A 56,590-nucleotide genomic window follows, 5' to 3' on the forward strand; every position below is an offset into this window, starting at 1 on the left:
CGATCCGCAACCCCTGGACCATGGCGACCAGCGAGGACCGCCGCTACCCGACGACCGTCGGCGGCGGCCGCCCCAACGCCCTGGAGCGGATGCTCGACTGGTACGTCAAGCGCGTCAGCGCGGAGGCGCTGGTGAACCCGGTGGCGGGCAAGGCGTTCTTCAGCGTGGTGATGCTGCTCGAACCGCCGACCCATCTGTTCCGCCCGGGGGTCGTGCTGGCCGCCCTCCGGCGCCGCGGCGCCTCGATCACGGTGCCCGAACCCGTACTCGCCGGAGCGCAGACCGGCGACGACGCCCCGGGCATCGCCAGCGGCAACCGCTGAGTCCGGCGGGCACGGCGCCGGGCCGCCGGCGCCGTGCACCCGCCGCGCGCGGGGGTCCTGCGACCCGTAGCCAAACGGCAGATCCTTGCCATACCTGGATCGCTGCTGCCCGGGAAAACCGAACTCTAGACTCGGCCCATGACTGAGCAACAGGTTGCGGTGGCGGAGCCGTCCCCCGGTGCGCGGCAGGACTTCTTGCGGGCAGTGGTGACACTGTGCCGGGAGCGGGTGTACGAGGACATACAACTGGCCGACGTCGCCAAGCTGGCCGGCCATGACGAGCAGCAACTGCGGGCGATCTGGCCCGCGAAGAGCCTGATGGTCGTCGAGGCGCTGTTCGGCGTGGTGGCCCCCCGGCTGGTGTTCCCGGACACCGGCGACTTCGAGGCCGATCTGCGGTCCCAGTTGACGTCCATCGCGGAGGCGTTCGGCGACCCCGGGGTGGGTCCCCACATCGCGGCGCTCGCCGCCGAGGCCAACACCGACCGGATGCTGGCGAAGGTCTTCCTCGACCGCGTCTTCACCCCCAACCGCGCGGCCGCGTCGAAGCGCTTCCGTACGGCTCAGGAGGCGGGTCAGGTCCGGCGGGACCTCGATCTGGACGCCGCGATCGACATGGTGTTCGGCCCGATCTGGTTCCGTCTGCTCCTCGGCACCGGAACGCTCACCGCCGAACTCGGCGCCTCCCTCGCCGACCACGCCGTGGGCGGCCTGGCGTCGCGCCCGGACCGTACCGAGTAAGGGGCAAGGAGATCAGTGGAGTTCAGAATACTGGGCCCGCTGGAAGTACACGCGCGGCGGGCCGGCGGGGGCGACCTGACCCCCCGGGCCGCCAAGCTCCGTGTCGTCCTCGCGACGCTGCTCGTCCGGGCGAACAAGGTCGTCTCGATCGACAGGCTGATCGACGAGCTGTGGGGTGACGAGCCGCCGCGTACCGCGATGACCACCCTGCAGGTGTACGTCTCCCAGCTCCGCAAGGTGCTCCAGGAGGCCGACGCCGAGGGCGGCCGCAAGGCCCTGGTGACCCGCGCGCCCGGCTACATGCTGCTGCTGAACGACGCGCAACTGGACCTGGTGCGGTTCGAGGAGCTGTACGCGCAGGGCCGCAAGGCCATGGACCGCGGGGACTACGACCTGGCCGCGGAGCTGCAGCGCACCGCGCTGGAGCTGTGGCGGGGCCCGCTGCTCTCCGACATCCCCCACGGCACCCTGCTCAACAGCACGGCCGTCCGCCTGGGCGAGGCCCGTATCTCCGCCCTGGAACAGCGCATCAGTGCCGCGCTGCACCTGAACAGGCACCACGAGGTGGTCGGCGACCTGCAGACCCTGGTCACCGAACTGCCCATGCACGAGCAGTTCCACGCCCATCTGATGGTCGCCCTCTACCGCATGGGCCGCCAGGCCGACGCGCTGAGCACCTTCGCCAAGCTGCGCGCGACGCTGGTGAAGGAGCTGGCCATCGAACCCGGCATCCAGATGCAGCAGTTGCACCGCCGGGTCCTGAACGGCGACCTGCTGCTCCTGCACCCGTCGGCATGGCGAGCGGAACACCCCGAGAGCGCCGGCTCACTCCCGCACGGAGCCGCCCGGGCGGGCTAGCCCGCCCGCACCGTCCACCCGCGGACCGACTCACCCACCCGGGCCGGCCGCCCACCACCGGCGGCCGCCCCGGTGGACCTGCGGTGAGCGGGTCGGCGCGGACAGGTTCGGTGCCGCCGGCGGGCACGTATCGCGGCCGCGGAGTCCTTCGCCGCCAGCCGTGGGTGTCTCCGGATGGAAGTCACCAGCGCGGACCGGCGGACGGACGCGCACAGGTTCTACCAGCGCCGCGGGTACACCGGCCAGGCAGGAAAATCGTCCCGCTTCCTACGGGACCTGCCGGAAAGGTGACCACCGCGAAAAAGCCCCGCACCTGTCTCGGTGCGGGGCTTCGTCGCTGGTCAGCCGGGTGGGCGCGGACGGGTTCGAACCGCCGACATCTGCCTTGTAAGGGCAGCGCTCTACCGCTGAGCTACGCGCCCGGATGCGGGGACAGCGTATCGTGCCCCGCCGGCGGCGATCGACCAGCCAGGGGGGGCGGCGGGGATCGTCGTGGGCCGTGTGTTCGTTCAGCCCTGGTGGGAGAATGAGTCTCCAGGGGAGCGCACGGCACGGAAAGGGGTCTCGTGGCATTCGGCGGAGGCGGAGGCGGCACCCGGCGGTGGGGCTGGGGAGACCGGGGCGACGGGGCTCGGGCCGAGGCACAGGCGGCCAAGGACGCCGCCGCGACCGCGTTCTACGAGCTGGATACCGCGCAGCGCGACCTGCGCATCTCCGTGGAGACGATCGCCGCCGTCGACGACTCGCCGGCCGCCCGCAAGGCGACCTCCGACTTCGCCGACCTGGGCCGGCGCATCGACGAGGTCAGCCACACGTACATCAGCGCCGTCGACTCCTACGACCTCGACCGCGACGACCTCGACCACGGCACCGCCTCCCGCGCCCGGCAGGAGCTGCAGCAGGCCACCAACGGGCTGGAGAAGGTCCGCTCCGACCTCAACCACTTCGCGCACGGCCTCGGCCCCCTCCTCGACCAGGCCGAGAGCCAGCTCGCCCGGCTCGCGCCCGCCGTGGAGCGGGCCCGGCAGGCGCTGCTCGCCGCGACGACAGCACTGGACGAGGTGCGCGGCAAGGGCTTCCAGGCCGACGATCTGGCCGCCCGCCTGGCCGGGCTCGGCCCGGAGCTGACGAAGCTCAACGAGGGCGCCGGGCGGCACGGCGTGCAGGAGACCATCCACCGCGCCGTGGGCGTGCAGCGTGACGCCGAGGCGCTGCGCAGCGAGGCCGTGCAGTTGCCGCAGCGCGCCGAGGAGATCGACCGCCGCCTGGTCAGCCTGCGCACCCGCGCGCAGGCCCTGGCCACCCGCGCGGAGAAGGTCAAGCCGGTGCTCAGCGAGCTGCGCCGGCGCTTCGCGCTGGCCTGCTGGCGCGATCTGCAGGAGGTCCCCGACCGCGCCGCGCAGGCCGTGACCGAGGCGGAGGAGAAGATCGCCGGCGCCTCCCGGGCCCGCCGCGAGCAGCGCTGGCCGGACGCGACCGCGCTGCTGGCGAGCGTACGGGCGCTGCTGAACCAGACCGACGAGGCCGTGGACGCCACCCGCGACCGGCTCCACCGCCTCTACGCGGTGGAGAAGGACCGCACCTCGGAGGTGAACCGCACCCGCTTCGCCATCCGCGACGCGCAGCGCCTCGCGATGGCGGGCCGCGACCGCCCCGACCCCCGGCACGCGGGGCCGCTGGACGCGGCGGTCGAGCGCGTGGACCGGGCGGAGGCGGCCCTCACGGGGCGGCATCCCGACTACTGGAGCTTCCTGGAGGAGCTGGAGGCGGTGCGCGAGACGGTCGCCGAGGTGGTCCAGGCGATACGGACCGAGCGGGGCGCCGGCACCGCCCGCTGACCCCGGCCGCGACCCTCGCCGCCCCGCGCGCCCTACGCCACGTTCCGTACCAGCGATAGGCTGTCCGCCATGCCGCGATACGAGTACCGCTGCCGGTCCTGCGGGACGACCTTCGAGGTCAGCCGTCCCATGGCCGAGTCCTCCGCGCCCGCGGACTGCCCGCAGGGCCACGACGACACCGTCAAGCTCCTCTCCACCGTCGCCGTCGGCGGCGCCGCCGGAGCCGCGCCGCAGGCCGGTGGCGGCGGGGGCGGGTGCTGCGGCGGCGGTTGCTGCGCGTAGCCGCGTGGCGCCGTACCGTACGGCGTCCCACCTGGGCGATTTGCCCCTGAATGCGGACCGGGCTGATCCTGGATAACGGCACCTGCAGTACGACCGCCGTAAGGAGGTCCGCCATGGCCGAGCAGGAGCACGTCATGGAGTCCCTGCCGCACCCGCTGGCCGAACCGCCCAAGGAGCACGTGCCCGGCAGCCGCGAAGCCCTCCAGGACCGCGTCAACATCGGGCATCCCGCGCACCAGCACACCAAGCTCGACGAGCATCTGCCCGTCGACCACCACCTCAGCAACATCTACCGCGCCGGTGCCGGCATCGCCGGCCTCTTCCTGCTGGTGTTCGGCATCCTCGGCCTCGTCGACGAGATCGGGTTCTTCGACACCGGCGGCCACCAGACCCTCGGCCTGAACAGCAACGGCGCGCTGAGCGTCCTGTCCATCGCCGCCGGTGTGGTGCTGCTCTACGGCATGGTCCGCGGCGGCAACTTCGCCTCGACGCTCAACATGGTCCTCGGCGGGCTGTTCATCCTCAGCGGATTCGTCAACCTCGCCGTCCTGGACACGAGTTGGAACTTCTTCGCCTTCAGGATGCAGAACGTGCTGTTCAGCTTCATCCTCGGCGTGGTGCTGGCGATGTTCGGGATGTACGGGCGCGTCAGCGGCCGCCTCCCCCACGACAACCCGTACTGGCGCACCCGCAACGAGGAAGAGGCGGCAGCGCAGGATGAGGAGGAGGCAGCGGAGGACGAGGAGGAGGCGCGGGCCGCTACCGGCGCCGCGCGACGGTGAGACCGTCCGCGACCGTCAGCAGCACCGAGTCCATCCGGGCGTCCGCCACCACGTGGTCGTTGAACGCCCGGATCGCCGCCGCCCCGCCGGTGGCGTCCGGGTCGGCGACCCGGCCGTGGAAGAGCACGTTGTCCGCGACGATCAGCCCGCCGGGCCGCATCCGCGGCACCAGTTCCTCCCAGTACCCGACGTAGCCGCCCTTGTCGGCGTCCAGGTACGCCAGGTCGATGTGCGGCTCCGCGGGCATCGCCCGCAGCGACTCCGCCGCGGGCCCGAGCCGCAACTCGACGCGGTCCGCGACGCCGCCCTTCTCCCATGCCTCGCGCGCGTACGCCGTCCACTCCTCGGAGACGTCGAGCGCCACCAGCTTCCCGTCGGCCGGCAGCGCCTGCGCCATGGACAGCGACGAGAACCCGGTGAACGTGCCCACCTCCACGACGTGCCGGGCACCGACGAGACGTACCAGGAACGCCAGCAGCGGACCCTGCTCCTGCGCGGACTGCATGCTCGCCGAGTCCGGGAAGCGGCTGTGCGTCAGCTCCACCAGATCGCGCTGCACCGCGTCCAGCGGCGGGTTGTGGTCCAGCACGTACCGGTACAGCTCGGGCGTCTGGTCAGGTCGCTTGTCCCGGCCCGCGGGAGAGGGAGAGGTCATGGGAGGCATCCTGCCATCTGCCGCAGAATCTCCTCGCCCGCTGCCGCGCCGCGCTCGTCGAGCGCCGTGACGTGCGGCGCGGTCCAGCCGCGGGCGGCCAGTTCGCCGTGGCCGGGCCGCCAGGCGCGGTCGGCGGCGAGGAGGAGGTCGGTGTCGAGCAGGGAGTCCCCGGCGGCGAGCACGGGCGCGGGCGCGAGGTCCGGGGACCCGGCCGCCGCGCGGTCCGCCGCGCCGTCCGCCGGCTCGCCCACCCGCCGTACGACCTCCGCGACCGCCGCGCTCTTCGTCAGCGGCCGCGGCACCGCGTAGACCTTCCGCCCCTGCGCCGAGACGGACCACCCCCGGCCCTCGGCCCACTCTCCCAGTTCCTTCAGCCACTCCTCCGGCACGGCCGCCCGCTCCACCACCAGGTACGCGAACAGGTCCTCCGCCGTCCGCAGCTTCCGCAGCCACGCCGGGTCCGCCGCCCGTTCCAGGTGCGCGCGGACCTCCGCCAGCGGCGCGCTCCCGGCCGCCAGCTCCCGGCCCACGCGCGCCCGCCAGCCGGCGTCGGCCTCGCCGTCGACCAGCAGGTGGCCGCCGTTGGCGCAGATCGCGTACCGCGGCGGCGGCCCGGGCAGCCGGACGCGGCCGTACTGCTCGCGGGTGCGCGTCGTCACCGGCACGAAGTGGGCCCGGCGCGCGAGTTCCGCGAGCAGCGCGGCGGCGGTCTCGGTCAGGAACGACAGCGGCCTGCCCTCGTAGACCTCGACGCACAGCAGGCGCGGCGCGGCGGCGTCGGGCATGCCGAGGGCGAGGGCCGCCGGGGAGTAGATGAGGGTGCGGTCGAGGTCGCTGGCGATGATCGTCACAGGGCAGGCGCTCCAGGGGCGTCGGGGAGGTTGGTGCCCGGGGGCGTCGCGGCCGCGGTGCCGTCCGCGCCGGTCGCCCCGCGGGTGTACCGGGGGTGGATCAACCCCACGCAGGTGTACGGCAGATCGTCCGTCTCCTCCACCGGCACCCCCCGCTGCTCCGCGAGCAGCCGTACGTGGTCAAGGTCGGCCCCCGCGCCGCGCCGCGCCAGCACGCGCCACGGCACCCGGCGCAGCATCACGCGCGTCGTCTCGCCGACACCGGGCTTGACGAGGTTCACGTCCCCGATGCCGTACGCCTCGCTGATCCGCTCGACCGCGGCCCAGCCCGCCCAGGTCGGCTCGCGCTCGGCGGCCGCCGGCATGGGGCGGACGGCGGCGGGGGCGGGGAAGCGGGCGGTGACGGCGTCGAGGAAGTGTCCCGAGAGGTCGTCGCCTGCCAGCTCGCGGTAGAACTTCGCGCCGTGGTAGTCGGCGGGGCCGATGAGGTCGGCGCGCAGCACGGTGCGGGATATGAGGCCGGAGACCGTGGAGTTGAGGCAGGCGGAGGGGATGAGGAAGTCCTCGCGGGTGCCGTACGTGTCCACGCAGCGGCCCGGGTCGGCGAGGACGGCGAGCCGTGGGTCGAAGCCGGGGAAGTCGCGGAGCGCGGCGGCGAGTTCGCGGGCGATGGCGCCCTTGCCGGTCCAGCCGTCGACGAACACGACGTCGGCGGGGTCGTGGTCGGCGGCGAGCCGGCGCAGGGCGGCCGTGTCGATGCCGCGGCCGCGGACGATGGAGACGGCGTAGTGCGGCAGGTCGAGCCCGTGGGCGTGCCGGGCCCAGCGGCGCATCAGGATCCCCACGGGGGTGCCGGCGCGGGCGAGGGAGACGAGCACGGGTGCGGGCGACCGCTCGGCGAGCACGGTCTCGGTGACGGTGGCGACGGCCTCGGCGATGCGGCCCGCGGTGGCGTCGAGGGCGCTGTGGAAGAGGCGTACGTAGTCGGGGCTGGGCTGGTACTCGACGGGCAGCGACTCGGCGTAGTGCGCGCCGCCGCGCTGGATGGCCTCCTCGCGCTCCTCCGTGGGGGCTTCGAGGGCGACGTCGGAGAGGTCCTTGAGGAGCCAGCCGACGTCGTCGGGGGCGTAGGAGGAGAACGCGGGCCCGCGCAGGGGCTCGGCCAGGGCCGCGGGCCCGGGCCCGGCGGCGGGGGGCACGTAGGAGGGGATCACGGCGAGGAGTACCCGGCCGGTGTGCGGGGCGAGCACGTCGAGGAGCCCCCCGGGGGCGTGCAGGGCGGGGGTGTCGGCGGCGGAGTCGGTGACGACGAGGACGGCGTCGTAGGCGTCGGCGCCCGTGACGTTGTACGCGTAGCGGGTGCCGTCGGAGGCGTCGTGGGCGGGGAAGGTGAGCCGGCTGCGGATGGCGTAGCCGGGGTGGTCGACGGGCAGGACGGGCGAGCGGGTGGTGGAGGAGAACCGCACGTCGGCGCCGGGGAGAAGGTCTTCCAGCGCGGTGGCGAGCCGGAGGGGCGCATACATCAGCTCCTCGGTCCCGAGCACGAGCAGGCGGGGCGGCTTTGCCGGGGACGCGGGGAGGCCGAGGGCCCCGGCGATACGGCCGGCCATCCCGGGCAGGGCGTCATCGAGCCGCGCACGGTGCCCGCCGCCGAACCCGTGCCTTCCTCCGTCGGGCAACCCGGCGGGCCACCCCAGCGCAACACGGCGCACGACGGCGGCAGTCGTCCCCCGGCCCCGCCCCTTCCCGGCCCCCAGGGGCCCCGCCCCCGAGCCCCCCGAACGCTCCGGCAGCCCGCCGCCGGCGACGGCAGCGATACCGGAGACGGCCGGGGCACCAGAAACGGCCGGGGCACCGCCCGGCGCGGGCGCGGAGCGCCCTGGCGCCCGGCCGCCGACCGTGCCGGGCTCCGCCACGGTGGCCGCCGGCCCCGTGGCGTCGGGGGCGACCGGCGGCGACACCTTCGCGGGCCCGGTCGCCGCTGCCGCCGCGTCCCGCGCAGCGGGTGCCGCCTCCGCGGCGAGCGCCTCGTGCTCCCCGCCACCGGCGTCAGCCGGCCCGGTCACCGGACCGCGGCCGGCCCCCGGCTCCGCCAAGGTCGCACCGCCCGGCGAACCCCCCGCCGCATCCAGCCCCTCGTGACCTCCGGGCGAAGCCACCCCCTTCAGTCCGCGGCCGATCCCCGCCGCATCCGACCCGTCCGACGCCGGCCCCGCCGGCCCCGCCGTGCCCGCGGCAGGCGCCTCGTGCTGGGCCACCAGTTCCGCGCCGCGGCTCAGCACGTCCGGCGGCAGCCGTACCGTTCCCGACGTGAGCGACACCACGTCCACCCGCGTGCCAAGGTCGGCAGCCGACTTCTCCAGAGCCCTGCGGTCCTCCTCCGAGCGCATGTCCGTCAGGGCCGCCACCACGTACCGGGCCCGGGGGCGGGCCGCGTGCAGGGCTGCGATCGTGTTGCGCAGGGTGCGGCCCGTCGACAGTTCGTCGTCGACCAGCACCAGCGGGCCCTCCCCCGTCAGCAGGCCGGGGTCCGCCGGGAGCAGCAGGTGCTCCGTCGCGTGGCTGTGCTCCTCCTCGAAGCCCGCGGCCCGCCGTACCCCGGGGACCGCCCGGCGGGTGGAGTGCAGGTACGCGCTCGCCCCCAGGCCGTCCGCCACGCAGTGGCCCAGGCCCGTCGCCGTCTCGGCGTAGCCGAGGACCACCGCCCGGGCCGCGGCCCCGGGGCCCAGCAGGTCCCGGGCGAGGCCGCCGAGGCGCAGGCCGGCGCCGTGGATGCGGCCCGGGCGCTGCGGGACGTGCTTGCCCAGCACCGTGGAGACCAGCAGGTGCGCCCGGCGCGGGTTGCGGCGCAGCGCCAGGCCCACCAGGTCCCGTAGCTCCGCCGGGCCCGACAGTTCCACCCCGAGCCGGCTCTCCACCCATTCCCCCGGCCACACCGCGGAACCGCCGCCCGGCCCACGGCCGGAACCCGAACCGGCGCCCGCGCCCGCGTTCCCGGCCATCAGCTCTCCCCCCGTCCCGCCGCCGCCAGCAGCTCCACGAACGTCGTGTCCTCCCGCGCCACCCCGAACACCCGCGCCCGCCGCAGCGTCCGCTCGGCCCACGCCCGGTGCGGCTTCGCCTCGTTCATCTTGTTCGTGTACGCGGACCGCATCACCCCGCCGCCCGCACCGGACTTGCGCACGATGTCCGTCGCGTCCACGTACTCCTCGTGGCTCACCACCGACAGCGCGTGCACCGGCGCCACATGGCTCGGGTGGATGCACGTCTTGCCCTGCAGCCCGTTCGCGCGGTCCAGCGAGATCTCCCGCAGCAGGCCGTCCATGTCGTGCTCGATGAGCGCCGCCCGCAGCTCCTCCGCCCGCCCGGCCGCGAACGGGCTGCTCCGCAACTGCGGCTTGAACAATCGTTCCTGCTGGCGGAAGTACTCCCACACGGGGCCCGTGACCGTGAAGCCGCTGCCGTCCGCCCGCCCGAAGACGTTCACCACGTCCCCGATCGCCGCCGCCACCAACTGCACGTCGTACGCCGTCATGTCCGGCGACCGCCGCAGCCCGTACGCGGCGCAGAAGTCCGTGACCCCGAGCCGTACCGCGAGCACCCGCTCCCGGTACTGCCCCAGCACCCGCGCGATCCCCCGCAGCGCCGCCGCCCGCGACTCCAGGTGCAGCACCTCCGGCGACTCCACCACCGGCATCGCGTACAGCCGCCGCCCGCCCGGCGCCAGCACCTGCTCCGCCTTGATGACCGACTCCAGGAACGCCACCCCCTGCACCGCCGTGAACTTCGGCAGCACGAACCCAGAAAGCAGCCGCGCCGCGGGACCCAGCCGGGCCACCAGATCGGGGATCTGGCCCGCCTCCCGGGTACGGACGAACAGCAGCGGCAGGGCACCGGCCGCGCCCTGCCGCTCCAGCTCCCCGAGCTGCCGTACGACGTTGGCCTCCGCCTCCGGCACCTCGTCGTCCGCTATGGAGTCCTCCAGGCACAGCACCATCGACACCACCCCCCGCGCCGCCTGGACGCGGATGTCGCGCGCGAGCTGCGGGCGGGTGGCGGGGCTGTAGAGGGTCGCGCCGAGGGCCATGGCCAGCTCGTCCGGCGGGGCGTCGGCGGTGAACTCGGCCGGCTCGCGGTGGAACAGCCCGGCACGCACGTCCGGGGAGACGTGCCCGAAGTGGCGCATGCGGTGCTCCCAAGGGTCGACGCGGCCGGGGCGGGGCCGGCGTGGGTGAGGGAAGTGGGGTGAGGAGGCGGGCGGGGGAAGGCGGGTAAAAGAAGGTCGAGGAAAGGCGATGATTCGGTAAAAGGGACGTCCGGGAGCCCTCCACCGTTCCCCGATCGCCCCGCATTGTGGCCGCCGCGGGCGACAGGGCAGGATAGCCCGCATGACGCACGCCATGGCGCAGGGATCCGACATGTCCGTATCCGTCCCTGCGGTACGGGCCGTGCTGCGCTGGACCCCGGGGGCCGGCGTCCCGGACGTCGACGCCTGCGTCATCCTCCTCGACGAGAACGGCCGGGTGCGCTCCGACGCCGACTTCGTCTTCTACAACCAGCCCCGCCACCCCTCAGGGCTCGCCCGCAAGCTGCCGAAGAAGCGGCAGGGCGAGGGGCTGACCGACTCCGTCGAGGCGCAGCTCGCCCGGCAGGACCCGTCGGTCGACCGGATGGTGCTGATCGCCTCGGCCGACGGCGGCACCCTCGCGCGGGTGCGGAACCTGCGGGTCGAGCTGCACGACGCCGGGAGCGGCGACGCGGCGGGCGGCGAGCCCGTCGCGTACGTGGACATCCAGCCCGACGGCGGCGCGTCGTCGGCGCTCATCTGCGGCGAGCTGCGGCGGGCCGGCGGCGGCTGGCAGTTCCGGGCGGTGACGAAGGGGTACACCACGGGCCTGGTCGGCGTCGCCGGCGAGTTCGGCATCTCGGTGGACGAGACGGACACCGGGCACCACCCGACGCCCGACTCCGGGAACGACCCGGCCTCCGGCGGCCGGCCCGCACCGGGCGCAGCACAAGCGGCACAGGCGGCACAAGCGGCACAGGCCCAGCAGGCCCCGCAGAGCCCCCAGCCCGCCGCCGCCCAGCCGCAGCCGCAGCCCGCGCCCCCCATCGCGTACGGCTACCCCCCGGCGTTCACCCTCCCGCCCCAGGGCCCGCAGTTCATCGGCCGCTGACCGCCGCCCGGGCGCTCACGTCTTCGTCTTGTACCCGCGCCCCCACACCAGCCCCCAGCCGTACAGCCGGTCCAGCTCCGACTGGAACCCGTACACGTAGCGCACCTCGCGCCGCACCGTGAGCTCGCCCTTCTTGTTCTCGATCAGCAGCACCGCGCACGACCGCGCCTCCGGCGCCCGCTCGTCCAGCTCGATCTCCACCCGCGGCCCGCTGGTCGGATAGAGCGTGACGACGGCCTGCGTACGGTCGAACGCGGGGGTGCCGTCGTAGATGTAGACGAACACCAGCAGCCGCCGGAACGCCTCCTTGTGGTCGAGGTTGACGTACACCGTCTCGCCCGAGCCGGAGCCGAACCTGTCGTCGCCGCTGAGCTTGATGTACGGCGGGTCGTTGATGTCGCCGAGGAGGTTGCCCAGCGGCTGCACCACGCCCTTGGTGCCGTCCTCCAGCTCGTACATGCACGCCAGGTCGAGGTCGACGTTGACGACGGCAGGGCCCTGCGCCTGCACGATCTCCGGCCGGAACAGCTTCGCCGGGTGCAGCAGCGTCCCGCCGCCCATGCGGGTGCGGCCGCCGAGGTCGGCGGTGCGCATCCGCCAGGACAGGTTGATGCGCAGGTTCCCGGTGTCGGATCCCTGCCGGGTCAGTGAGAGCAGCGGCTTGCGCTTGGTGAGCTGCACCGCGTACGACGAGCCCGCGCTGTCGAACTGCGGCACCCCCTCCCGCCGCCAGTTGCCCCAGAACGACACCTCGCACCCCCAGACGTGGGAAACCCCTCGGGCCCGGTCGGTCGACCGGCCCCGAGGGGAATCCTTCCGCATCTCGGACCGCGCGGAACCTACACGCGGGAGGGAAGCTCCTTTTCGGCCGGTTCGTCGTCTCCGCCGCCGTCTCCGCCCTCTCGCTCGATGCGCCGGTTGCGGCGGACGGAGGAGTAGAAGGAGAGGGCGATGAGGGCGACGCCGATGCTTCCGGTGATGACCTCGTGGATGTGCCACTTGATGGTGATCAGCAGGATGGTCGCCAGGGCACCGATCGCGTAGTGCGCACCATGCTCCAGGTACACGTACTCATCGAGGGTGCCCTGGCGGACGAGGTAGACCGTCAGCGACCGGACGTACATCGCGCCGATGCCCAGGCCCAGCGCCATCCAGAAGATGTGGTTGGTGATGGCGAAGGCGCCGATGACGCCGTCGAAGGAGAACGAGGCGTCCAGCACCTCGAGGTAGAGGAACATGAAGAACGCGGCCTTGCCCGCGAGCCCCACGGCGGACGGCTGCTGGCCGGAGCGCTTGGCCGCCTCCTCCGCCTCGTGTTCCCGTTCCTCCTCCTCTTCGAGCTTGTTCTCGAAGTGACCGGACAGGCCCCCGACGATGAGGTATGTGATGAGGCCGGCGATGCCGGCGGACATGACCGTCCCCGATTTGTCCGCATGGCCTCCGCCATGCTGGATCGCGCTGGTGGCGATCGTCATCGCGGTGGTCAGCAGCACGATCAGGGCGATGCACACGGAGATCGCGTCGATGCGGCCGACCTTGGAGAGCGGCTTCTCAAGGAACGGGATCCACTTGTGCTCCCGCTCGGCGAAGAGGAACTCCAGGAAGATCATCAGCAGGAACATCCCGCCGAACGCGGCGATCGAGGGGTGCGCGTCGGTGACGAGTTCCTCGTAGTGGTCGGGGTCGTCCAGGGCCAGTTCGATCGCCTCGATCGGTCCGACCTTGGCGGTGATCGCGACGATCGCCACGGGGAAGACCAGGCGCATACCGAAGACGGCGATGAGGATGCCGATGGTGAGGAAGATCTTCTGCCAGAAGGCGTTCATCTTCTTCAGCACGCCGGCGTTGACGACCGCGTTGTCGAAGGAGAGCGAGATCTCCAGGATGGAGAGCATCGCCACCAGGACGAACGCCTCCCACCCCCAGAAGATCGCGGCACAGGCGAGGCCGGCGGCGGTCACCGCGAAAGACCAGCCGAAGGTTTTCAGCACCACTGGCAGTCGTCCATTCTCATCGTGTGTCCGTCCTTCTCCGCGGCGCTGCGCGGCACGGGGGCTGTCGTCACCGTACCCGCACGGTTCACCAGCACCCGGCACGTACGTCGTGACCCCATCTTCCCCGGCGGTGTCAAGCCCCCACATTTCCCGGGTCCGGAAGCGTCAAGAGCCGCGCCACTGCCGGATAGTGCAGGATTCCGGCCACACACGTCCACCCTGCCGAACATCCGAACGAACGCCGGCGGGCCCCGAGCGGGGCGTCAGGCGGGGGCGAGGGCCTTCAGCGCGGCCACGTACTCGTCGAGGTCCCGGGCGTCCGGCAGGTCGTTGACGACCGTCCAGCGCACCGTCCCCGCGGTGTCGATGATGAAGGTGCCGCGGACCGCGCAGCCCTTCTCCTCGTCGAAGACGCCGTACGCCCGCGCCGTGGCGCCGTGCGGCCAGAAGTCGCTGAGCAGCGGGTAGCCGAAGCCCTCCCGGTCGGCGAAGACGCGCAGGGCGAACGGCGTGTCACAGGAGACGGCGAGAAGCTGGACCTCGTCGTTGACGAAGGCGGGCAGCCGGTCGCGCAGCGCGCACAGCTCGCCCGTGCAGACGCCGGTGAAGGCGTACGGGAAGAAGAGCAGGACGACCGCCTTCTCGCCGCGGTGGTCCGAGAGCCGCACGGTCTCGCCGTGCTCGTTGCGCAGCGCGAAGTCCGGCGCCTCGGCGCCGGGCGCCAGCGCCTCGATCCCGTCCAGTGCCATCTCCGCGACCTCCGGTCTGCCGGTCCAGCGAACCTCTGCCGGGTCACGAGCGTACGGGCGGGGCGGGCGCCGCCCCGCACCGGGATCCCGTCGCGCGGCCGGGATCCCGGCCGCGCGGCATCGCGGGGGGCTGCCCGCGCGGAACTGCGGGACCGCACGGGCAGCCCCGGCGAAAGACGTGTCAGCGCTTGGTCGAGCGGGCCCCCTTCGGGGTCACCAACCGGCTGCCGCTCCAGTCCGTACCCGCGTTGATGCTCTTGGTCTGGGCCAGACCGGCGGTCTGCGCCGCCTCGCCGATGTCGCTGGGCTCGACGTAGCCGTCACGGCCGGTCTTGGGCGTCATGAGCCAGACCGGGGCGCCTTCGTCGATCATGGTGGTGGCGTCCACCAGCGCATCCGTCAGATCGCCGTCGTCCTCGCGGAACCAGAGCACGACGGCGTCCGCGACGTCGTCGTAGTCCTCGTCGACGAGGTTCTGCCCGGTGATCGATTCGATGGCCTCGCGAAGCTCCTGATCGGTGTCGTCGTCGTAACCGATCTCCTGGACCACCTCTCCGGCCTGGAAACCCAGCCTGGTGGCGGGGTTGGTCCGCTCCTCCGCGTGGTCCGCGGTCGCGCTCACGGATTGCCTCCTGCTCGTATGCCTGTGTCTTCCGATGTCATCCGAAATCAGCATCACACCCGCGCGCACGCGAGGCGATGGGCGTAGTCCACACGTGCCGGGCGAATCGCGCAAGTACCCGGCGGCCGATCCCGCCCTATGGAGGGCACCCCTGGACCAGGGGGCGCAGTCGCCCGGGTTGCCTGCGGGTACGCTGGCGATCAGCCCGTACGGCCCCTCCACGGCCGTGTCGGTGGAGCCCCGGTCGAACGAATACAGGGTTACCAAACAGTAGAGATGACGTGGCCGCAACCGCGGTAGACGATGGGAATCAGCGCCAGACCTCTCATCTGCGAGCAGTCCGAATACCGATACGTACAGCGAAGGAACAGCGTGGCTTCCGGATCCGATCGCAACCCGATCATCATTGGCGGCCTTCCCAGCCAGGTCCCGGATTTCGATCCCGAGGAGACCCAGGAGTGGCTCGACTCGCTCGACGCGGCCGTCGACGAGCGGGGCCGGGAACGAGCCCGCTATCTCATGCTCCGCCTCATCGAACGCGCCCGCGAGAAGCGTGTGGCAGTGCCCGAGATGCGCAGCACGGACTACGTCAACACCATCGCGACCAAGGACGAGCCGTTCTTCCCCGGCAACGAGGAGATCGAGCGCAAGGTCCTGAACGCGACCCGCTGGAACGCGGCCGTGATGGTCTCCCGGGCCCAGCGCCCCGGCATCGGCGTCGGCGGGCACATCGCCACCTTCGCCTCGTCCGCGTCGCTCTACGACGTGGGCTTCAACCACTTCTTCCGCGGCAAGGACCGCGGCGACGGCGGTGACCAGGTCTTCTTCCAGGGCCACGCCTCGCCCGGCATCTACGCCCGCGCCTTCCTGCTCGACCGCCTCAGCGAAGCCCAGCTCGACGGCTTCCGGCAGGAGCACTCCAAGGCCCCCAACGGCCTCTCCAGCTACCCGCACCCGCGGAACATGCCGGACTTCTGGGAGTTCCCCACGGTCTCCATGGGCCTCGGCCCGCTGGGCGCCATCCACCAGGCCCGGATGAACCGCTACATGCAGGCCCGCGGCATCGCCGACACCTCGAACTCGCACGTGTGGGCGTTCCTCGGCGACGGCGAGATGGACGAGCCGGAGTCGCTCGGCCAGTTGTCCCTGCCGGCCCGCGAAGGGCTGGACAACCTCACCTTCGTGGTGAACTGCAACCTCCAGCGGCTCGACGGCCCCGTCCGCGGCAACGGGAAGATCATCCAGGAGCTGGAGTCGTACTTCCGCGGCGCCGGCTGGAACGTGATCAAGCTGGTCTGGGACCGCTCCTGGGACCCGCTGCTCGCCCAGGACCGCGACGGCGCCCTGGTCAACAAGCTGAACACGACTCCCGACGGCCAGTTCCAGACGTACGCCACCGAATCCGGCGCGTACATCCGCGAGCACTTCTTCGGCGACGACCTGCGGCTGCGCCGCATGGTCGAGGACATGACCGACGACCAGCTCCTCCACCTCGGCCGCGGCGGACACGACCACCGCAAGGTGTACGCCGCCTTCGAGGCCGCCGTCGCGCACAAGGGCCAGCCGACCGTCATCCTCGCCCAGACCATCAAGGGCTGGACCCTCGGCCCGAACTTCGAGGGCCGCAACGCCACGCACCAGATGAAGAAGCTCACGGTCGAGGACCTCAAGCGGTTCCGCGACCGGCTGCACCTCCCCATCCCGGACAAGGACCTGGAGGACGGCCTCCCGCCGTACTACCACCCGGGCCGGGACTCCGAGGAGATCCAGTACATGCACGACCGCCGGCAGGCCCTCGGCGGCTACGTACCGACGCGCGTGGTGCGCTCCCAGCCGCTGAAGCTGCCGGACGACAAGACCTACGCGGCCGTCAAGAAGGGCTCCGGCACCCAGGCGATCGCCACCACGATGGCGTTCGTGCGGCTGCTGAAGGACCTGATGCGGGACAAGGAGATCGGCAAGCGGTTCGTGCCGATCGCGCCGGACGAGTACCGCACGTTCGGCATGGACTCCTTCTTCCCGAGCGCCAAGATCTACAACCCGCTCGGCCAGACCTACGAGTCCGTGGACCGCGAGCTGCTCCTCGCCTACAAGGAGTCGCCCACCGGGCAGCTCCTGCACGACGGCATCTCCGAGGCCGGCTGTACGGCCGCGCTGACCGCCGCCGGCACCGCGTACGCCACCCACGGCGAGCCGCTGATCCCGGTCTACGTCTTCTACTCGATGTTCGGCTTCCAGCGCACCGGCGACCAGTTCTGGGCGATGGCCGACCAGCTCGGCCGCGGCTTCGTCATCGGCGCCACCGCGGGACGCACCACGCTCACCGGCGAGGGCCTGCAGCACGCCGACGGCCACTCCCAGCTCCTGGCGTCGACGAACCCGGCGGCCGTGGCGTACGACCCGGCGTTCGGCTTCGAGATCGCGCACATCGTGCAGGACGGCCTGCGGCGGATGTACGGCTCGTCGCCCGAGCACCCGCACGGCGAGGACGTCTTCTACTACCTGACCGTGTACAACGAGCCGATCGTGCACCCGGCCGAGCCGGAGAACGTCGACGTCGAGGGCATCGTCAAGGGCATCCACAGGCTGTCGCCCGCGGCGGCGGGCCGGATCCCGGCGCAGGTCATGGCGTCCGGCGTGGCCGTGCCGTGGGCGCTGGAGGCGCAGCGGATCCTGGCCGAGGAGTGGGACGTACGCGCCGACGTGTGGTCCGCCACCTCCTGGAACGAGCTGCGCCGGGAGGCCGTCGAGACCGAGCGGCACAACCTGCTGCACCCGGAGGAGGAGCAGCGGGTGCCGTGGGTGACGCGGAAGCTCGCCGGGGCCGAGGGGCCGTTCGTGGCGGTGTCGGACTGGATGCGGTCCGTACCCGACCAGATCGCGCGGTGGGTGCCGGGCACGTACCAGTCGCTGGGCGCGGACGGCTTCGGCTTCGCCGACACCCGCGGCGGGGCGCGGCGCTTCTTCCACATCGACGCGCAGTCGATCGTGGTGGGGGTGCTGACGGAGCTGGCGAAGGAGGGGAAGGTGGACCGGTCCGTGCTGAAGCAGGCGATCGACCGGTACCAGCTTCTCGACGTGGCGGCCGCCGACCCGGGGGCGGCGGGCGGCGACGCCTGACGCCTCCCGCCCGGGGGCGCGGGGGCCGGCGGGGACGGGCGGCGACGCCGGTCCTGCCGGGGCCGCGCCCGGGACCGTGACACGCACGACGGCCGGTCCCGTACGTCTCGTACGGGACCGGCCGTCGTGTGTGCCGGGCGGCCCGCCCGCGGACGGACCGGCGCGGTCGGCCGGTGCCGCTCCGGGCGGCCCGGCACCGTACCGCCCGCGCTACTCCCGGCCCGCCGACGTGAAGTTGACGTCCGCGGACCGCGGCCCCGCGACCTGACCGGCCAGCGGCTCCAACAGCGCCCGCTCCGCCTCCGTCAGCTCGATCACCGTCGCCGCGGCGTTCTCCGCCACCCGCGACGGCTTCCGCGTCCCCGGGATCGGCACCACCGTCATCCCGCGCAGCGCCGCCTGCCCGTGCACCCACGCGAGCGCGATCTGCGCCGGCGTCGCCCCGTGCGCCTCGGCGACCTGCCGCAGCGGCGCGAGCAGTTCGGCGTTCTTCGCGCCGTTGCCGCCGGTGAAGCGCGGCATCGTCCGGCGGAAGTCGTCGGCGGTCAGGTCCTCCTCGGCGTTGACGAAGGCCCCGGTGAGGAAGCCCCGGCCGAGCGGCGAGTACGGCACGAAGGCGACGCCCAGCTCCTGCGCCGCGGGCACCGCCGTCCGCTCCACGTCCCGGCTGAAGACCGACCACTCCGACTGCACGGCCGCGATCGGGTGCACCGCGTGCGCCGCGCGCAGCTCCGCGCCGGTGACCTCGCTCAGCCCGAGGTGGCGCACCTTGCCCTCCTGGACCAGCTCGGCCATGAAGCCGACCGCGTCCTCGATCGGGACGCGCAGGTCGCGGCGGTGCATGTAGTACAGGTCGATGGTCTCCACGCCGAGCCGGCGCAGGCTGCCCTCGATGCAGGAGCGCAGATAGGGCCGGTCGTTGCGGATCACGCGCTTCTGCGGATCCTCCGGATCGGTGGAGAGCGAGAACTTGGAGGCCAGGGTGACGGCGTCCCGGTGGGCGCGGATGAAGGGGGCGATGAACTTCTCGTTCTCGCCGTCGCCGTACATGTCGGCGGTGTCGTACAGGGTGATGCCGAGTTCGAGGGCGCGGTCCAGGGTGGCCAGGGCGGCGTCCGCGTCGGTGGGCCCGTACGCGAAGCTCATGCCCATGCAGCCGAGGCCCTGGACCCCGACCCGGGGCCCGTCGGTGCCGAGGGGGACGGTGGCGACGGGGGTGTTCATGGAGTGCATCCGGAGGCTACTCCCTCGTAGAATTCGATCTTGAAGTCAAGGACGGCGAGCGTCGTCTGCAGATCCGCGATCTGCTGCCTGACCACCTCGCGGTGCTCGCGGAAGAGCTGGGTGCGCTCGGTCATCGTCTGGTCGCCGGCCCGGACGAGCTCGGCGTAGCGCACCATGTCGGCGACCGGCATCCCGGTGAGCCGCAGCTTGCGGACGAAGTCGAGCCAGTCGAGGTCGTCGTTGGTGTAGAGGCGCTGCCCGGTGTGCGAGCGGTGGACGTCGTTGAGCAGCCCGATGCGCTCGTACCAGCGCAGGGTGTGCGCGCTCAGCCCCGTGAAGGAGACGACCTCGCTGATGGAGAAGTGCTCTTGGCCCTCGGGGCGTACCCGGGCCGCTGTGGTCAGGCTCATTGCAGGCTCCCCACTCTCGACGCGTCGACGCTACTGACTTGGAGTGCACTCCAAGCAACAAGATATGTGCGGGTTAGGCTCGGCGCATGGACAGCCTGCTTGTGATCGAGTCGTGGCCCGCCCCTACGGCGGCGGCCGCGGCGGTGCGCGCCGACGGCTCGCTCGCCGGAGCCCACGGCCCGGCGGACCACCGCTTCCCCCTGGCGTCGGTGACGAAACCGCTGGTGGCGTACGCGGTGCTGGTGGCCGTCGAGGAGGGCGCGCTGGAGCTGGACGAGCCGGCGGGTCCCGAGGGCTCGACCGTACGCCACCTGCTGGCGCACACCTCCGGGCTCGCTTTCGACGAGCACCGGGTGATGGCGGCGCCGGGCACCCGCAGGCTGTACTCGAACGCCGGCTTCGAGGTCCTGGGCGACCACCTCGCGAAGGCGACGGACATACCGCTGGCGGAGTACGTGCGGGAGGCGGTGTTCGTGCCGCTGGGCATGACGGCGACGACGCTGGACGGCTCCCCGGCGAAGGACGCCACGTCGACGGTCGCGGACCTGGCCGCGTTCGCGGGCGAGCTGCTGGTGCCGCGGCTGGTCTCGGACGAGACGCACGCGGAGGCGACGTCGGTCTGCTTCCCCGGCCTGAAGGGCGTGCTGCCGGGCTACGGCCACATGAACCCGAACGACTGGGGCCTGGGCTTCGAGATCCGCGACGGGAAGTCGCCGCACTGGACGGGGGCGTCGTCGTCCCCGGCCACGTACGGGCACTTCGGCCAGTCGGGCACGTTCCTGTGGGTGGACCCGGAGGCGCCGACGGCGGCGGGGCACGGGGCGGCGTGCGTGGCGCTGGCGGACAAGGGGTTCGGGGACTGGGCGACCGAGGCGTGGCCCCCGTTCACGGACGGGGTGCTGGCGGAGCTGGCGGCGGGCAAGTGACCTCTGTCACTGGTCGCCGCTAGGCTGGTGGCCGACGAGGGGGAGGTTCGCATGCTTTTCGGATTCGGCAGCGCGTTAGAGAAGTTGGTCACGGTCGCGGGGGTGGTGGTCGCGGCGGTGGCGGTGGTGAAGCTGGCCGAGGAGACGGAGCCGGCGGACGCACCGGGGGACGCCGCCGCGGACGGGCCACCCGAGGACGCCCGGCCCGCCGAGGCGTGAGGGGCGTACGGGCACGTCCCGCGCGGCAGTCCCGGGCACCCGCCGCGTGTGGCTGGGCGTGAGCACGTGGCGCTCGGCGCGGCGGGGCTTCGACGCGCCGGTGCTCGGGCTGCGTACGGCCACCGCGCGCTGAGGCGGTGGCCGTACGGGCGGGGCGGTCAGGGTGTGCAGGTGCGGTCGGCCGGGAGGAGGGGGCCGCCTGCGAGGTAGGCGTTGACGGCGTTGTCGGCGCAGGGAATGGGCTCGTTGCCGCTGACGGAGTTGGCGTAGACGCCGTGGCTGCGGATGTCGGCGGTCAGCAGGCGGGAGCCGCCGAGTGCGCGGTGGAGGGCGATGCCGCCCGCGTACGGGGTGTTGTTGTCACCGGTGGCGTGGAGGATGAGGACGGGCACGTCGTTGTCGATGGCGGTGCCGGTGTCGCCGGGTTCGGCCGGCCAGAAGGTGCAGGCGGAGACGGCGTTGGCCTGGGGGCCGAAGACCGGCTCGGTCGCGCGGCTCTTCTGGGTGGCGCGCCAGTAGGCGTTCGTGCCGGTGGGCCAGCCGCCCGCGGGCCAGCCGCCGTCCGCGCACATGGTGAACGAGGGGATGGCGAACAGCGCGTCCGCGTCGGGTGAGGCGAGAAGCGTCAGCCACTGCGCGAGTACCGGGTCGGGCTCGACCGGGTGCCCGTCGACGGCGTCGCGGAGGTTGCGTACGATGCGCGCGAGCTGCGGGTCGCTCTCCTCGTACTGCACCAACTGGTGCATGATCAGCCGCAGTCGGCCGGAGTCCGCCGTGTGGCCGCCGATCGTGATCGGCTGCCGCTCCGCCCGCGTGACCAGCCCTTCCACGGTGGCGCGGACGCGCGGGGCGGTGCGGCCCAGTCCGTACGTGTCGTGGCGGGCGGCGGTCCACGCCGCCCAGTCGTCGAGGCCCGCTTCGGCGGCGGGGCCGGTGACCTGGAAGAGCTCGTACTGCGTGAGCGAGGGGTCGGTGCCGCTGTCCAGGACGATGCGGTCGGCGCGGCGGGGGAAGAGCTGGGTGTAGACGGCGCCGAGGTCGGCGCCGTAGGAGACGCCGAAGTACGACAGCGCGGGCTCGCGGAGGGCGGCGCGGATGGCGTCCATGTCGCGGGCGACGTTGCGGCTGGTGGCGTGGGGCAGCAGCGCGGCGTTGCCCCGGGGCCGGCCGCAGCGCTGTGCCATGTCGCGGGCGGACGCGACGGTGGCGTCGAAGAGCTGCCGGTGGTTGCCGGCGGCGGGGGCGGGCGGCCCGGCGGGGGGCGTACAGCCGAGGGGTGTGCTGTCGCCGAGGAAGCGGGGGTCGAAGCCGATGAGGTCGTAGCGGCCGGCGACGTCGCCCAGCACGGGGCTGAGGGCGAGGGGGTAGTCGAGTCCTGGCCCGCCGGGTCCGCCGGGGTTGGCGAGGAGGATCCCGCGGCGCTGGGAGGGCTCGGCGGTGGCGCGGATGCGCGAGACGGCGATGTCGATGGTGCGGCCGTGGGGGGCGGCGTAGTCGAGGGGCACGGTGAGCTGCCCGCACTCGGCTCCGGCTTTCACCAGGCCGGGGTGCTGCTGCGCGGAGCAGGGGCCCCAGTCGATGCTCTGGCTGCCGCCGCGGGAGTCGGTGGTGGTGAGGGCGGTGGCGGGCGCGGCGGCTGACGGGGTCGCGGTGAGGGTGGTGGCGGCGAGCAGGGCGAGGGAGGTGAGGGAGGGTCTGCGCATCGTGCTCCTCGGGAGGTGCCTCGGGTGCCGGGTGGCGGGCCGGGGACCCGAAGCTACGGCGGGGGCGTGACCTGCGGCCATCGGGCCAACTCCCGTACGCCGCGGGGGGATAACCCCCGGCGGGCCCTCCCCTGACGCGCGATGATGGGGTGGGTGGAGACGACGCCCGACCTCTGGCACCACTACGGCCGCGGCCGCGCGCAGCGGGACGGCACGATTCCGGACGCCTTCCGCTGGACGTGGTCCGGCGACGGCGGTCCGGGCGCGGAGATCCTGGGGGACGTCACCGGCCTGCGGGTGGGCGATCTGGGGGCCGGCCCGGCGCGGCACGCCGCGTACCTGGCGTCGCGCCGTGACCCCGCCCGGGTGGACGCGATCGACGCCTCCCCCGCCCAACACACCCTGGCCGCCGGCCTGTACGCGCACCTCGCCCCCCGGCTCCGGCTCGTCCACGCCGATGCGGCCACCCACCTGCGCAGGACACCGGACACGTACGACGTGCTCTACAGCGTCTTCGGCGCCGTCGACTTCACCGACCCCCGCGCGCTGCTCCCGGCAGCGGCCACCGCCCTGCGCCCCGGCGGCCGGCTGGCGTTCGCCACCCTCGCCCACTACGCGAACGGCGCCCCCGCGCAGCCGGGCGTCGTACGCGCCGACATCCCGGCGAGAACACCGGCGGGCGACGCAACGACGATGCACCGCTGGGTGCTTCAGCCCCGCGTCTGGACGGAACAGCTCGCCAGAGCGGGCTTCACCCGCATCACGACCCGTCAGGAAGCCCGGACTCTGCTGATGACCGGCATGCTGTCGTCCCTCGCGTCGTGAACGAAGGCGGCAGTGGTGATGCCGGCGAGGGCTTGCCATTTCCGGCCCGTCCCCGCCTGGGACGTGGTCAGGTCACTGGTCGTCTGGGGTGACGATCTCCACGAGCGGGTCGACGCCGTCCCAGCGCTTGTCACCGGTCAGGACCGCGAACGCGCCCGTCGCCGTCGCCGTGGCGATCACCAGCGCGTCCGGCAGCCGGAGTGCCTTCTGCTGGGCCCTGAGTCCCGCGGCCACGCGCGCGATGCGGCGGTCGAGGGGGAGCACGTCGACCGCGATGCGGTCGATGGCCTTCTCCACTTCGGCAGCCGTATCGCTCCCTCCCTGCCTGTGGGCGCGTACCAGGCACTCGCTCAGCACCGAAGCGGGAACGGCGAGTTCGTGTCCGTCGTGCCGCATGGACGACACGGCCTGCCGCGCGGACGCGTGCAGCGCGTCGCCGGGGTCGAGCAGCCCGAGGAGGACGCTGGAGTCGAGGATCACGCGTCCCATGCGTCGCGCTCCGCCTCCAGGTCTGCGCTGTCGGAGAGCCCGGGGAAGACCGCGACCGCATCCAGTGGGTCCTGCTCGGGCACGAGGGTCAGCCTGCCCTGGTCGTCGACCTCGACGCGCAGTATGTCGCCGGGGTGGATATGGGCGGCGCGCAGCGCGGCGACAGGGAGAGTGATCTGGTTCTTGCTGGACACCTTGGCGGTGCAGCGTCGCACTTTCCTTACTTTCTCTGTCACAAAGTAAAGGATACCAACTGACCGCGGACTGCGCCGCCGGACAGGGACGCGCACCGGCACCCGATTCCGGAACTTCGTCAGTTCTGCGGGCTCAGGCCCGTGACCGCCAGGTGGAAGAGGCGGTTCGCCTCGGTGGCGGGCTCCGGGCGGTGTTCCGTGGCCAGGGTGATGCCGACGATCAGGGTGATCAGGTCGGCGACCGTCGCGTCCGGGGTCACCTTGCCGTCCTGTACCGCCCGCCGCAGCAGCGGGGCTGCCGCTTCTTCCAGTGCCGCCGCGCAGGTGTTGCCGCGTACGGGGTCCTCGCCGGCGGTGTCGTAGGAGAGGGCGGCGGCCAGGCCGCGGGCGGTGACGCAGTAGGCGACCACCTCGTCCAGCCATTCCAGGAGCGCGCCGCGGCTGTCCGCCCCTGCGGCCAGGGTGTGCGCGCGGAGGCCCAGGGCCTCGATCCGCTCCCTGGAGACCGCCTCCAGCAGGGCGCGGCGGGTGGGGAAGTGCCGCCGTACGGTCGCCGAGCCCACTCCCGCCGTGCGGGCGATCTGTTCCAGGGAGGCGCCCGCACCGTGCTCGGCGACCTCCCCCGAGGCCACGGCGAGGATGCGCGCGTAGTTGCGCCGGGCGTCTGCGCGTCGGCCGGTGCCGGTGCCTGGCATGGTGTCGCCTCCGGATTGCTAAGTGGCGGGGCCCGCCGTATCGTACCCGGAACCTAAACGGCGGACCCCGCCATTTAGGTTCCGGCGAGTACCCGAGGAGCGCCATGTCCGCAGATTCCGCGCCCGTCCTGGTCACCGGCGCCACCGGCAGGCAGGGCGGCGCCACCGCGCGCGCCCTGCGGGCGGCGGGCGTTCCCGTCCGCGCGCTGGTACGGGACCCGGGCGGTGACCGGGCCCGGGCCGTCGCGGCTCTCGGCGCCGACGTGGTGGCCGGGGATCTCCACGACCGCGACTCCGTGATCCGGGCCGCGACCGGCACCCGGGCGGTGTTCTCCGTACAGATGCCCGCCATGACCGCGGACGGCTTCGACTTCGACGGGGAAGTGGCCCAGGGCGTCAACCTCATCGAGGGCGCGAAGGCCGCCGGGGTCCGGCAGTTCGTGCACACCTCCGTCACCGGCGCCGGGCAGCACACCGAGACCCCCGGCTGGGCGGAGGGGCGCTGGGCGGTGGAGGCCAGCCTGACGGCCAAGGCCGCGATCCAGGACCACCTCCGCGCGGCCGGCTTCCCGCGCTGGACGCTCCTCAAGCCGGGCACGTTCATGGAGAACTTCCTCCCCTCCATGGGGTTTCTCATCCCGCGCGGCATCGAGAACGGCCTGGTGAGCGTCCTGCACCCCGGCACCCGGCTGTCCCTGGTCGCGGTGGCCGACATCGGGCGCGCGGCGGCCGCGGCGATCGCCGAGCCGGATCGGTTCGACCGCGTCGAGCTGGAGCTGGCGAGCGACTACCTGTCGATGACGGAGATCGCCGACGTCCTCTCCCGCGTCCTCGGTACGCACCTGCCGGCCCCGGACATGACCGCCGAGGAGGCCCTCGCCGCCGGCATGCCGCCGATGGGCGTCGCGCACGAGTGGCTGAACACCGCCGGCCAGCCGGGCCGCCCCCGCTACGCCAGGGCCCTCGGCATCCCGCTCACCACCTTCGACCAGTGGACCCGCGACCACCTGCGCACCGGGCTTTGACGCCATCGCGCGCCGCCCTGCGGGGCGCGTGTCCCGCGTTGCGGGTTCGTGGCCGGAACAACACCGTTGCCCGCCGGGCCCGTTCGGGCTCCCAATGGGGGCGTGAGTGACTCCGCTTCGTTACCGCCCGTCGCCGCCGCCGGGCAGGCGCCGCTCATGCGGCTCGCCTCCGACCGGCACTTCGACGCCAACGTCAACCTGTCCACCTGGGCCATCGCCCGCCGGCTCCCCCGTACCCTCGCCGAGGCCGGGCGGCTCGGGTGGCGGACGGACCGGCGGGCCGTGGTGGCGCTGCTCGGGTGCCAGGTCGCGGCCGCCGTACTGACCGCCGTGGCGCTCGCGGCGACCGCCCGCGTGCTCGCCGGGGTCTTCGGCGGGGACGACGTCGCCGACGGGTTGCGGGGCAGCGCGGGGGCAGTGGTGGCGCTCGTGCTCGCCGCGTGCGGGCGGTACGTGCTGGACGCCGGGGCGCGGGCCGCCGCCGCGCGGCTGGCGCCGAAGGTGGCGCGGGAGGCGGACCTCGCGGTGATCACCGCGGCGACCGACGCCGAACTGGTGGCGTACGAGGACCCGGGGTTCGAGGACGCGCACGAGGCGGCCTCGGACGGGGCGGAGAAGACCGGGGAGCTGATCCTCGACGCGCAGGTGCTGACGTCCGCCGCCGCGCAGTTGGCCGCCGCGGCGACCGTCGTCACCGTGCTGCATCCCGTAATGCTGCCGCTGCTCGTCGCCTCCGTCGTGCCCTGTGCCTGGGGTGCCGTACGGGGTGCGCGCATCGAGCACGCCGCGCACCACCGCAATCTCGGCGACACCCGGCTGCGGAGCGTCTTCCGCTCGTACACGACCGACCGCAGGCACGCCGACGAGGTGCGGGCGGGCACCATGGCCGCCTTCCTCGTCCGGCAGTACCGCGTGATCTCAGGGCGGCTGGAGGCCGAGCAGCTCGCCGCCACCCGGCAGGCGCTCCTCGTGCAGGGCGTCGGCGACGCGCTCACCGCCCTCGGCACCGCCGCGACGTGGGGCGTGCTCGTGTTCCTCGTGGCCGCCGGGCACATGGAGCCGGCCGCGGCGGGAACCGCCGCGCTCGCCGTGCGGGCCTCGGGGGCGGCGCTCGACACCACGGTACGGGCCGGGGCGCGGCTGTTCCGTGCGTCGCTGTCGCTGGACGACTGGGCGCGCTTCCTCGCCCTCGCCGAGCCGTGGGCCGACCGCCGCGGCACGGCGGAAGTGGCCGCGGACGGGCCGCAGTTGATCACCGCGCGGGACGTCTCGTTCACCTACCCCGGCGCCGACAGGCCCGCGCTGCACGGCGTGAGCCTCGATCTGAGGCGCGGCGAGGTCCTCGCCCTCGTCGGCGAGAACGGCGCCGGCAAGAGCACCCTGGCCCGCCTGCTCACCGGGCTGTACGTGGCCACCGAGGGCTCCGTGCGCTGGGACGGGACGGACCTGGCGGACGCCGATCCGGCCGCCGTGCTGTCCCGTGTCGCGCACGTGCCCCAGGACTACACCCGCTGGCCGCTGGCCGCCCGCGAGAACATCACCCTCGGCCAGCCCCGCCCCGAGGGCGACGCCGCCGTGCACGCCGCCGCCGCGGCGGCCGGCGCCGACGGCGTGCTCGCCGCGCTGCCCCGCGGGCTCGACACCTCGCTGGCCCGCTCCTGGTGGGGCGGCCACGACCTGTCCGGCGGCCAGTGGCAGCGCATCGCCGTCGCCCGCGCCTTCCACCGCGACGCCCCCGTGCTCGTACTGGACGAGCCGACCGCCGCGCTCGACGCCCGCGGCGAACACCGCATCTACACCCGGCTGAAGGCCCTCGCCGCCGGCCGGGCCACCGTGTTCATCACCCACCGCCTGGTCAACACCCGCATCGCCGACCGCATCGTCGTCCTCGACCGCGGCCGGGTCGCGGAGACCGGCACCTTCGACGAACTCGCCGCCCGGGGCAGCGACTCGGTCTTCGCCGAGCTGCTCAGGCTCCAGGAGGACCGGTGATTCCGGCCGGGTCTGGCACGCGCGGGTCCGTGGTGCGGCGGAACAGCGGGAATCCGCACCGAGGACCCGCGGGGGGGACGGCCGACACCGTGCGACGCGCACGACGGCGGTTCACACGCGCGAGTGACCCGGAAGGCGTCGGAGCGGTCCGCACCGGAGGTTTCCAGACGGTGATCGCCGTGGTGACCGCGCCCGCCGGCGTACGGCTGATCAGCGTAGTAAAGAGCGGCACCTTTTGAGGAGAATCTTACTTATGCCCATATGCTTTTTCTGCGGTTCACCGAGAGCCGTCTCCGCTCCGGAAACCCTCTGCCACGAAAGGGGCGGGATCACCGGTCCCCGGAGCCGAGTTTTCCTGGATTCGTGGAGAAAGACATGCGCGTTGCCGTGACCGGTGGCGGCGGTTTTCTGGGGTCGCATCTGTGCGAGGCACTTCTGCGGCGCGGGGATTCCGTGGTGTGCCTGGACAATTTCTCGACCGGTGAACCGGAGAACATCGCACACCTGAGGGCGCATCCCGCCTTCGAATTCATCCATGCCGACGTCAGTATCGCCGTGGACGTCCCGGGACCGCTCGATGCCGTCGCGCATCTCGCGAGCCCCGCGTCACCGCCGGACTATCTGCGGTGGCCTCTGGAGACGCTGGCCGTGGGCAGCCGCGGCACCGAGAACTGCCTCCGCCTCGCCGGGCGTCACGACGCCCGTTTCGTACTCGCGTCGACGAGCGAGGTGTACGGGGACCCCCTGGTCCACCCACAGGACGAGGACTACTGGGGGAACGTCAACCCCGTCGGCCCGCGAAGCGTGTACGACGAGGCCAAGCGGTTCGCCGAGGCGCTTGCCTTCGCCTACCGCCGAGCCCACGGGGTGGACGCCGGCATCCTGCGCATCTTCAACACCTACGGCCCGCGCATGCGCCCGCAGGACGGCCGCGTGGTGTCCAGCTTCATCACCCAGGCACTGAGCGGCGAGCCGCTGACGATCTACGGCGACGGAAAGCAGACGCGCAGCTTCTGCTTCGTGGACGACCTGGTCCGCGGACTCGTCGCGATGCTCGACTCGGCCGAGGCCGGCCCGTTCAATCTGGGCAATCCAGAAGAGCGGACCGTCACGGAGCTCGCCGATCTCGTGCTGGACATCACCGGCAGCACGTCGGAGTTGCAGTACCACCCCCTTCCCGTCGACGACCCGACCCGCCGCCGCCCGGTGATCAACCGTGCGCAGGACCGGCTCGGCTGGTATCCGGACGTGGGGATCGAGGAGGGCCTGCGGCGGACCGTGGAGTGGTTCGCCGCACGGCCCCGGGACGTGGCGGCCGGCGCCGCCGCGATCAGGGGCGGTCAGCAGGACGGCGTCCCGGCCGTCGGGGCCGCCGCAACGGCCGCCCGGGCCGGACGCTGACGAACGCCCCGGCCGGAACCGTCGGATGACGCACGGTTCCGGCCGGAACCCCTTTCGACCAGGGCGGCCGTGAGCCTCTCGCGCTGCGGCGCCGACACCACCTCCGGAGCACCATCCCATGACGCAGGCAGAGTCGGGACTCGCAGGTCGGACAGTCGCGACCGGCGGCCCGCACCCGGGTACCGCCGGTTCGCCGGAAGACCTGGGTGCCCAGATCTTGCAACTCTCGGACGGCAACGTCGTTCGAATCCCCGCCGACGGACCGGCGTTCGGCTTCCCCTCGCGGTCTCTGCACACCCGGGCCACCAGCTTCGCCGCCGTCCTCTCCCGGGTCGACCGGGTGAAGGTCGCGATGCTGACGACCGGCTGGGTGGTGTGCCTGGTCTGGTTCTGGGTGTGGTGGCTGCAGCCCGAGCACCGGATCGGCTGGGTTGGGCTGATCGTGAACAGCGCGCTGCTGATGTACCTCGCGCTCATGCCCCTGCATTTCCTCGTCACGATCCTGCGGCTGCGCAGATTCGATCCGAAGATCGCGGTGCCGCGGGTGCGCGCCGCGTTCGTGGTGACGCGCGCGCCGTCGGAGCACTGGGAGATGGCCCGCACCACGCTCCTGGCGATGCTGGCGCAGGACTTCCCGTACGCGTACGACGTCTGGCTCTGTGACGAAGACCCGTCCGAGGAAGTCCTGCAGTGGTGCGCGGCCAACGGGGTACGGGTGTCGTGCCGGCGCGGCCGGGCGGACTACCACCGGGCCACCTGGCCGCGCCGGACGCGCTGCAAGGAGGGCAACCTCGCCTTCTTCTACGACCACTGGGGATACCGCCACTACGACGTCGTCTCCCAGCTCGACTGCGACCACGTGCCGCACCGTGGCTATCTGACCGAGGTGATCCGTCCGTTCGCCGATCCCGCGGTCGGCTACGTGGCCGCCCCGAGCGTCTGCGACACCAACGCTGCCGCCTCGTGGTCGGCCCGCGGGCGCCTGCACCGGGAAGCCCTGTTCCACGGTGCCGTCCAGCTCGGGCACTCCGAAGGACTCGCGCCCGTGTGCATCGGTTCCCACTACGCGGTGCGCACCCGGGCCCTGCGTGACATCGGGGGGATCGGCCCCGAGCTGGCCGAGGACTTCTCCACCGCCTTCCTGCTGAACTCCGCGGGCTGGCAGGGGGCGTTCGCCATCGATGCCGAGGCGCACGGTGACGGGCCGATCACCTTCGCGGCGATGGCGACACAGGAGTTCCAGTGGTCCCGCAGCCTTGCGGTGATGCTGATGGGGCTGCTGCCCAGGCACCTGCGGCGGATGAGCGGCTGGCTGCGCGTGCGGTTCCTGCTCGCGCTGTCGTTCTACCCGCTGCTCGCGCTGACGTCGACGGCCGGACTCGCGCTGCCTCCGGTGGCGGCCGTCACCGGGCTGCCGTGGATCAACGTGAACTACTTCGAGTTCCTCGGCCACTTCTGGGCGATGACGGTGTGGATGATTCTCCTGGCCGTGCTGATGCGCAGGCGCGGCCTGCTGCGTCCCGCCGACGCCCCGGTGGTGAGCTGGGAGAACTGGTTGTTCAGCCTGTCTCGCTGGCCGTTCGTCGCCTGGGGGGTGGGGGCGGCCGTACTGCAGAGACTGCGCCCCAGGACGGTCGTCTTCAAGGTGACGCCGAAGAGCCGGCACGGCCTGGAACCCCTGCCCCTGCGGCTCGTGGCCCCGCACCTCTTCATCGCGTCGGCACTGACGGGCGCGGCCATCATCGGCGAGCTGACGGGTCCCGCCGCGGGCTACGTCTTCCTCTGCCTGGCCGGCGCGGTGACCTACGCGCTGGTCACCCTGGCGGTCGCGGGGCTGCACGTGGCGGAGACGGCCAGAGCGGCCGGGGTCACGGCTCGGTGCGCGCTGGGGACGGCCCGCCTGCCGCTCCTCGCCGGCGCCGCGGTGCTCGTTCCACTCGCCTGGGCCATCTCGATGTATCCGGTCTACCTGGCGGGGGTCATCGACTGGTGAGACCGGTTCCGTTCTCCTGACCTCCCGTGACGAGTCGAAAGAGGTGCTTCATGTCCGCAACCGTGCTGGTGACCGGCGGTGCCGGGTTCATCGGCAGCCACACCTGTGCCGAACTGCTCGACCACGGCTACAGCGTGGTCGTGGTCGACGACCACTCCAACAGTTCCCCGCGGTCCCTGGAGCGCGTGGCCAAGGTCGCCGGCCGGCCGGTCACCGCGACGTACGAGATCGACGTGCGCGACCGGCGCGCGCTGTCCGCGGTGTTCGCCGCCCACTCCGTCGACGCGGTGATCCACTTCGCCGCCAGGAAGGCGGTCGGCGAGTCCGTGGAGCGGCCGGTCGAGTACTACGACACCAACGTCGGCGGAACCACCGCACTCCTGTCCGCCATGCGTGAGCACGGCGTGCACCGGCTGGTGTTCTCGTCGTCGTGCTCGATCTACGGCGAAGCGGCCGAGGTGCCGCTGACCGAGGAGGACCCGGCCCGGCCCACCAACCCGTACGCCACCACGAAGTGGCTCTGCGAGCAGGTGCTCGCCGACACCTGCCGGCGGCTGCCGGACATGAGCGTCCTGGCGCTGCGGTACTTCAACCCGGTCGGCGCCCATCCCAGCGGGCTGCTGGGCGAGGACCCCCGGGGCGTGCCGAACAACCTGATGCCGTATCTGGCCCAGATCGCCGTCGGACGGCTCGGCCGCCTCCGCGTCTTCGGCGACGACTACGCCACCGCCGACGGTACCGGGGTCCGGGACTACATCCACGTGATGGACGTGGCCGAAGGGCACCGGGTCGCTCTCGAACATCTCGGTGACGGCAGCGGAATGCGCACCTTCAATCTCGGCACCGGGGTGGGCACCTCGGTCCTGGAACTCGTGGCCGCGTTCTCGCACGCCTGCGGCAGACCGATCCCGTACGAGATCACCGCGCGCCGGGCCGGTGACGTGGCGGCGCTCGTCGCCGACCCGAGCGCCGTGGCGCGGGCCTGGAACTGGGCCACGAGCCGCGACGTCGCCGCCATGTGCCGCGACGCATGGGAGTTCCAGGAGCTGAACCCGTCGGGCTATCCCGACTGATCCGTCCACAGCCGACAGAACCGCCAGTTCAGGAGTCAGCAGTCGAACAGACAGGGGTTTCACATGCGCCTGACCGTCATCGGTACGGGTTATCTCGGAGCCGTGCACGCCGCGTGCATGGCGGACATCGGACACGAAGTCCTCGGCGTCGACGTCGACGCCGGCAAGGTCAGGGCCCTGGCCGAGGGCAGACCACCCTTCTTCGAACCGGGTCTGCACGAAATCCTCGCGAGAAACGTCGGCTCCGGTCGGCTGCGCTTCACCACCTCGCTCCGCGAGGCGGGCGGGTTCGGCGACGTCCACTTCATCTGCGTGGGCACGCCCCAGCAGCGCGACTCGCAGGCGGCGGACCTGCGTTACGTGGACGCGGTCGTCGACTCCCTGGCGCCGCATCTGACCCGCCCGTGCCTGCTCGTGGGCAAGTCGACCGTCCCGGTGGGCACGACCGGCCGGCTCACCGCCCGGCTGCGCGAACTCGCCCCCGGCGCCGATGCCGAGGTCGCCTGGAACCCCGAGTTCCTCCGGGAGGGCTTCGCGGTCCAGGACACCCTGGAGCCGGACCGGATCGTGGCCGGCACCCTGTCGAGCCGGGCGGACGAGACGCTGCGAGCGGTGTACGCGCCCATGCTGCGGGCAGGCGTCCCGTACATCGGCACGGATCCGGCGACGGCGGAACTGGTCAAGGCGGCGGCCAACTCGTTCCTCGCGACGAAGATCTCGTTCATCAACGCCATGGCCGAGGTGTGCGACGCGTCCGGCGCCGATGTGGTCACCCTGGCCGACGCCATCGGCCGCGACACCCGCATCGGCCGGCGCTTCCTCTCCGCGGGCCTCGGCTTCGGGGGCGGCTGCCTCCCCAAGGACATCCGGGCCTTCGCGGCGCGCGCCGGCGAACTCGGCGTGGGCCGGGCGGTGGCGTTCCTGCGGGAGATCGACGAGATCAACATGCGGCAGCGCAGGCGCACCGTCGACATCGCCAGGGAACTGGCCGGCGGCACGTTCAGCGGACGCCGGGTCGCGGTCCTCGGCGCGACGTTCAAGCCGGACAGCGACGACGTACGCGACTCACCCGCGCTCGCGGTCGCGGCCGCGGTCCACGACCAGGGTGCTGAGGTGCACGTCCACGATCCGCAGGGGGCCGGCAACGCCAGGGCGGTCCTGCCCGCCCTGCGGTACGCCACCGACGTGACCGCGGCGTGCCGTGGCGCCGATCTCGTGCTGCACCTGACCGAGTGGCGTGACTACCGCGACCTCGATCCCGTCGCGCTGGCGGCGGTGGTACGCCGGCCGAAACTCCTGGACGCGCGGAACGCCCTGGAAGCCTCCCGGTGGCGCGCCGCCGGCTGGACCGTGCACGCGCTGGGCAGGCCGGCGCCGGCCACGGCCCCCGGCCCGCAGCCCGCACGTGTGACCATCCCTCACTCCTCCGGCTCGGGCAGTGCCGCTCCGGCCGGCACCGACTCGCTGAGCCTTTCGCCGAAGTAGTCCACGGGGCCCGGGTCGACGCCCAGCGCCCTCAGGTCCACCGCACCCGTCACCCCGGCGGCGCACTCCGGCACCATCTTGGCGGTCCCGGCCACACTCGTGATCGGGGCCGCCAGACCCGGGAGACAGGGGTCCTCGGTGGTCCCTGTCGCGGTGGAGCCCAGGACCTCCTGGCCCGTGCCCATACGCCATCCGCTCAGCGCGCCGTACGATCCGGCCCCCCACTTCACCGCCCACTCCCCGGTGCTGAAGTAGCTGTTGCCCTGGAGCCGCACCTTCGCGGGTGTGTACGGCATCGAGGAATCGACCAGCGGGGCCCCGTCCGTGACGAAGACGTTGTTGCGCACCGTGGCGCCCCTGAGCCCTTCCTGCAGACGAAGGGCGGGGGCCCGGACGGCTCCGTTGGCCGCCTGCACCACGGTGTTGTGGTAGATGTCCACATTCTTGATCTTTTCCCCGTAGGCGACGATTCCGCCGTACAGGGAGAATTTCCTGGAGTCGTTCCCGCTGAGATTGAAGCGGACGGTGTTGTCCCGCTGAGCGTCGTTGCCGGCGGCGGAATAGACCAGGTAGCCGGGGCCGTCGTTGCGGTAGGAAAGGTTGTACTGAAGGACCGACGAGGACACGTTGTTGTCCAGGCCGAACCCGCCGCCGTCCGAACGCGAGCCGGTGCGGTTGGCGTACGAGACGCTGTGCTCGATGACCATGCGGGTCGAGTCGTAGGTCCAGATGCCCTCCGGCCCTTCCAGCGCCCTGGTGGACGACTTGGACCCGTTGTCGTGCGCGACCGCCCGCTGCACCCTGCCGCCGCGGACACTGCCGAGGATGATGCCGCTGCCGGTGTTGCGGCCGTGGGCGGCCGGGTCGCCGTCGTTGCCGTACGCCTTGACGCGGGACACCGTCACCCGCTCGTGCGCGTACCGCGGATCTCCGGCGTCGAAGTCGGGCCCGTAGGCGGACAGGCCGGCGTCCTTGTTGTGCCGCACCGTGGAGTTGCTGATCCGGACGTTCCGGAAGCCCGACGCACCCTTTCCGGCGCCGATGCCGATCCCGGTCCTGAAGCGGGAGACATCGACGCCGGACACGGTGATGTGATCCAGCTTTCCGCCGTCCGGTGCGTCGGCGAAGAAATTGATTCCGGCCCGCTTCCCGAACGATGCCCCGTTCCCCACGAGTTTGAGATCGCGGATCTCGATGCCGGCCGTGTTGTGGACGGAGATCCCCGTTTCACCGGAGGCCACGATCGTCGCGCGCCCCTTGCCGTACGACTCGATTCTCACGGGCGCTTCCGCACTGCCCGCGTCCCGCTCGCCGAGGGTCAACTCGCCGCGGAACCGCGCACCGGCCCTGAGCAGCAGCCGGTCCCCGGGCTTGAACGTCGCGTCGTCGGCATGCCCCAGGGTCCGCCAGGCCCGCGAAGGGGAGAGTCCGTCGTGGCCGTCGTCGCCGTCCGGGCTGACGTAGTAGGTATACCCGCCACCGGAGTTCTTGCCGGGCGGGACGTAGGGCTTCGGCAGCGCCTCACAACCGAACAGGAGGAGGCAGACGAGCCCGGCGGACCCACCCGTCAGGATCCGGCGGCGTGACGAATCGGCGGGAAGAACGCGGTCCGTACCGTCCGGTGAATCGCCGGTCCCCCTCGTTCCTGTCCGCATCGGCGCATTCACTCCCTGGTTGCCTCACTGGTTCCCATGGCGGCGGCAGAATCGGCGCCCGAGGAAACGACAGTTCTCCGACGGGGAGATCAGCCTGCCAGAGGCCGCTCCTCCCCCTTGTGAGCGACATGACGCATAGGAATGAAGCTGGACAGGCTGATCCGGACGTCAAGCGCCCGCGCCGGAAGCCCTATTCCCCGGCCGCCTGCATCTCCCATACCAGTGCCGCCGCCGGGCCCTCCGCCGTCAGGTCCAGGCCCTCGCAGCCCGCGATACGGGCCGCGTCCCCCGGCCCCGCCGCCGGGGACTCGCCGCCGACGCGGACCGCGCCGCGGACCACGTGCACGTACACCCACGGCGCGTCCGGCAGCGCCGTCCGCTCGCCCGCGCGCAGCCGGCGCACGTACAGGACCGCCGCCGCCCGCTCGACCGCCAGCGGCGTGCCGTCGGCGATGCCGCGGACCACCTCGTACGAGGGCTCGCCGCCCGGGGCCGCCGGCATCAGCCACATCTGCAGGAACGCCAGCGGCGCCGGGCCCGCGTTGCGCTCCACGTGCCGGATGCCCGTGCCCGCGGACAGCCGCGCGACGTCCCCCGGGCGGACGGTCTCGGTGCGGCCCGCGGAGTCCTCGTGGGTCAGCTCGCCGTCGAGGACCCAGGTGACGATCTCCATGTCGCGGTGCGGGTGTTCGGCGAAGCCCGCGCCGGGCCGCAGCCGCTCCTCGTTGCAGGCGACGAGCGCGCCGAAGCGCACGTTGTCCGGGTCGTAGTGGCCGCCGAAGGAGAACGCGTGCAGCGTCTCGATTCCGGCGCCCGCGTCCCCGCCGCGGTAGCGCCCCCGCCCCCGCCGTAGCTGAATCACCCCGCCACCGTACGCCGCCGGAAGCCGCCCGAAACCCCCCGAAGCGGCCGGAGTCACCGCGGGAAGACGCCGCTTTCGTCCGACGCGACCCGGATAGGGCAGGCTAGACCCGTGCCTGAACCGACCGAGACACCCGAGCCGCCCGACCGTGACGCCGCTCGGTTGCAGCATCCGCACACCGCGACCCTGCGCCGGCTGGAGAAGTCGTCCGGGGAACTCGCCGCCGCCGCCATCGCCCGGATGGATGAGCAGTTGCCCTGGTACCGGGCCATGCCCCCGGAGCACCGCTCGTGGATCGGGCTGGTCGCGCAGGCGGGCATCGCGGCGTTCACGGAGTGGTTCCGGCACCCCGAGACGCCGCAGGCCATCTCCACCGACGTGTTCGGCACGGCGCCGCGGGAGCTGACCCGGGCGATCACGCTGCGGCAGACGGTGGAGATGGTGCGTACGACGATCGAGGTGATGGAGTCCGCGATCGACGACGTCGCCGCGCCCGGCGACGAGTCCGCGCTGCGCGAGGCGCTGCTCGTCTACGCCCGCGAGATCGCCTTCGCCACCGCCCAGGTCTACGCGCAGGCCGCGGAGGCCCGCGGTGCGTGGGACGCCCGGCTGGAGTCGCTGGTGGTCAACGCGGTGCTGTCCGGCGAGGCCGACGAGGGCGCCGTCTCCCGCGCGGCGGCCCTGGGCTGGAGTTCGCCGGAGCACGTGTGCGTGGTGCTGGGCACCGCGCCCGACGGCGACAGCGAGCTGACCGTGGAGGCGATCAGGCGGGCCGCGCGGCACGCGAAGCTCCAGGTGCTGACGGGGGTGCTGGGCACCCGGCTCGTGGTCATCGCGGGCGGCAGCGCGGAGCCGCTCAAGGCGGCGAAGGCGCTGATCGGCCCGTTCGCGCAGGGTCCCGTGGTGGCCGGCCCGGTCGTCGGCGACCTGCTGGCCGCGACGCGCTCCGCGCAGGCCGCGGCCGCGGGGCTCAAGGCGTGCTCGGCCTGGGAGGACGCCCCGCGGCCCGTGCTGGCGGACGACTTGCTGCCGGAGCGGGCGATCGCAGGCGATCCGGCGGCGCGTGAGCAACTGGTGGAGGAGATCTACAGTCCCCTCGCGGAGGCCGGCTCCGCGCTGCTGGAGACGCTGAGCGTCTACCTGGAGCAGGCGTCGAGCCTCGAAGGCGCCGCGCGGATGTTGTTCGTTCACCCCAACACCGTTCGCTACCGGCTGCGACGTGTGACCGATGTCACGGGTTGGTCCCCGTCCGATGTCCGTTCGGCGTTTACTCTGCGTATCGCACTGATCCTCGGCCGGCTGACGGAGACGGAACCCCAGCCGTAGTCATTTGTTCGGACTCAACAAATCCCTCCGGTGTTCTTCGTCCCCGTCCCCACGGGCGGCAGACACCCCCGACAAGAGAAGGTTGAAGGGTGCTCGTACTCGTAGCTCCCGGCCAGGGCGCCCAGACGCCCGGCTTCCTCACCCCCTGGCTCGACCTCCCCGGCGTCGCCGAGCGGCTGTCGGCCTGGTCGGACGTCGCCGGGCTCGACCTGGTCCGTGCCGGCACCGAGGCGGACGAGGACGAGATCCGCGACACCGCGGTGGCGCAGCCGCTGCTGGTCGCCGCCGGCCTGGTCAGCGCGTACGCGCTCTTCGAGGGCCCCGGGCCGCTGCGCGCGCAGGTCGGCATGGTCGCGGGCCACAGCGTCGGCGAGCTGACCGCCGCCGCGCTCGCCGGGGTGATCACCGACGAGGAGGCCATCGCGCTGGTACGGGCCAGGGGCCTGGCCATGGCCGAGGCCGCCGCCGTCACGGAGACCGGCATGTCCGCGGTGCTCGGCGGCGAGCAGGACACCGTGCTCGCGCACCTGGACCGCCTGGGCCTCACCCCCGCCAACGTCAACGGCGCCGGGCAGATCGTCGCCGCCGGCACCGCCGCGCAGCTCGCGGAGCTGGCCGAGGACAAGCCGGAGGGGGCGCGCCGCGTCGTGCCGCTGAAGGTCGCCGGCGCCTTCCACACCGAGCACATGAAGTCCGCCGTGGCCGCGCTGGCGGCGAAGACCGGGCGGCTCACCCCCGCGGACCCGCGGATTCCGTACGTCTCCAACGGCGACGGCCGGGTCGTGGCGTCGGGCGCGGAGGTCGTCGAGCGGCTGGTCGTGCAGGTCGCCAGCCCGGTGCGCTGGGACGCCTGCATGGAGACCTTCGCGGCGCACGGCGCGACCGCACTGGTGGAAGCCGCCCCGGGCGGCACGCTCACGGGACTCGCCAAGCGTGCGCTGAAGGGCGTGACGGCGGTGCCGCTGAAGACTCCCGAGGACATCGAGAAGGCCCGCGCCGCCGTCGCCGAGACGGCCGCAGCCGCGGAGGAGAGCGCATGACCGCGAAGATCCGCCCCACCAAGGGTGCTCCGTACGCCCGCATCATGGGCGTCGGCGGCTACCGGCCGACCCGCGTCGTGCCCAACGAGGAGATCCTGCAGTACATCGACTCCTCCGACGAGTGGATCCGCAGCCGCTCCGGCATCTCCACCCGGCACTGGGCAGGGCCCGACGAGACCGTCGCGCAGATGTCCGTCGAAGCCGCGGGCAAGGCGCTCGCGGCGGCGGGCGTGACGGCGGAGCAGATCGACGCCGTGATCATCTCGACCGTCTCGCACTTCATGCAGACGCCGTCGGTGGCCACCGAGATCGCGCATCTGCTGGGCGCGGGCAAGCCGGCCGCGTTCGACATCTCCGCCGCCTGCGCCGGCTTCGGGTACGGGCTGACGCTGGCCAAGGGCCTGATCGTGGAGGGCAGTGCGGAGCACGTGCTGGTCGTCGGCGTCGAGCGGCTCTCGGACCTCACCGACAAGTCCGACCGGACCACCGCCTTCCTCTTCGGCGACGGCGCCGGCGCGGTCGTCGTCGGCCCCGCGGACGAGCCGGGCATCGGCCCCTCGGTGTGGGGCTCGGAGGGCGACAAGCACGAGACCATCAAGCAGACCGTGCCGTGGGACCGCTTCCGCGTCGGCGACCTGGGGCAACTGCCCGTGGACGAGAACGGCGACGTGAAGTTCCCGGCGCTCACCCAGGAGGGCCAGACGGTCTTCCGCTGGGCGGTCTACGAGATGGCCAAGGTCGCCCAGGAGGCCCTGGACGCCGCCGGCGTCTCGCCGGACGACCTGGACGTCTTCATCCCGCACCAGGCCAACATGCGGATCATCGACTCGATGGTGAAGACCCTCAAGCTGCCGGAGCATGTCGCGGTCGCCCGCGACATCGAGACCACCGGCAACACCTCGGCCGCCTCCATCCCGCTGGCCATGGAGCGGATGCTGGCGACCGGGCAGGCGAAGAGCGGGGACACCGCCCTCGTCATCGGGTTCGGGGCCGGACTGGTCTACGCCGCCACGGTCGTGACCCTCCCCTGACCCGCGGCCGGGCCCGCCCCGGCCGCCGCGCAGCTCACTCCCATGAGAACCCTCAAGGTACGGAAAGAAGGAGTCCCCAAGATGGCCGCCACTCAGGAAGAGATCGTCGCCGGTCTCGCGGAGATCGTGAACGAGATCGCCGGCATCCCGGTCGAGGACGTCCAGTTGGACAAGTCGTTCACCGACGACCTGGACGTCGACTCGCTGTCCATGGTCGAGGTCGTCGTCGCCGCCGAGGAGCGCTTCGACGTCAAGATCCCGGACGACGACGTCAAGGCGCTGCGGACCGTCGGCGACGCCACGGACTACATCCTCAAGCACCAGAGCTGACCGACCGGCTCTCCCGCTGTCGCCACCCCCCTCCCCCGCGCCCCCGGGCGCGGGCGGCGGCCCGCGGTGGCGCCGTAGAAACACCTCAACCTTCGGAGTGAGCATCGACGTGAACGCGACCGATCGCACCGTGGTCGTCACCGGAATCGGCGCCACCACACCGCTGGGTGGCGACAGCGCATCCACCTGGGACGGCCTGGTGGCCGGCCGTTCCGGCATCGCCGACCTGGACCACGCCTGGGCCGCGGACCTGCCCGTGCACTTCGCGGGCGAGGTCGCGGTGGAGCCCACCGAGACCATCCCGCGGCCGCAGGCCCGCAAGCTGGACCGGGCGGCGCAGTTCGCGCTCGTCGCCACCCGGGAGGCGTGGGCCGACGCCGGGTTCACCGCCAAGGCGGGCGAGGACGCGGCGGTCGACCCCGACCGGCTGGGCGCGGTCGTCGCCTCCGGCATCGGCGGCGTGACGACGCTGCTGGAGCAGTACGACAACCTCCGGGACAAGGGCGCCCGGCGGGTCTCCCCGCACACCGTGCCGATGCTCATGCCCAACAGCCCGGCGGCCAACGTCGGCCTGCAGATCAACGCCAGGGCCGGCGTGCACACGCCGGTCAGCGCCTGCGCCTCCGGCGGCGAGGCGATCGGGTACGCGGTGGAGATGATCCGCACCGGCCGCGCCGACGTCGTCGTGGCCGGCGGCACGGAGGCGGCGATCCATCCGCTGCCCATCGCGGCGTTCGCCAACATGATGGCGATGTCGAAGAACAACGACGACCCGCAGGGCGCCTCCCGCCCGTACGACAAGGCGCGCGACGGCTTCGTCCTCGGCGAGGGCGCGGGCGTGCTGGTGCTGGAGTCCGCGGAGCACGCGAAGCGGCGCGGGGCGAAGGTCTACTGCGAGGCGGTCGGCCAGGGGCTGTCCGCGGACTCGCACCACATCGCGCAGCCGGAGCCGAGCGGCCGCGGCATCGCGGCGGCGCTGGAGAACCTCTTCGCGCACAACGACGTGACGCCCGCCGAGGTCGTGCACGTCAACGCGCACGCGACGTCGACGCCGCAGGGCGACGTGGCGGAGATCAAGGCGATGGAGAAGGTCTTCGGCGACGAGCTGGGGCACGTCCTGGTCTCGGGTACGAAGTCGATGACCGGCCATCTGCTGGGCGGCGCCGGCGGCATCGAGTCGGTGGCGGCCGTGCTGACGGTCAAGCACCGCGTCGCACCGCCGACGATCAACGTCGACGACCTGGACGACGAGGTCGACCCGGCGCTGATCGCGGTCAAGGCGACGCCGCTGCCGGCCGAGGGCTCGATCGTGGCGCTGAACAACTCGTTCGGCTTCGGCGGCCACAACGTGGTGCTGGCGTTCCGCTCGGTCTGACGCGGCGGCCCCCGCCCGCACCCACTGTCTCCACCGTGACCCGGCGGGCCCGACGGCCCGCCGGGTCACACCACTTGGTGCAGCCAGCGGACGGGGGCGCCCTCGCCCGCGTGGCGGAAGGGTTCCAGCTCGTCGTCCCACGGCTTGCCCAGCAGCTTGGCGATCTCCGCCTCCAACTGCGTCTCACCGCGCTGCGCGCGGGCCAGCGCCGCGCGCAGCCGGTCCTCGGGGATCAGGATGTCGCCGTGCACGCCGGTGACGGCGTGGAAGATGCCGAGGTCGGGGGTGGAGCTGTAGCGCTCGCCTTCCGCGGTCGCGTACGGCTCGGCGGTGACCTCGAAGCGCAGCAGGTGCCAGCCGCGCAGCGCGGAGGCCAGCCGGGAGGCGGTGTCGGGCTCGCCCTGCCAGGAGAACTCCGCGCGCCAGGTGCCGGGCGAGACGGGCTGGGGGATCCAGTCGAGACTGATCCGGCCGCCGAGGACGCCGGCGACCGCCCACTCGATGTGCGGGCAGAGCGCCCGCGGGGCAGAGTGGACGAACAGAACTCCACGTGTCGTCACCGGGGGCCTCCATCCGCGGGCTCGAAGTTGCCTAGAGTAAACACCACGGGTCGCCTTTCCGGGTAAACAGGACACTCCGTTACCGGGTGCTATCCCGCCGCGATACGGCCCGTTGAGCATCAGCCAAGCTACCGTGCCGTCGCAGCCCGCGCGTGCCGTACGGTCGGTCCTGAGCATGCTGACCTACGTTCGGAGGAGGACCTCGGGGGCGGGAGGGAGCGCAGGGATGCGCAAAGGGGCGGCACTCGTCTTCACGGGGGCGGTCGCGATGTCACTGGTCCTCGCCGGCTGCACCGGCGAGGGCGCGACACAGGGGAAGGACAAGGGATCTGCCGCGCCGTCAGGCGGCGCGGAGGACGCCGGCGCGCCGTCGCGGAAGGCCCGGGCGGCGCCCCGGCCACCGAAGTCGGTGGCCGCCCTCGGCGACTCCATCACCCGCGGGTTCCACGCCTGCGAGCCGCTGACCGACTGCCCGGAGAAGTCCTGGTCGACGGGCGACTCGCAGGACGTGGACAGCCTGGCGCAGCGGTTGCTGGACAAGCCGTCGGGGCACACCTGGAATTTCGCCCGTTCGGGCGCGCAAGTGGCGGATCTGCCGGTCCAGACGGGCGAGGCCATCGCCCGCCGGCCCGATCTCGTGACGATCCTCATGGGTGCCAACGACGCCTGTACGGAGAGCGCGGAGGAGATGACTCCGGTGGCGGACTACCGCACGGCGGTGGCGGACTCGCTGGACCGGCTGGAGTCCGACCTGCCGCGGACGCAGGTGTACGTGTCCAGCGTGCCGAGCCTCATGCGGCTGTGGGAGGTGGGCCGGGGCAGCGTGGTGACCCGGCAGATCTGGTCGCTGGGCATCTGCCAGTCGATGCTCGCGGACCCCTCCGACCTCGGCGTGGCGGCCAGCGGCCGGCGCGAGGAGGTGCAGGACCGGGTGGTGGAGTACAACGCGGTGCTGGCGGAGGAGTGCGGGAAGCATCCGCTGTGCGTGTACGACGACGGGGCGGCGTTCCGGTACGCCTTCACCGGCGACCACCTGAGCCGCTGGGACTCCTTCCACCCGGACGAGGACGGCCAGAACGTCCTGGCGGAGATCGCGTACAAGAAGCTCCGGGAGGCGCGGGAGGGATAGCCGGGGCGGACGGCGGGCCGCGGGCCGGCGGGGAGCGGGCCGCGGTCGGCAGCCGGTGGGCGGCGGCCTGCGGTGAAGCCCGGCGGGCCGCATAGGGTTTTGTCATGGCCAAGACTCCCCTGCCCCCGCCCGACGCCGTGCCGGCGCCCTCCGTGACCGCCGAGCCGTTCGGGAAGCTCGCCGACGGCACGCCCGTCGAGCGGTGGACGCTGGTCGCGGGCGGCACCCGGGTGCGGGTGCTGTCGTACGGCGGGATCGTGCAGTCCGTCGAGGTGCCGGACCGGGCGGGGCGGTACGCGAACGTGGCGCTGGGGCTGGCGACCGTGGACGAGTACGTGGCGCACCCTGACCCGTACTTCGGTGCGCTCATCGGGCGGTACGCGAACCGCATAGCCGGCGCCTCCTTCACCCTCGGCGACCGGACCTACCCGCTGCCCGCCAACGACGGCCCCAACTGCCTGCACGGCGGCGCCCGCGGCTTCGACAAGCGGGTGTGGGCAGCCGCCGCGGCGCCGGCCGCGCCCGGGGCCGCCGCGCTGCTGCTGTCGCGGACGAGCCCGGACGGCGAGGAGGGCTTCCCCGGCACGCTCGACGTGCGGGCCACGTACACCGTGACCGCCCAGGGCGCGCTGCGCTTCGACTACGAGGCGGCCACCGACGCGCCGACCGTCGTGAGCCTGACGAACCACTCGTACGTCAACCTCGACGGCGAGGGCAGCGGCAGCGTCGAGGACCACCGGCTGCGCATCGCCGCGAGCCGGTTCACCGTCAACTCCCCCACCGCGGCGCCGACCGGCGAGATCGCGGACGTGGCGGGCACGCCGTTCGACTTCCGCTCCGCGCGCCCGGTGGGCGCGGAACTGCGCTCCGGGCACCCCCAGTTGCTGATCGGCCTCGGGTACGACCAGAACTTCGTGCTCGACAAGGGCGTCACCGCCGCGCCCGAGCCGGTCGCCGAGGTCTCCTCGCCCGCCTCGGGGCGGGCGCTGCGGGTGCTGACCACCGAGCCAGGACTGCAGCTCTACACCGCGAACTTCGTCTTCCCGTCGTTCACCGGGCCGTCCGGGCGGGCCTACCGTCCCGGCGACGGACTCGCCCTGGAGAGCCAGCACTTCGCCGACTCCCCGCACCACCCGCACTTCCCCTCCACCGTGTTGCGGCCCGGTGAGCATTACCGTTCGGCCACGGTCTACGAGTTCACCGTGCGCTGACCGTTGACACCTGCCGCCCGCCTCCTTACCGTCACACGCCTGTATTTCGAACGCCTGACGAAATCTCGAACGAGGACGGGGAGGGCTTCGATGGGCGTGACGCACCGTGCGGTCGTGCTGCGCGAACCCGGACGGGCGCAGGTCGGCAGCGTGGACTCGCCGCCGCCCGGGCCCGGCGAGGTGCGGGTGCGGGTGTACGCGGCCGGGGTGTGCGGCAGCGACCGCGAGCTGTACGACGGCACCCGGCCGGCCGGCTATGTCACGTACCCGCTGACGCCCGGCCACGAGTGGTCGGGCACGGTCGCGGCCGTCGGGCCCGGCGTCGACGCGGCGCTGGCCGGGCGGCGGGTGGTCGCGGAGGGGTTCCGCTGCTGCCGGGTGTGCGCACGCTGCCGGGCCGGCGAGACGAACCTGTGCGCCGGTCCTTACGACGAGACGGGGTTCACCCGCGCCGGGGCGTTCGCGGAGGCGGTCACGGTGCCGGTGCGGCTGCTGCACGTCCTGGACGACGCCGCCGACCTGCGCGCCGCCGCGCTGCTGGAGCCGGCGGCCGTCGCCGCGGCGGCCGTGCTGCGCGGGGCGCCGCTGCCGGGTGAGCGGGTGGCCGTCGTGGGGGGCGGGACGCTGGGGCTGCTGGCGGTGCAGTTGCTCGCGGGGTACTCGCCGGCGGAGCTGCTGGTGGTGGAGCCGCGGGGGGAACGGGCCGAGGCGGCACGGGGGTTGGGTGCGCGGGCGGTGGCGCCCGGCGCTGCCGGGGGCCTGGCGGGGGCGTACGACATGGTCGTGGAGACGGCGGGGGCGGAGCGCTCGGCGGTGGCGGCGGTGGAGTTGGTACGGCGCGGGGGGCGGGTCGTCGTCGCGGGCATCCCGCCGGGCGGGGCGGCGGGGGTCGACCCGGTGACGCTGGCGATGCGGCAGATCGCCGTGTACGGGGTCTTCGGCGCCTCGTCGGCGGCGTGGTCGTACGCGGTGCGGGCGTTCGGCGCGGGGCAGTTGGACCCGGCGGCGCTGATCACGCACGAACTGCCGCTGGACGCGTACGAGAAGGCCGTCGGCCTGGTCGGCGGCGGGGATCCGGCGGTGGGAAAGGTGCTGCTGCGGCCGTAGGCGCGCGACGTGGCCGCCGTGGCCTGCCCATCGGTACGAGACCGAACGACGTCCGATATGACGAACGAAGGAGTACCGTGCCTCACGCTCCCGGTGAACCGGCCCTCGGCCGCCTCGGCTTCGCGGCCCCGCCGCCCGATCCCGCCGACACCTCGCCGCACGCCTTCCCCGACGGCGGCCGCTGGCGCACCGAGATCCCGTCCGTCGAGGGCCCGGAGGCGCTGGCCGCGGTGCTGGAGGAGAGCACCCGCCTCGAGGTGCCCGTGCACCGGATCAGCCAGGGCAGCGGCGTGTGGATGCTCACCGACGCCGAGATCGCCGACATGGTCGCGGCCTGCGCGGCGCGGGACATCGAGCTGTCGCTGTTCACGGGCCCGCGCGGCACCTGGGACACCGGCGCCGCCACCCGCAGCCCTTCCGGCGGCGCGGGGCTGCGGGCCCGCGGGCACGACCAGCTCGCCGGCTGCGTGGAGGACGCGCTGCGCGCCGCCCGGCTGGGGGTGAGGTGCCTGCTCGTCGCGGACGAGGGGGTGCTGTGGCTGCTGCACGGGCTGCGCGAGATCGGCGAGTTGCCCGCGCACACCACGTTCAAGGTCTCCGCGCTGGTCGGCCCGGTGAACCCGGCCGCGTACGCGGTGTGGGAACGGCTCGGCGCCGACTCGCTCAACATCCCCTCCGACCTCTCGCTCCAGCAGCTCACCGAGATCCGCCGGGTCAGCGCCGCCCCGATGGACCTGTACGTGGAGGCGCCCGACGACCTCGGCGGCTTCGTGCGGATGTACGACACCGCCGAGCTGATCCGCCGCGGGGCGCCGTTGTACCTGAAGTTCGGCCTGTCCAAGGCCCCCGGGATCTACCCGTACGGCGCCCACATGCGCGAGACGGTGCTCGCCGCCGCGCGCGAACGGGTGCGCCGGGGACGGCTGGTCCTGGACCTCCTCGACCGGCTCGGCGCGGGCGGTGCGATGTCGCCGCCGGGGTCCCGGCTGCCGGGTGTGCTGCGCCGGTTCCCGGGGGCCGGGTCCGGCGCAGGGCCCGTACCCGGGTCCGGGTCCACTCCCGCATCCGCCGGCCCTCCCGGGTCCGGCCCTCCCGGGTCCGCCGGCTCTCCCGGGTCCGGCCCCGCTCCCGAGTCCTCCGCCTCCGCCTCCGCATCCTCCTCCTCCGTATCCGAAGGGATCTGACCGCCATGCGCACCCCCCGCACCCCCCGAGCCGCCCGACTGCGCACCGCCGCCGCCGTGTCCGCGCTCGCCCTCGCCCTCGCCGCCTGCGGCCAGGACAGCGAGGGCGGCAGTGAGGAGAAGAAGGGCGACGCCGGAGGCGGCACGATCGGCATCGCGATGCCCACCAAGTCGTCGGAGCGCTGGATAGCCGACGGCGAGAACATGGTGAAGCAGTTCGAGGCCGCCGGCTACGAGACCGACCTGCAGTACGGCGAGGACAAGGTCGAGAACCAGGTCTCGCAGATCGACAACATGATCACCAAGGGCGTGGACGCGCTCGTCGTCGCGGCGATCGACAACACCTCGCTGACGGAGGTGCTGGCCGACGCGAAGGACGCGGACATCCCCGTCATCGCGTACGACCGGCTGATCCTGGAGACGGAGAACGTCGACTACTACGCCTCGTTCGACAACGAGCGGGTCGGCAGGCTCCAGGGCCAGTACATCGTGGACGCGCTGAAGCTCGACGACGACAAGGACGCCGAGTTCACCATCGAGCTGTTCGCGGGCTCCCCCGACGACAACAACACCCGCTACTTCTTCGACGGCGCCATGGCCGTGCTCCAGCCGTACCTGGACTCCGGGCAGCTCACCGTCCGCTCCGGCCAGACCGGGCTCAACCAGGTCACCACGCTGCGCTGGGACGGCGGCACCGCGCAGAAGCGCATGGACGACCTGCTCAGCGGCAACTACGGCAACGAGGACGTCGACGCCGTGCTGTCCCCGTACGACGGCATCTCCATCGGCGTGCTCTCCTCGCTCAAGGGCGCGGGCTACGGCAGCGGCGGGAAGGAACTGCCCGTGGTGACCGGCCAGGACGCCGAGCTGGCGTCGGTGAAGTCCATCATCGCCGGGGAGCAGACCCAGACCGTCTACAAGGACACCCGCAAGCTCGCCAAGCAGGCCGTGCAGATGACCGACGCCGTGCTGACCGGCGGCAAGCCTGAGGTCAACGACACCGACACGTACGACAACGGCGTCAAGGTCGTCCCCGCGTTCCTGCTGGATCCCGTCAGCATCGACAAGACCAACACCGACCTGCTGGTCGAGGAGGGCTACTACGAGGCCGGGGACCTCACGTGACCGCTGCGGTCCTCGACATGCGCGCCATCACCAAGACCTTCCCCGGCGTCACGGCCCTCGACGACGTGCACCTCACGGTCGCGCCCGGCGAGATCCACGCCGTCTGCGGCGAGAACGGCGCCGGCAAGTCGACGCTGATGAAGGTCCTCAGCGGCGTCCACCCGTACGGCAGCTACACGGGCGAGATCCTCTTCGAGGGCCGGCCGTGCGCGTTCCGCGACATCAGGGCCAGCGAGGAGCGCGGCATCGTCATCATCCACCAGGAGCTGGCGCTGGTGCCGTACCTGTCGATCGCCGAGAACATCTTCCTCGGCAACGAGCAGGCGAGCCGGCGGCTGCGGGTCATCTCCTGGAACGAGACGCTGCGCGCCGCGGCCCGCCTGCTCGCGCGCGTCGGGCTGGGCGCCGAGAAGCCGCAGACGCGGGTCGCGGACATCGGCGTGGGCAAGCAGCAGTTGGTGGAGATCGCCAAGGCGCTGGCGAAGGAGGTGAAGCTCCTCATCCTCGACGAGCCCACCGCGGCACTCAACGACGAGGACAGCCGCAAACTGCTGGACCTCATCCGGGAGTTCCGGGACCAGGGCATCGCGTGCATCCTCATCTCGCACAAGCTGAACGAGATCCGGCAGGTGGCGGACCGGGTGACGATCCTGCGCGACGGCCGGACGATCGAGACGCTGGCGGTACGGGGCGGTGCCGAGAACGGGGACGAGGACGGGGACGGGGCCAGGGACAGGGCCGGGGCCGGGGCCGGGGACGGCGGCCTCTCCGAGGACCGCATCATCCGTGCCATGGTCGGCCGCGACCTCGACCACCGCTTCCCCACCCGCTCCCGCTACCGCGGCCCCGGCGCCGGCACGGTCGCCCTCGCCGTCGAGGGCTGGACCGTACGCCACCCGATCGACCACGAGCGCAAGGTCGTCGACGACGTCTCCATCGAGGTCCGCCGCGGCGAGATCGTCGGCATCGCGGGCCTCATGGGCGCGGGCCGCACTGAGCTGGCGATGAGCGTCTTCGGCCGCTCCTACGGCCGGTACGAGGCGGGCGTCCTCCGCGTCGACGGCCGGGAGGCCGACGTGCGGACCGTCCCGGACGCGGTGCGGCACGGCATCGCGTACGTCACCGAGGACCGCAAGACGTACGGCCTGAACCTCATCGACAACGTCATGCGCAACATCACCCTCCCCTCCCTCCACAAGCTCAGCCGCCGCGGCGCCGTCGACGAACACGAGGAACGCCGGGTCGCCGAGGGCTACCGCACGTCGCTGAACATCAAGACCCCGACGGTCTTCGAGACCGCGGGCCGTCTCAGCGGCGGCAACCAGCAGAAGGTCGTCCTCGGCAAGTGGATCCACGCCGACCCCGAGGTGCTGCTCCTGGACGAGCCCACCCGCGGCATCGACGTCGGCGCCAAGTACGAGGTCTACACGGTCATCGGCCAACTGGCCGCGCGCGGCAAGGCGGTGGTCTTCATCTCCTCCGAACTGCCCGAGCTGCTGGGGATGTGCGACCGGATCTACACCATGGCCGCCGGGCGCCTCACCGGCGAGGTGCCGCGGGCCGAGGCCACCCAGGAAGTGCTGATGCGCCACATGACCACGCACGTGAAAGGCGAGGGATGAGCCCGTCGACGAAGGACAGGCGGATGCCGCCGGCCACTCCGCTGGCCACGGCGCTGCTGACCGCGATACGCACCAACATGCGGCAGTACGGCATGCTCGTCGCGCTCGGCCTGATCGTGGTGCTGTTCCAGGTATGGAGCGACGGCACCCTGCTGCTGCCGCGCAACGTCTCCAACATCGTCCAGCAGAACAGCTACATCCTGATCCTGGCCATGGGCATGATGATCGTCATCATCGCGGGCCACATCGACCTGTCGGTCGGCTCCCTGGTCGCGTTCGTCAGCGCCATGGCGGCCGTGATGATGGTCAACCACGACTTCCCGTGGCCGCTGGCCCTGGTGTGCTCGCTGCTGATCGGCGCGGCGGCGGGGGCGTGGCAGGGCTTCTGGATCGCGTACGTCGGCATCCCGTCGTTCATCGTGACACTGGCGGGCATGCTGGTCTTCCGCGGCCTCACCCAGATCGTGCTCGAAGGCCAGTCGCTGTCCCCCTTCCCCAGGGGCTTCCAGAACATCGCCCAGGGCTTCCTCCCCGAGACCGGCCCGGACACCAACTACCACAACCTGACCCTGCTGCTGGGGCTGTGCGTCGGCCTGTTCCTGCTCTGGCAGGAGTGGCGCGACCGCCGCCGCCAGTTGTCGTACGAACTGGACGTGCTGCCGTACCCCCTGTGGCTCGGCAAGTGCGCGTTCATCGTCGCCGCGGTCGTCGCCGCCACCCTGATCCTGGCCAGCTACCGCGGCGTCCCGGTGGTCCTGCTGATCATGGCGGGCCTGCTGGTCTCGCTGGGCTACGTGATGCGCAACGTCGTCGTGGGCCGCCACGTCTACGCCCTGGGCGGCAACCGGGCGGCGGCGACGCTGTCGGGCGTCAAGGACAAGCGCGTCACCTTCCTGGTCTTCGTCAACATGGGCGTCCTCGCCGCCCTCGCCGGCTGCGTCTACGCGGCCCGCCTGAACGCGGGCGTCCCGAAGGCCGGCGAGATGTTCGAACTGGAGGCGATCGCGGCGGCCTTCATCGGCGGCGCGTCGATGAGCGGCGGCATCGGCACGGTGTTCGGCGCGGTCATCGGCGGCCTGGTGCTGGGCGTGCTGAACAACGGCATGTCGCTGGTCGGCCTGGGCACGGACTACCAGCAGGTCATCAAGGGCCTGGTGCTGCTGGCGGCAGTGGGCTTCGACATCTGGAACAAGCGGCGGGCGGGGTCGTAGGGACGGGACCGGCCGGGCAGGGAGCCGCGGGGAGGGGACAGGAAGAGAAAGGGCGGGGAAGGGGAAGGGCCCCGGGGGCGGTCAGTCGGCCGTGAGGATCATGTTGCGGTCGACGCCGATCTGGTTCCGGTAGACCTCCGCCGCGAGCATTCCGGGGGACGTCTCCATGTAGGTGTTCACCGGGGACCGCGCGAACAGCCCCCGGGCCTCCGCGTCGAGGTCGCCCTCCTGGAACCGCGAGTGCGCCGCCCCCTCCCCCCGTTTCGCGTTCCGCCCCAGCCATCGGTACCAGCGGGCATCGACACGGTCCGCCCGGCCGGGACTCCACGCGCAGATGTCGTTCATCCCCCACGCATAGGTCTTGTACGCGGTCGGGCGGCCGCCGTAGTACACCTGGAAGACATAGCTGTTGGAGGTGGCGCCCGAGACGTGGATCCAGGACTCGACACCCGAATCCGGGGCGATCACCCCGGACATGGCGGTGGTGTTGAGCCGCAGCCGGGACTCGTCGCTGCCTCCTTCGCCGAACGTGAACTCGGGGCGGAAGTCAGTGCTGCACGACGTCACCGAGTACGCGACCACGGTGTCCCGCGCGTCCGTCACCGCGCCGACCCAGTAGTCCCGGCCCTCGAAGACGTTGTCGGTGAACTTCGTTCCGGGTACCGGCGACCGGAAGTGCGGCGTCCCCAGCTCCTCTTCGAACGTCTCCAGGCTGTACCCGGCGCGCAGCGCCGTCAGCTTCCCGTACTCCTTCTCCCGCCAGTCGTACCTGTCGTCGTACCAGCCCTTGATGCCGGCGCCGGTGGTGAAGACGGTGGCCACGGACGACGCGACCAGTGCGGTGAAGAGCAGCAGGACGACGAGGATGTTGCGCCTGGTCCAGCTCTCGAACCGATGGCCGAGGTGGTGGCTGCCGCCGGGATCGTCGGGTGGGCTCTCCTGTCCGGCCGGCTCCGGCTCTGACGCCATGGGTGACTCACGCCTTGCGGGGATCGAAGTCGGGTCGGGCCCCCCGTACGGCGGGAGGCCCCGCGGAAGACCCTGCGCGCCTCCCCCGCCGCTCATGCCGCCCCGCGCCGCCGTTCATCCGAAAGTGTCGCCGTCGACAGGTGGGTAACAAGGCTGCCGGCGATCCGCCCGCCCCCCGACGCCCGTCGCTACGCTCGGCGTCCGACGGCGTACGGGACGGGAAGTCCGCGGCGGAACACGCAGGGGGAACACGCCATGGGGCAACGGGGATTACGCCGCGGCATCGCCGCGCTCTGCGCGGGCGCCGCGCTGCTCGGCGCGGCGGGGTGCTCCGAGCCGGACGGCTGGCAGGACGGGGAGGTCAGGGAGGAGGCCGCGGCCGGCGCGTGCGACGACGTCTCCGACGAGACCCTGGCACTGCTGCGCATCGAACCGCCGAAGACCGGCGCCTGCACGTGGGCGACGGACCCGAGCCGGCAGACCGGGCAGAGGCTGCTCGTCCGCGTGACGGCCTTCAGCCCCGACCGGGGGAACGACGTGACCGCGACGGAGGCCGCCGGGGCCGGCTTCCCTCCCGAGGCGGCGAAGAGCGTCGGCGGCACCGCGGCCGGGACGGTGAGGGACGTGCCCGGACTCGGTGCCGAGGCCGTCACCTTCAGAGTCGACACGACCTCGTACCGGCTCTTCGTGCGCCAGCGCAATGTCGTGGTGTCCGTCCTGGCCGATACCTCGGGGAAGTTCGACGACGAGTCCGCCGTCACGCCCGCCGCCGCGGAGGACGCCGTCCTGAGGGCGGCCCGCGAGGTCCTGGACGCCGCCGGCGTACCGCTCGACGGCGAACTCCCCGGGGCACCCGAGCCCGGTGCCGACGAGGTGCCGCGGGCGAAGCCGCTGTGCGGTGTGTTGCGCGACCAGGGTGCGCGGCTCGTGCCGGGGGTCGAGCCGTCGCCCGAGTCGCCGGCCGGCGATCGGATCCGCAGGTGTCACTGGAGCCCGGCCGGAGACCCGGCCCGCAGCCGGCTCTTCGTCGGGGCCGAGGCGTTCGCCCCCAGCGCGCTCACCGCCCGCGACGGCACCGCGGAGGCGCGCTACGCGTTCGAGCAGCCCACGTTCGGCGGCGAGCCGCTGGCCGGGCTGGGTGACGAGGCAGCCGTGGACGCGGAAGCCGGAAACCTCTACGTCCGCAAGGACAACCTCCTCGTCCGCGTCTGGTACGAGGCAGCCCGCCCGGAGGGCGCAAAGGTCGCCGCCCTCGAATCGGTCGCCCGCACCGTCCTCGCCCAGTACGGATGACGCCCCGGACCCCGCCCCGCAGGTGCCTGACGGCCCCCGCGGGGCGGGGTCGCGGCGGGCGGTGGACGTCAGTCGCGCAGGGTGTGGGCCTCGTACGACTCCGCCGACCACGGTGGCGCGTCCGCCGCCGGGGTCAGGGTCACCGTGATCTCGCGTTTGCCCGCCGTCGCGCTCGCCGGGATCTGGTACGTGTCGTCCAGCCAGCGGCGCTCGGCGTTGCCCAGCGGCTGGAGCCAGTCCGGCAGTTGCTTCCCGTCGACCCGCACCGCCGCGCGCTGGTACGGCGCCGCCTGGTCGCTCGTGCGGCGCAGTTCCACGCCCGCGTTGCCGCGGTCGACGCGCAGGGTGAAGCTGACCGGCGCCTTCGTGGCGCGGGTGCCGGCGGTGAGGCGCCGCGGCTGCTGCGCGTCGCCTTCGAAGACGGAGTCCAGCTCGGTGACGTCGCCCGGGGCGTCCGAGGTGTAGCCGTGGGCCTTCTCGCTGCGCGGGTCGCCCACGTCCAGGGTGTCGGTCTTCGTGCCGGTCGCCCCCTTCTCTCCGTACCAGTACGCGGTCGTCGAGTAGTCCGCCTGCTTGTCGTTGACGAAGCCGTGCTCGATGTCGAAGTCGATGGCCTGCGTGAACGGCACCGCGTCGTGGATCATCAGCCGGTACGTGCCCGTGCAGTCCCGGTCCGCCGCGCAGCCGGTGGGCGGGCCGAGGTGGGTGGGGTTGCCGTTGAAGGGCTGGGTGTAGGTGCCGCGGTTGAAGTACCAGCCGCTCTGGTAGAAGTCCTCGGTGCCGGTGCCGTGGATCTGCGGGGTGCGGGCGCCGTCGACGTGCACCCGCTCGTCGCCCTCCAGGTAGTTGCGGTTCAGCTCGCCGGTCATGGTGTGGGTGACGCCCGTGAACTTGCCGGTCCCTGCGGTCGCCAGGAAGTCCCAGCTCTCCCCCGGCACCGTCGGCCCCGCGTGCGACGTGGCGCGGAAGCGGCCCGCGTCGCCGGAGGCGACGGCCTGCGCGTGGGCGCGGGAGGGGGCGGCGGTGACCTCGGCGGTGCCGGACGTGATCGCCGTGTCCGAGCCGTTGTAGAGCTCCACCTTCGCGTTCCGCGCGAACGGCATGGGCCACCAGGACGTGAGGACGGGCCCGCCCGCGGCCTCGGCGTCGATGCCGTACATCAGGGCCCGCACCGGCGCGGTCGCGTGTCCTGAGCCGAAGAACTCGCCGAGCGGGGCGTCGACCGTGCGCTCGCCGTCGAAGGTGGCGCGCAGCCGCAGGCCCTGGAGCACGTCCTGGGCCGCGGCGAGTTCGGCGCGCTCGCCGTCGCCGAGGGGGTAGTCGTACGTGCGCACGCCCTGCCAGTTCGGCGCGGTGATGGCGTACCCGTGGGCGGTCTCGCTCGCCGCGTCGCCGACGTCCATGGTGTCGGTGCGGCGCGTCTCGCCGCCGGCGCGGCTGTCGGCCCAGTACGTGAACTCGTTGACGTCGAGGTCGGAGGAGACGAAGACGTTGCGTACGGTGATCTCCGACTTCCCCGCGGTCAGTTCGGCGGGCAGCTCCACGCTGTCCTCGCCCCACAGGCCGCCGCCGGCCTGCGGCGTCGGGCCCCAGGTGCCGGCCTCGCGGCCGTCGACGTACACGGTGGCGACCTGGTTCGCGATGATCGGGTCGTAGCGGCGGGTGAGCCGCACGCCCTCGTTGGCGGGGTCGATCGCGAGGGTGAACTCGCTGCCGCCGCCCGCGCCGTACGCCCTGCCGTCGTCGGTCTCGCTGCGCGGCTGGACGTAGGGGGCCTGCGGGAGCTGGACGCGCAGCCCGGTGAGGAGCCCGGGCCGGTCGGCGCGGGCGAGGGTCTGGGACGCGCCGGGCGCGAGGGCGAGTCCGGTGCGCTGGGTGCGGGCGCCGGGGACGGCCGGCTTGGGGTCGGCGGTGCCGGCGGCGCGCAGGGTGGCGACGACGTCGTCGGCGGGGTCGTCCGGGTCGAAGGTGGTGACGCCTTCGGCGTCGGCGAAGGTGCGGTACGAGACGTGGTGGAAGAGCGGGTTGTGCTCGGTGGTGATCCGCATCGACTCGCGGTACGGCATCGGCACCTCGACCACCACGCCGCCGGACGTCTGGTCGGCGTTGGCGACCAGCGGGCTGACGAAGGGGGCGCCGAGCTTGCCGTCGACCAGGTCCTGGAGCGGTGCGTCGACGACCTTCTCACCGTCGAGTTCGATGGTGATCCGGCCGGTCCTGCTGACGTTGCCCTCGTCGCGGGTGAACCAGATGGCGCCGATCTCGCCGGCCCCCGCCTGCTCGGCGATGACGCAGCCGGCGGCGGTCGTCCGCAGACAGGAGTACTTGCCGTCGAAGCCGTCGTGCGCGTTGCCGCCGGTGCGGTCGAAGCTGGAGAACTGCTTGGTCTGCGCTCCCGCCGGCAGGTCGGAGAGCCGGTCGAGCTGCCGGTACGTGTCCCATCCGACGGGCCCCTTGGCGGCACCCCCGTCGGGACCGCCGCGCGGCTCGGGCGCCTCGGGCGCGGCCGCCGCCAGGCCCCCGGTCGCCAGCGCCGTCACCACGGCGAGGAGGGCGGCGATGCCGCCGCGGATCCGGCCATGTCTGTGCACGGTGCCTCCCAGACTTCTCGAAATCGATTTCACGAGAAGCTAGGCGCGGTCTCGGGGCCGGTCAAGGGGTGCGTACAGAACGGGAGTTGGACGACCGGGCTGTCAAGCCCCCCGGCACGCAATCGATTTCAGAAATCGGGGGCCGCGGCCCCGCGGGCCTTACGGCGACAGCCCGTCCAGCCGCGCCAGATGCGCCGGCGCCAGCCGCACGTCCGCCGCCGCGACGTTCTCCTCCAGATGCCCGGCCTTCGCCGTCCCCGGGATCGGCAGCACCACCGGCGAGTGCGCCAGCAGCCAGGCCAGCGCGACCTGCACCGGCGTCGCGCCGAGTTCGCGGGCCACCGCCCCGATCACCCGGTACGGAGCCTCGGGGCCGTCCGCGTCCGGAGCGTCCGCGGCGTCCGCCGGCGGCACCGCGCCCAGCACCGGGCGCCACGGCAGGAAGGCGATCCCCGCCGCCGCGCAGGCGTCGAGCACCGCCTCGTGCTCCCGGTCGCCGACGCTGTAGCGGTTCTGCACGCTCGCGACGTCCACCAGCTCCCGCGCCCGCGCCAGCTCCCCGGCCGTCACCTCCGACAGGCCCAGCCGCCCGACCTTCCCCGCCTCCTGCAACTCGCGCAGCGCGCCCAACTGCTCGGCGAGGTCCACCTCCGGGTCGATGCGGTGCAGTTGCAGCAGCTCGATCCGCTCCACCCGCAGCCGCCGCAGGGCGTGGTCCACCTGCTCGCGCAGCACCTCGGGCCGGCCGTCCAGGCCCCACTCGCCCGTCTCGGCGGAGCGGGCGACGCCGACCTTCGTGGTGATCAACAGCCCCTCGGGGTACGGGTACAGCGCCTCGGCGAGCAGTTCCTCGTTGGCCCCGCCGCCGTACAGGTGCGCCGTGTCGATCAGCGTGACGCCCAGCTCCACCGCCCGCCGCGCCACCGCCACCGACGCCGCCCGCGCGTCCGCGGGCCCGGCCGGCAACTGCATCGCGCCGAACCCGAGCCGGCCGACCTCCAGGTCCCCGCCGATACGGAACGTCTTCGCCGTCGTCTCCGCGGTCATCCCTGCCTCACCCCTCGAACGGTGCCTGCGGCAGCCCGCGGCCCGCGTCCGGCAGTACCAGGACGGAACCCGCAAGCGGGTGGGGGTCCGCCAGGGACGAGGAGGTGACGTAGAGGTCGGTCAGATCGGGACCGCCGAACGCGCAGGAGGTGGGGCGGCGTACGGGCACCTCCACGGTGCGGTCCAGGGTGCCGTCCGGGGCGTACCGGCGCACGGCGGCGCCGTCCCACAGCGCCACCCACACGTATCCCTCGGCGTCCACGCACAGCCCGTCGGG

51 protein-coding genes and 1 tRNA gene (2 of these 52 cut by a window edge) are annotated in these 56,590 nt (G+C 72.8%); 30 read left to right on the forward strand and 22 right to left on the reverse strand.

From position 1 onward, the window contains the following. The 3 genes from ACFYVJ_RS21705 to ACFYVJ_RS21715 form a co-directional block, all read left to right on the forward strand. Positions 1-323: the final stretch of an FAD-dependent oxidoreductase gene (locus ACFYVJ_RS21705; RefSeq protein WP_388893782.1), read on the forward strand. The gene continues 1,111 nt to the left of window position 1, outside the view; 323 of the gene's 1,434 nt are visible here — the last part of the coding sequence; the start codon falls outside the window, past its left edge; its stop codon occupies positions 321-323. 138 nt (positions 324-461) lie between these two features. After that, positions 462-1,064 carry a TetR-like C-terminal domain-containing protein gene (locus ACFYVJ_RS21710; RefSeq protein ID WP_388893784.1) on the forward strand — a complete coding sequence of 201 codons (603 nt, stop codon included), beginning with the start codon at positions 462-464 and terminating at the stop codon, positions 1,062-1,064. Between the two features lie 15 nt (positions 1,065-1,079). Next, the gene (locus ACFYVJ_RS21715; RefSeq protein ID WP_388893786.1) at positions 1,080-1,922 is read left to right on the forward strand and encodes a BTAD domain-containing putative transcriptional regulator; all 843 of its coding nucleotides are present in this window, start codon (positions 1,080-1,082) and stop codon (positions 1,920-1,922) included. Between the two features lie 350 nt (positions 1,923-2,272). On the opposite strand, the gene ACFYVJ_RS21720 is transcribed toward ACFYVJ_RS21715, so the two are convergent. Then, a tRNA-Val gene (locus ACFYVJ_RS21720) sits at positions 2,273-2,344 on the reverse strand. A 144-nt stretch (positions 2,345-2,488) separates the two neighbouring features. Between ACFYVJ_RS21720 and ACFYVJ_RS21725 the strand changes: the two genes are divergently transcribed. The 3 genes from ACFYVJ_RS21725 to ACFYVJ_RS21735 all read left to right on the forward strand — a co-directional run bounded on the left by ACFYVJ_RS21725 (position 2,489) and on the right by ACFYVJ_RS21735 (position 4,824). Continuing rightward, positions 2,489-3,760: a hypothetical protein gene (locus ACFYVJ_RS21725; protein ID WP_388893788.1), complete on the forward strand. Its 1,272-nt coding sequence runs from the start codon at positions 2,489-2,491 to the stop codon at positions 3,758-3,760. A 69-nt stretch (positions 3,761-3,829) separates the two neighbouring features. Then, complete coding sequence (locus ACFYVJ_RS21730) at positions 3,830-4,042, forward strand: zinc ribbon domain-containing protein (protein ID WP_388893790.1); 213 nt, start codon at positions 3,830-3,832, stop codon at positions 4,040-4,042. A gap of 113 nt (positions 4,043-4,155) precedes the next feature. Continuing rightward, positions 4,156-4,824 carry a DUF4383 domain-containing protein gene (locus ACFYVJ_RS21735; RefSeq protein ID WP_388893792.1) on the forward strand — a complete coding sequence of 223 codons (669 nt, stop codon included), beginning with the start codon at positions 4,156-4,158 and terminating at the stop codon, positions 4,822-4,824. On the opposite strand, the gene ACFYVJ_RS21740 is transcribed toward ACFYVJ_RS21735, so the two are convergent. From ACFYVJ_RS21740 to ACFYVJ_RS21755, 4 genes are all read right to left on the reverse strand, one after another. Next, a complete protein-coding gene (locus ACFYVJ_RS21740) occupies positions 4,802-5,479 on the reverse strand; it encodes an O-methyltransferase (protein WP_388893794.1) in 678 nt (225 codons plus the stop codon). The two genes, ACFYVJ_RS21735 and ACFYVJ_RS21740, sit on opposite strands and share 23 nt — an antisense overlap. After that, complete coding sequence (locus ACFYVJ_RS21745; RefSeq protein ID WP_388893796.1) at positions 5,476-6,330, reverse strand: HAD family hydrolase; 855 nt, start codon at positions 6,328-6,330, stop codon at positions 5,476-5,478. The genes ACFYVJ_RS21740 and ACFYVJ_RS21745 overlap by 4 nt, the downstream gene beginning before the upstream one ends. Further along, positions 6,327-9,248, reverse strand: a complete 2,922-nt coding sequence (locus ACFYVJ_RS21750; RefSeq protein WP_388893900.1) for a phosphoribosyltransferase domain-containing protein — start codon at positions 9,246-9,248, stop codon at positions 6,327-6,329. Before ACFYVJ_RS21750 ends, ACFYVJ_RS21745 begins: the two co-directional genes overlap by 4 nt. 83 nt (positions 9,249-9,331) lie before the next feature. Next, positions 9,332-10,516 carry an HpcH/HpaI aldolase/citrate lyase family protein gene (locus tag ACFYVJ_RS21755; RefSeq protein WP_388893798.1) on the reverse strand — a complete coding sequence of 395 codons (1,185 nt, stop codon included), beginning with the start codon at positions 10,514-10,516 and terminating at the stop codon, positions 9,332-9,334. 202 nt (positions 10,517-10,718) lie between these two features. On the opposite strand from ACFYVJ_RS21755, the gene ACFYVJ_RS21760 reads away from it, so the two are divergent. Next, the gene (locus tag ACFYVJ_RS21760) at positions 10,719-11,507 is read left to right on the forward strand and encodes a TerD family protein (protein ID WP_388893800.1); all 789 of its coding nucleotides are present in this window, start codon (positions 10,719-10,721) and stop codon (positions 11,505-11,507) included. Positions 11,508-11,522: 15 nt separating this feature from the next. Here the strand turns inward: ACFYVJ_RS21760 and ACFYVJ_RS21765 are convergent, their stop codons facing one another. From ACFYVJ_RS21765 to ACFYVJ_RS21780, 4 genes are all read right to left on the reverse strand, one after another. Then, positions 11,523-12,257 (reverse strand): Tellurium resistance, encoded by a 735-nt coding sequence (locus ACFYVJ_RS21765; protein WP_388893802.1) that lies wholly within the window; start codon positions 12,255-12,257, stop codon positions 11,523-11,525. Positions 12,258-12,346: 89 nt separating this feature from the next. After that, positions 12,347-13,501: a DUF475 domain-containing protein gene (locus ACFYVJ_RS21770; RefSeq protein ID WP_388893804.1), complete on the reverse strand. Its 1,155-nt coding sequence runs from the start codon at positions 13,499-13,501 to the stop codon at positions 12,347-12,349. Between the two features lie 263 nt (positions 13,502-13,764). Then, entirely contained in the window at positions 13,765-14,250 is a 486-nt protein-coding gene (locus tag ACFYVJ_RS21775) for a peroxiredoxin (protein WP_388893806.1), read from the reverse strand. A gap of 181 nt (positions 14,251-14,431) precedes the next feature. Continuing rightward, complete coding sequence (locus ACFYVJ_RS21780; protein ID WP_047015555.1) at positions 14,432-14,872, reverse strand: DUF3052 domain-containing protein; 441 nt, start codon at positions 14,870-14,872, stop codon at positions 14,432-14,434. Between the two features lie 372 nt (positions 14,873-15,244). Between ACFYVJ_RS21780 and aceE the strand changes: the two genes are divergently transcribed. Further along, positions 15,245-17,992 carry a pyruvate dehydrogenase (acetyl-transferring), homodimeric type gene (gene aceE, locus ACFYVJ_RS21785; RefSeq protein ID WP_388893808.1) on the forward strand — a complete coding sequence of 916 codons (2,748 nt, stop codon included), beginning with the start codon at positions 15,245-15,247 and terminating at the stop codon, positions 17,990-17,992. 210 nt (positions 17,993-18,202) lie between these two features. On the opposite strand, the gene ACFYVJ_RS21790 is transcribed toward aceE, so the two are convergent. After that, a complete protein-coding gene (locus tag ACFYVJ_RS21790; protein WP_388893810.1) occupies positions 18,203-19,225 on the reverse strand; it encodes an aldo/keto reductase in 1,023 nt (340 codons plus the stop codon). Continuing rightward, positions 19,213-19,626, reverse strand: a complete 414-nt coding sequence (locus ACFYVJ_RS21795) for a MerR family transcriptional regulator (protein WP_388893812.1) — start codon at positions 19,624-19,626, stop codon at positions 19,213-19,215. The genes ACFYVJ_RS21790 and ACFYVJ_RS21795 overlap by 13 nt, the downstream gene beginning before the upstream one ends. An 86-nt stretch (positions 19,627-19,712) precedes the next feature. Between ACFYVJ_RS21795 and ACFYVJ_RS21800 the strand changes: the two genes are divergently transcribed. Together ACFYVJ_RS21800 and ACFYVJ_RS21805 are read left to right on the forward strand one after the other, a co-directional pair. Then, entirely contained in the window at positions 19,713-20,552 is an 840-nt protein-coding gene (locus tag ACFYVJ_RS21800; RefSeq protein WP_388893814.1) for a serine hydrolase domain-containing protein, read from the forward strand. Between the two features lie 51 nt (positions 20,553-20,603). Continuing rightward, positions 20,604-20,771 (forward strand): hypothetical protein, encoded by a 168-nt coding sequence (locus tag ACFYVJ_RS21805; protein WP_388893816.1) that lies wholly within the window; start codon positions 20,604-20,606, stop codon positions 20,769-20,771. 158 nt (positions 20,772-20,929) lie between these two features. On the opposite strand, the gene ACFYVJ_RS21810 is transcribed toward ACFYVJ_RS21805, so the two are convergent. Continuing rightward, positions 20,930-22,474, reverse strand: coding sequence for an alpha/beta hydrolase (locus ACFYVJ_RS21810; protein ID WP_388893818.1), 1,545 nt, complete (start codon positions 22,472-22,474; stop codon positions 20,930-20,932). A 153-nt stretch (positions 22,475-22,627) separates the two neighbouring features. Here ACFYVJ_RS21810 and ACFYVJ_RS21815 point away from each other — a divergent pair, with 153 nt between their 5' ends. Next, positions 22,628-23,299: a class I SAM-dependent methyltransferase gene (locus ACFYVJ_RS21815; RefSeq protein WP_388893820.1), complete on the forward strand. Its 672-nt coding sequence runs from the start codon at positions 22,628-22,630 to the stop codon at positions 23,297-23,299. 72 nt (positions 23,300-23,371) lie between these two features. Here ACFYVJ_RS21815 and ACFYVJ_RS21820 read toward each other — a convergent pair whose 3' ends face one another. The 3 genes from ACFYVJ_RS21820 to ACFYVJ_RS21830 form a co-directional block, all read right to left on the reverse strand. Next, the gene (locus ACFYVJ_RS21820) at positions 23,372-23,788 is read right to left on the reverse strand and encodes a type II toxin-antitoxin system VapC family toxin (protein ID WP_388893822.1); all 417 of its coding nucleotides are present in this window, start codon (positions 23,786-23,788) and stop codon (positions 23,372-23,374) included. After that, the gene (locus ACFYVJ_RS21825) at positions 23,776-24,024 is read right to left on the reverse strand and encodes an AbrB/MazE/SpoVT family DNA-binding domain-containing protein (RefSeq protein WP_388893824.1); all 249 of its coding nucleotides are present in this window, start codon (positions 24,022-24,024) and stop codon (positions 23,776-23,778) included. The genes ACFYVJ_RS21820 and ACFYVJ_RS21825 overlap by 13 nt, the downstream gene beginning before the upstream one ends. A 77-nt stretch (positions 24,025-24,101) precedes the next feature. Beyond that, the gene (locus tag ACFYVJ_RS21830; RefSeq protein WP_388893826.1) at positions 24,102-24,677 is read right to left on the reverse strand and encodes a TetR/AcrR family transcriptional regulator; all 576 of its coding nucleotides are present in this window, start codon (positions 24,675-24,677) and stop codon (positions 24,102-24,104) included. 104 nt (positions 24,678-24,781) lie between these two features. Between ACFYVJ_RS21830 and ACFYVJ_RS21835 the strand changes: the two genes are divergently transcribed. The 6 genes from ACFYVJ_RS21835 (at position 24,782) to ACFYVJ_RS21860 (ending at position 33,646) form a co-directional block, all read left to right on the forward strand. Then, positions 24,782-25,702, forward strand: a complete 921-nt coding sequence (locus ACFYVJ_RS21835; RefSeq protein WP_388893828.1) for an NmrA family NAD(P)-binding protein — start codon at positions 24,782-24,784, stop codon at positions 25,700-25,702. 102 nt (positions 25,703-25,804) lie between these two features. Beyond that, positions 25,805-27,694, forward strand: coding sequence for an ATP-binding cassette domain-containing protein (locus ACFYVJ_RS21840; RefSeq protein ID WP_388893830.1), 1,890 nt, complete (start codon positions 25,805-25,807; stop codon positions 27,692-27,694). A gap of 375 nt (positions 27,695-28,069) precedes the next feature. Next, the gene (locus ACFYVJ_RS21845) at positions 28,070-29,095 is read left to right on the forward strand and encodes a UDP-glucuronic acid decarboxylase family protein (protein ID WP_388893902.1); all 1,026 of its coding nucleotides are present in this window, start codon (positions 28,070-28,072) and stop codon (positions 29,093-29,095) included. 118 nt (positions 29,096-29,213) lie between these two features. Next, entirely contained in the window at positions 29,214-31,088 is a 1,875-nt protein-coding gene (locus ACFYVJ_RS21850; protein WP_388893832.1) for a glycosyltransferase family 2 protein, read from the forward strand. 50 nt (positions 31,089-31,138) lie between these two features. Beyond that, positions 31,139-32,161 (forward strand): UDP-glucose 4-epimerase GalE, encoded by a 1,023-nt coding sequence (galE, locus tag ACFYVJ_RS21855; RefSeq protein ID WP_388893834.1) that lies wholly within the window; start codon positions 31,139-31,141, stop codon positions 32,159-32,161. Between the two features lie 63 nt (positions 32,162-32,224). Then, on the forward strand, positions 32,225-33,646 hold the full coding sequence (locus ACFYVJ_RS21860; protein WP_388893836.1) for a UDP-glucose dehydrogenase family protein: 1,422 nt from the start codon (positions 32,225-32,227) through the stop codon (positions 33,644-33,646). Here ACFYVJ_RS21860 and ACFYVJ_RS21865 read toward each other — a convergent pair. Both ACFYVJ_RS21865 and ACFYVJ_RS21870 read right to left on the reverse strand, forming a co-directional pair. After that, entirely contained in the window at positions 33,580-35,301 is a 1,722-nt protein-coding gene (locus ACFYVJ_RS21865) for a right-handed parallel beta-helix repeat-containing protein (RefSeq protein ID WP_388893838.1), read from the reverse strand. The genes ACFYVJ_RS21860 and ACFYVJ_RS21865 overlap by 67 nt on opposite strands. Positions 35,302-35,491: 190 nt before the next feature. Then, positions 35,492-36,163: a pirin family protein gene (locus tag ACFYVJ_RS21870; protein WP_388893840.1), complete on the reverse strand. Its 672-nt coding sequence runs from the start codon at positions 36,161-36,163 to the stop codon at positions 35,492-35,494. 111 nt (positions 36,164-36,274) lie between these two features. Between ACFYVJ_RS21870 and ACFYVJ_RS21875 the strand changes: the two genes are divergently transcribed. The 5 genes from ACFYVJ_RS21875 to fabF all read left to right on the forward strand — a co-directional run bounded on the left by ACFYVJ_RS21875 (position 36,275) and on the right by fabF (position 41,265). Beyond that, positions 36,275-37,489, forward strand: coding sequence for a PucR family transcriptional regulator (locus ACFYVJ_RS21875; RefSeq protein WP_388893842.1), 1,215 nt, complete (start codon positions 36,275-36,277; stop codon positions 37,487-37,489). Between the two features lie 89 nt (positions 37,490-37,578). Beyond that, positions 37,579-38,529, forward strand: coding sequence for an ACP S-malonyltransferase (locus tag ACFYVJ_RS21880; RefSeq protein ID WP_388893844.1), 951 nt, complete (start codon positions 37,579-37,581; stop codon positions 38,527-38,529). Next, on the forward strand, positions 38,526-39,560 hold the full coding sequence (locus tag ACFYVJ_RS21885; protein ID WP_388893846.1) for a ketoacyl-ACP synthase III: 1,035 nt from the start codon (positions 38,526-38,528) through the stop codon (positions 39,558-39,560). The genes ACFYVJ_RS21880 and ACFYVJ_RS21885 overlap by 4 nt, the downstream gene beginning before the upstream one ends. 81 nt (positions 39,561-39,641) lie before the next feature. Next, complete coding sequence (locus tag ACFYVJ_RS21890; protein ID WP_101424732.1) at positions 39,642-39,890, forward strand: acyl carrier protein; 249 nt, start codon at positions 39,642-39,644, stop codon at positions 39,888-39,890. Positions 39,891-39,999: 109 nt separating this feature from the next. Next, entirely contained in the window at positions 40,000-41,265 is a 1,266-nt protein-coding gene (gene fabF / locus ACFYVJ_RS21895) for a beta-ketoacyl-ACP synthase II (protein WP_388893848.1), read from the forward strand. Between the two features lie 65 nt (positions 41,266-41,330). On the opposite strand, the gene ACFYVJ_RS21900 is transcribed toward fabF, so the two are convergent. After that, complete coding sequence (locus ACFYVJ_RS21900) at positions 41,331-41,825, reverse strand: DUF3145 domain-containing protein (protein ID WP_388893850.1); 495 nt, start codon at positions 41,823-41,825, stop codon at positions 41,331-41,333. A gap of 226 nt (positions 41,826-42,051) precedes the next feature. On the opposite strand from ACFYVJ_RS21900, the gene ACFYVJ_RS21905 reads away from it, so the two are divergent. The 7 genes from ACFYVJ_RS21905 (at position 42,052) to mmsB (ending at position 50,413) form a co-directional block, all read left to right on the forward strand. Beyond that, complete coding sequence (locus ACFYVJ_RS21905; RefSeq protein WP_388893852.1) at positions 42,052-42,954, forward strand: SGNH/GDSL hydrolase family protein; 903 nt, start codon at positions 42,052-42,054, stop codon at positions 42,952-42,954. A 104-nt stretch (positions 42,955-43,058) separates the two neighbouring features. Next, positions 43,059-44,165 (forward strand): aldose epimerase family protein, encoded by a 1,107-nt coding sequence (locus ACFYVJ_RS21910; RefSeq protein ID WP_388893854.1) that lies wholly within the window; start codon positions 43,059-43,061, stop codon positions 44,163-44,165. 90 nt (positions 44,166-44,255) lie between these two features. Beyond that, positions 44,256-45,272, forward strand: a complete 1,017-nt coding sequence (locus tag ACFYVJ_RS21915) for a zinc-binding dehydrogenase (RefSeq protein WP_388893856.1) — start codon at positions 44,256-44,258, stop codon at positions 45,270-45,272. 77 nt (positions 45,273-45,349) lie between these two features. Further along, positions 45,350-46,456 (forward strand): hypothetical protein, encoded by a 1,107-nt coding sequence (locus ACFYVJ_RS21920; protein ID WP_388893858.1) that lies wholly within the window; start codon positions 45,350-45,352, stop codon positions 46,454-46,456. Between the two features lie 5 nt (positions 46,457-46,461). Next, a complete protein-coding gene (gene chvE, locus ACFYVJ_RS21925) occupies positions 46,462-47,580 on the forward strand; it encodes a multiple monosaccharide ABC transporter substrate-binding protein (protein ID WP_388893860.1) in 1,119 nt (372 codons plus the stop codon). Next, entirely contained in the window at positions 47,577-49,202 is a 1,626-nt protein-coding gene (gene mmsA, locus ACFYVJ_RS21930; protein ID WP_388893862.1) for a multiple monosaccharide ABC transporter ATP-binding protein, read from the forward strand. The genes chvE and mmsA overlap by 4 nt, the downstream gene beginning before the upstream one ends. Beyond that, entirely contained in the window at positions 49,199-50,413 is a 1,215-nt protein-coding gene (mmsB, locus tag ACFYVJ_RS21935; RefSeq protein WP_388893864.1) for a multiple monosaccharide ABC transporter permease, read from the forward strand. Before mmsA ends, mmsB begins: the two co-directional genes overlap by 4 nt. A gap of 81 nt (positions 50,414-50,494) precedes the next feature. Here mmsB and ACFYVJ_RS21940 read toward each other — a convergent pair whose 3' ends face one another. Then, the gene (locus ACFYVJ_RS21940) at positions 50,495-51,382 is read right to left on the reverse strand and encodes an ETEC_3214 domain-containing protein (RefSeq protein ID WP_388893866.1); all 888 of its coding nucleotides are present in this window, start codon (positions 51,380-51,382) and stop codon (positions 50,495-50,497) included. Positions 51,383-51,637: 255 nt separating this feature from the next. On the opposite strand from ACFYVJ_RS21940, the gene ACFYVJ_RS21945 reads away from it, so the two are divergent. Beyond that, the gene (locus ACFYVJ_RS21945) at positions 51,638-52,675 is read left to right on the forward strand and encodes a hypothetical protein (protein ID WP_388893868.1); all 1,038 of its coding nucleotides are present in this window, start codon (positions 51,638-51,640) and stop codon (positions 52,673-52,675) included. 68 nt (positions 52,676-52,743) lie between these two features. Here ACFYVJ_RS21945 and ACFYVJ_RS21950 read toward each other — a convergent pair whose 3' ends face one another. The 3 genes from ACFYVJ_RS21950 to ACFYVJ_RS21960 all read right to left on the reverse strand — a co-directional run. Beyond that, positions 52,744-55,266 (reverse strand): glycoside hydrolase family 172 protein, encoded by a 2,523-nt coding sequence (locus tag ACFYVJ_RS21950; protein ID WP_388893870.1) that lies wholly within the window; start codon positions 55,264-55,266, stop codon positions 52,744-52,746. A 159-nt stretch (positions 55,267-55,425) separates the two neighbouring features. Continuing rightward, positions 55,426-56,313 carry an aldo/keto reductase gene (locus ACFYVJ_RS21955; RefSeq protein ID WP_388893872.1) on the reverse strand — a complete coding sequence of 296 codons (888 nt, stop codon included), beginning with the start codon at positions 56,311-56,313 and terminating at the stop codon, positions 55,426-55,428. 7 nt (positions 56,314-56,320) lie between these two features. Beyond that, a protein-coding gene (locus ACFYVJ_RS21960) for an SMP-30/gluconolactonase/LRE family protein (protein WP_388893904.1) crosses the window boundary here: on the reverse strand, positions 56,321-56,590 show its end. Its footprint extends 567 nt past the window's final position; 270 of the gene's 837 nt are visible here — the last part of the coding sequence; its start codon lies off the right edge, out of view; it ends in the stop codon at positions 56,321-56,323.

The organism is Streptomyces sp. NPDC004134 (assembly GCF_042874195.1).
Classification (GTDB): domain Bacteria; phylum Actinomycetota; class Actinomycetes; order Streptomycetales; family Streptomycetaceae; genus Streptomyces.

What these genes read in the sequence shown, in the direction of transcription:
- ACFYVJ_RS21710 (WP_388893784.1), top strand. Translation starts at nt 462, where the DNA reads ATGACTGAGCAACAGGTTGCGGTGGCGGAGCCGTCCCCCGGTGCGCGG.
- ACFYVJ_RS21730 (WP_388893790.1), top strand. Translation starts at nt 3,830, where the DNA reads ATGCCGCGATACGAGTACCGCTGCCGGTCCTGCGGGACGACCTTCGAG.
- ACFYVJ_RS21735 (WP_388893792.1), top strand. Translation starts at nt 4,156, where the DNA reads ATGGCCGAGCAGGAGCACGTCATGGAGTCCCTGCCGCACCCGCTGGCC.
- ACFYVJ_RS21740 (WP_388893794.1), bottom strand. Translation starts at nt 5,479, where the DNA reads ATGACCTCTCCCTCTCCCGCGGGCCGGGACAAGCGACCTGACCAGACG.
- ACFYVJ_RS21755 (WP_388893798.1), bottom strand. Translation starts at nt 10,516, where the DNA reads ATGCGCCACTTCGGGCACGTCTCCCCGGACGTGCGTGCCGGGCTGTTC.
- ACFYVJ_RS21760 (WP_388893800.1), top strand. Translation starts at nt 10,719, where the DNA reads ATGACGCACGCCATGGCGCAGGGATCCGACATGTCCGTATCCGTCCCT.
- ACFYVJ_RS21775 (WP_388893806.1), bottom strand. Translation starts at nt 14,250, where the DNA reads ATGGCACTGGACGGGATCGAGGCGCTGGCGCCCGGCGCCGAGGCGCCG.
- ACFYVJ_RS21790 (WP_388893810.1), bottom strand. Translation starts at nt 19,225, where the DNA reads ATGCACTCCATGAACACCCCCGTCGCCACCGTCCCCCTCGGCACCGAC.
- ACFYVJ_RS21795 (WP_388893812.1), bottom strand. Translation starts at nt 19,626, where the DNA reads ATGAGCCTGACCACAGCGGCCCGGGTACGCCCCGAGGGCCAAGAGCAC.
- ACFYVJ_RS21800 (WP_388893814.1), top strand. Translation starts at nt 19,713, where the DNA reads ATGGACAGCCTGCTTGTGATCGAGTCGTGGCCCGCCCCTACGGCGGCG.
- ACFYVJ_RS21805 (WP_388893816.1), top strand. Translation starts at nt 20,604, where the DNA reads ATGCTTTTCGGATTCGGCAGCGCGTTAGAGAAGTTGGTCACGGTCGCG.
- ACFYVJ_RS21810 (WP_388893818.1), bottom strand. Translation starts at nt 22,474, where the DNA reads ATGCGCAGACCCTCCCTCACCTCCCTCGCCCTGCTCGCCGCCACCACC.
- ACFYVJ_RS21820 (WP_388893822.1), bottom strand. Translation starts at nt 23,788, where the DNA reads ATGGGACGCGTGATCCTCGACTCCAGCGTCCTCCTCGGGCTGCTCGAC.
- ACFYVJ_RS21830 (WP_388893826.1), bottom strand. Translation starts at nt 24,677, where the DNA reads ATGCCAGGCACCGGCACCGGCCGACGCGCAGACGCCCGGCGCAACTAC.
- ACFYVJ_RS21835 (WP_388893828.1), top strand. Translation starts at nt 24,782, where the DNA reads ATGTCCGCAGATTCCGCGCCCGTCCTGGTCACCGGCGCCACCGGCAGG.
- ACFYVJ_RS21845 (WP_388893902.1), top strand. Translation starts at nt 28,070, where the DNA reads ATGCGCGTTGCCGTGACCGGTGGCGGCGGTTTTCTGGGGTCGCATCTG.
- ACFYVJ_RS21850 (WP_388893832.1), top strand. Translation starts at nt 29,214, where the DNA reads ATGACGCAGGCAGAGTCGGGACTCGCAGGTCGGACAGTCGCGACCGGC.
- galE (WP_388893834.1), top strand. Translation starts at nt 31,139, where the DNA reads ATGTCCGCAACCGTGCTGGTGACCGGCGGTGCCGGGTTCATCGGCAGC.
- ACFYVJ_RS21860 (WP_388893836.1), top strand. Translation starts at nt 32,225, where the DNA reads ATGCGCCTGACCGTCATCGGTACGGGTTATCTCGGAGCCGTGCACGCC.
- ACFYVJ_RS21865 (WP_388893838.1), bottom strand. Translation starts at nt 35,301, where the DNA reads ATGCGGACAGGAACGAGGGGGACCGGCGATTCACCGGACGGTACGGAC.
- ACFYVJ_RS21885 (WP_388893846.1), top strand. Translation starts at nt 38,526, where the DNA reads ATGACCGCGAAGATCCGCCCCACCAAGGGTGCTCCGTACGCCCGCATC.
- ACFYVJ_RS21890 (WP_101424732.1), top strand. Translation starts at nt 39,642, where the DNA reads ATGGCCGCCACTCAGGAAGAGATCGTCGCCGGTCTCGCGGAGATCGTG.
- ACFYVJ_RS21905 (WP_388893852.1), top strand. Translation starts at nt 42,052, where the DNA reads ATGCGCAAAGGGGCGGCACTCGTCTTCACGGGGGCGGTCGCGATGTCA.
- ACFYVJ_RS21910 (WP_388893854.1), top strand. Translation starts at nt 43,059, where the DNA reads ATGGCCAAGACTCCCCTGCCCCCGCCCGACGCCGTGCCGGCGCCCTCC.
- ACFYVJ_RS21915 (WP_388893856.1), top strand. Translation starts at nt 44,256, where the DNA reads ATGGGCGTGACGCACCGTGCGGTCGTGCTGCGCGAACCCGGACGGGCG.
- chvE (WP_388893860.1), top strand. Translation starts at nt 46,462, where the DNA reads ATGCGCACCCCCCGCACCCCCCGAGCCGCCCGACTGCGCACCGCCGCC.
- mmsB (WP_388893864.1), top strand. Translation starts at nt 49,199, where the DNA reads ATGAGCCCGTCGACGAAGGACAGGCGGATGCCGCCGGCCACTCCGCTG.
- ACFYVJ_RS21940 (WP_388893866.1), bottom strand. Translation starts at nt 51,382, where the DNA reads ATGGCGTCAGAGCCGGAGCCGGCCGGACAGGAGAGCCCACCCGACGAT.
- ACFYVJ_RS21945 (WP_388893868.1), top strand. Translation starts at nt 51,638, where the DNA reads ATGGGGCAACGGGGATTACGCCGCGGCATCGCCGCGCTCTGCGCGGGC.
- ACFYVJ_RS21955 (WP_388893872.1), bottom strand. Translation starts at nt 56,313, where the DNA reads ATGACCGCGGAGACGACGGCGAAGACGTTCCGTATCGGCGGGGACCTG.